Raw genomic sequence first — 46,397 nt, 5'->3', positions numbered from 1 at the left:
GCTGACGCATTAACAATGCAAGCTGACGCATTAACAATGCAAGCTGACGCATTAACAATGCAAGCTGACGCATTAAGATTGCAGGATATTGCCAAATTTAATTTGCTACGAATTAATGGAATGCTGTACTTAGATCATCTGGTGTCGGGTAATTCAGCTTGCGAAACCTTGTAAGAATTTGGTTTTAGCCGCAGGATACTGCTGGGTGACTTGCTCAAGCGCTTGATTAGCTTGTTCTTGATCGGGAAAAGGCAGTGAAGCCGGAGGCAATGTGCGTGCCTCTGCGGGCACAGTCGTCGCCATAATCGTGTACTCAAAACCTGCGGGAACATAAGTATTGAGTAATCGTGCCGTTTCAGAATCGATTTGAAAAGCGTGTTTTGTGCCTCGTGGAATTGACACAAACGATCCAGCAGTTGCTTTAATCGGCTGATCTTCGACAAAGAAGGTGGCTTCGCCTTCCATAATGTAGAAGGTTTCATCTGCCGCCTCATGAATGTGAGGTGGTGCTGCCAGACCGCGCGGTATCAGTTCTTCTATACAGGAATATTGTCCATCCGTATCTTCGGCAGTTGCCAGCATAATCCAGAGAATGCCCATACCCCAGTAAGCGCGACCTTCAGCACTATTAACTTGAAAAGCTTGTGGCTTGTTTTGTGCGTTCATGTATAAATCCTTTATCTCAATTGGTTATAATTTATGGTGGAAAAAGCTTAATTTTCATCCCTTGATTGACCAATCTCTAGAAATCGTAGGAGAAATGAAGCCTGACTGTCTTGGATGATCTTGCTTTTTGACAGTACATTCTTGCTCTAAGCGCGGAACTGGTTGGGTGAAATACCAAAATGGCGCTTGAAATGGCGGTTAAGGTGACTTTGATCGACAAAGCCCACCTGAACTGCAATGTCAGCGATCAAGAGATTTGTAGTTTTGAGTAGCCGTTTCGCCTCTTTTGTGCGGCATTTGAGTAAATACTGATGTGGTGTTAACCCGGTCGATTGTTTAAACAAACGGCTAAAGTAATAAGGACTCATCTGTACCATTTCAGCCATAATCATCAGGCTAGGATTCTGCGCCGAATGCTGGTGAATATATTCAGTCACTTGTCGTAATCGAGCCTGTGATAATCCATCAGAATAGCTTGCAATTTTGGGCTTTTGGGTCGAGTAGTGCCGTAGTAAATGAGCAGAAAGTGCGGTTGCCATTGACTCGGTGTAGAGGCGATCGCAGACATTCTCAGACTCAAGATTTACTTTTAGAGCAATCCCAATTTGATAAATTAACGGGTCATTTAACTTGAATTGGGGTATAATCTCAAGTCGATCCGGATCGGTCACTTCAGCCGCGATCTGCTCGATAAAGTTGGGTTCAAGGTGTAGAGCAATCCACTCGCTTGAATCCTGTAAACGGACTGATACAGGAGCAGTTGCAGGGGTTAAACAAATATCGCCGTTTCTGAAGCGATCGCATCGTAGATGACCATTCAGCAATTGCTCTTTGATCACGACGGTGTGATTGAGATGAATAGTGATCAGATGCTGCGAGAAACAATGCTCAGGGGTCTCAACGGCATTGTGGTATTCGTAATAGCTAACTCTGACTCCATTCCAGAATCCTTTTTGACTAGAAAGAACGGGCGCACTTGAACCAATTTTTGAAATGAATTCGTCGCTGGTAGCATCAAGTATTAACGGCTGTTCTGTAGTCATGATTCTTCTACTGGCTGTTGAAGTCTTACCAAATTGAACAAATACTTGGGTTACAAATAGCACTCCTTCTTACCCATTGATATCTATCTGGAGTTATACCAATTCTGTATGAAGATGCGCTAAACCATATTTAAGTACAAGAAAGAAAGTGGAAAAAGTATTTCCCAAAAAGCCACTGTTTTTGCCAGATAAAGAAAACCAGTTCTTAATTTTGGATAAAGTCGAGCTAAGAGGGAAAATTCAAAGTCTCTCTCCTTTTAGGAGAGAGATTTAGAGAGAGGTTTTCCAGATCCCATGAAAAGTCAGGTCTAGTGTCTAAATCGGAGTAAAATTCACTCATGAATCAGCTAATCTCAAAAAATAAGAGACGTAGCTACGTCTCTACAGGAGTTCTGGGTAACGCATATTTAATTTCACCAGATATTTAATTATTTCCTAATAATTTACCCTGAGTATTTTATGGTTTTTAACCCGACTTTTTTCAGCAAAACGAAAACATTAGAAATCTCCAATTAGCCGCGCCTTTCTGAGGAAGAATTGCAGTACAGTTTCTTCGCGGGAAATGATATCAACCCTACCCTCCATTCCTAATTGAATGTGACACTGATTTTTCCCTTTACCTAAAATTAGATTTTCCGGTTCAATGGTCACTTCGTAGTAACTACCAGCCGTTGGTCTTTGCCGACTAACAGACGTGTCATTAGATGAATCGCTATTATTCTTTTGGGGAGTAATTGCATCTGGAGAAATCGCTTGGACTTTACCCTTAAGCGTGCCATAATCTGGGTAAGGACAAGCACTAACCCGCATTTGGACTTTTTGACCAATTTTTAACTTGTTCTTATCTTCAGATGCCACTGCTGCTTTTACAACCTGAGCGACATTGCTAGGAACAATTTGCACCACTTCCTCGCCAGCACGCAGGCTTTGACCGGGATTTCGGAGATTAAGTTGAGAAATAATTCCATCAGCTGTAGCTGTGATGGTGGTTTGACTTAAGTCTAATTCTATTTGTTTAAGTTCGCTGGTATCCCGTTCTAGCTGTTTTTCAAGTTCAATTTTTTGTTTAACTAGAGCTTGGCGATCCTTTTCTAAAGTTGCTTTGTTGCTTTCTCCTCCGGCTTTTTCTTGGGCGATGCGCTCAGTAGCAATAGCAACTTCAGCATTACTGGGGTTGAGGGCAGTTTGGGCGCGTTCTCGTCTTGCTACAGTAGCAGATAGTGCTTGTTCTAAGCGTTGAATTGTTTGTTTTTGCGCCTCAACGGCGCCTCTTTGCCCTTCGACTGATTGTTCTTGCTGTTTCACAAGCAGTTGTGCTTCTTCAAATTGGTCTTTAGATAGGGCACCGACTGCGGCTACACTCTGATAACGGTTTTCTTTGGATGTGGCTGCACCCAAAGCCGCTTCCGAGGCACGGAGATTTGCTTGTGCTGTCTTTAACTGTTCCTTACCGATCTGCAATTCTCTTTCAGAAATTCTGATATTGGCATCAGCTTCTTGCAACTCGGAAACAGTAGTAATTTTTTTGTCTTGATATTGCCGATAGCGACCGCTTAATTCGGCTTCGGCGCCTGTAATAATCCGGTGAATGCGGTCGGTTTCGGCGCGAATCTGGCTGTTGAAGGCTTGAATCTGGGCATAGGTTTGCACCAGTTGTAATTTAGCTTGTTGGATATTAGTTTGCAGTTGAGTTTTTTTAGTTTGCAGACGGGAATCGTCAATGGTTGCGATCGCATCTCCTTTTTTAACAACTTGATTTTGTTTGACATAAATCTGCATTACTTGACCTTCGGTTGTGGCTTGCACAACCCGCAATTCACCGATTGGACGAACAACCGCCTGTCCTCTAACTGTGACTTTATATTTAGCGATCGCTGCGACTGGAATTGCTAAACAGAGAATGCCAAGGATAATTATGCCGCCAAAGCTAGTCCAACGACCAAGTGGTGGTAAAAATTCGCTTGTTTGAATTGGGGATACAAAATCTGTGTTGTTAACCATACTTTAGTGCAGTATTAAAGAAAAATATCATTTAATTAATCACACTAGGCTTGCTGTTAAGGTAGGAACCAGAAGCTGCGATCGCTAAATCGTTTTTTGATGTCACAATATCATCTAGGAAATTTAAATGGTCGCCTTTGATTTGACGCAACTCTTCTGGTGTACCTTGAATTTGTAAGCGTCCAAGTTCTAGCAGTACAATCCAATCTGCTCGCTGGATGACTTTTGGACGGTGACTAATCATAATAGTGGTCTTACCCTGGCGATGGTAAAGCAATTGATCTAATATTTGTGCTTCGCTTACCGAGTCGAGGGCACTTGTAGATTCGTCCATAATCAGAATCGGGGGTTGAGTAACTATTGCCCTAGCGATCGCTAACCTTTGGCGCTGTCCCCCAGAAAGATTTGCACCAAATTCTCCTAAAATAGTTTGATATTTATCGGGTAGTTTGCTGATAAACTCATCCGCACCAGCAATCTGACAAGCTTCCACAATACTTTCAAAACTAATGTCAGGATAGCTGAAGCGGAAATTATCAATAATGGAACGACTCCAAAAATGTGGTTCTTGGGGAATTAACACCACCTGTTGTCGCAGACATTCTAAAGACAAGTCTTGCTGGTTGTAAAGACCATAACGAATATTACCCGACTGGATTTTATATAAACCAGTAATTAATTTAGCTAGGCTACTCTTCCCGCACCCAGATTTCCCAATTAAAGCTATTACTTGACCGCCGCGAATAGTTAGGGAAAAATCTGACAACAGATCAACTCTACCTGGATGGTGGAAGTTGAGTTGAGTACAGCTAATCTCTGCATCCCCAGGAATTTGTGCCCAAGGCTTTTTAAAATCATTTTCATCTTCTGGAGTAGCATCAATGACTTCCGTTAAGCGTTGAATGACTATTTGAGCGGTAATAAATTCATCAACTAAGCCAATCGCAGAACTCAGAAAGCCGAGAAAGTTACCACTCATGCCGTTATACGCAACTAATTGCCCGATACTTAGAGTCTGATTAATTACTAAGCTGCTACCCATCCAGAGGATGCCAATATTAATGAAAGCGGAAAGAACACCGACGAGGGTACTGCTGTAAAGCCCTAATTTCATCGTAGTCCAACCCAAGTTAGCCAGCCGACCGTAATTCCCTTGGTACTCTTCCCAAGCTTGGGGTGTCGCTTGGGTAGTTTTTAACACTTGGACACCACGAAAGGTTTCCACAAGAAAGCCTTGGTTTTCTGTACCCGAAATAATCATATTGCGGGTTTGCCGGCGGATAGCTGGTAAAAACAGCAAACTAACAGCCGTAATCACGATAAAAGCGGCGATGGAAGCTAAAGTTAGTTCCCAACTGTAGAACAGCATCAAACCTAAGGAAACTACAGCAATAAAAAATTGGCTGGGTAAACCGAGGACAATTTGAGAAACAAGATTATTGATGGCATGAACATCAGAAATCCGACTAACAACTTCCCCACTGCGTCGGGCTTCAAAGTAGGAGAGAGGCAAATGTAGGAGTTTGCGTCCATATTCCAGAATTAGCCCTAATTGTAATCTTTGACCAAAGTGACCAATTAGATGAGATTGCACTAAGCTAATCACACTTCTAATCAGGTTCATGGTTATCACCCCAATTGCTACAGTTGCTAGCAGTTGGGTATCTCCTCGCACTAACACATCATCCGTCAGCAGTTGCATCATAAACGGAGTAGCCAAAGAAAGGATTCCAATGGCGATGTTGATAGCGATCGCTTGGGCAATAATAAAACGATAGGGATAAACTCGTTGGATATAACGCCCAAGACCACCGATTTTATCAGACTCTTGGTGATAAAAGCGACTGTCATCAGGACTAAGAAGCAACATCACGCCATTAGCCCAACCCGCCATTAATTCTGGACGCGTGAGATAGCGGATGCTAATACCAGGGTCGGCAATTACGTATTTTTTGCCTTTTTGACCATATAACACTACCCAGTGGTTCCCTCTCCAGTGAATGATCGCTGGGAGGCATATTTGGTGCAATTGGTCGATGAGTTGGGGAGTAGCTTTGACTTGGCGGGCATTAAATCCCAGCGTTTCCGCTCCCCGCTTCAATCCCAATAAGGACGTGCCTCGCGAACCCGTACTTACTGCTTCTCGGACGCGGTTGAGGGTAAAGGTGCGTCCGTAATGTTTGGCGATTGTGGCAATGCAAGCAGCACCACAGTCTTCTTCATTGTGTTGAAGAACAACCTGGTATTTCATTTTCTCTTTTCAATTATTGGGGAGAAAATAAAGTCGGGTCAAATGACCCGACTTAATTGAGCGTTTGGCTTGTCAGTTCAGACCTTTGACAGCTGGCTGACGCCCTAAAAAGAAAGTCATTGCGCTTGGCTTACAACCCATTTGCGGTATGTTTGAGAAATTTAAAACAGTAAATCTGCTTCAAATTTACGCAACGCTATAGAGTTCTATATCGTATGGATTGCCAGGAGTGGAGTTGTTGTTTTGAAATTCATATACTTTCCCATCCGCCAAATTGTATGTTTTGTAATCCTCATAGCCCGATCTACTGTCTTTGTCAAATTTAATGATTCCTCCGCTATAGGCAGTCCAGATAGCGGAATCGCCAGGATTTGGATAATTTGTTGTTTTACCATCGACACTGTAGGGGATATAGTATCCCGTTTTGTTTCTAACGGTAAACACCTCGGCTCCACCAGTAATTGTTTCACCAGCTTGTTCGTCAAGTTCTTCGACCAAACCCAAGCCTTGTAAGATATTTTGATTGTTTGACATGATTTTTCTCCTTAATTTAATTCAAGTTAAGGCAGAGGTATTTGGATAAATCTTGCCTTTCCTGATTAGTACATTGTTGTTGAGATACAGTAGAATTCAGAATTCAGAATTCAGAAGTAAAACAGGCTTTGAGACTTCGCGCTCTTTTATTACTCTCATTAGAGAATATATAAAACCTTATTTCTCCTTGCTTGGTTTCCAAACAAGGATTTTTTGGCTTTGCTGATCAGGCTTTGAAAAAGATTCAAGGTCAGCATTTTATTTTTCTCTATTCGGAGATATAAAAGACCCTTTGCTTGTGTACTTCCTCAATTGGAATTCATCTGTATTATGTAGTATTTCATCAAGTTAATTGATAGACTTTTAAAAAAACTTAACAGTAAAATGATCAGAGCTAACTAGCGTTCTTTTATTACTTTCATGAAAAAATATTCAAAACCTTGTTTCTCCGTGCTTGGTTCCAAACAAGTTTTGTCGTAAGGGCTAGAGGCGCTTACTAGCAGAGAATTTAATTAATTTCGGACTGCGTAACATAGTTTAGCTTCCGTGGGTTTAAGTCCTTTGCTTCTATATATAAGTGGCGGGGTATAAATCCCCGTTACAAAACTTAATTACGAATTATTGAATTTATTCTTGCCCACTTACTTATGGAATAATGCGATCGCCAAGATTGCCCAGAATTTTCACACAGAAACTAACGATATTGATATATTTGATTTTATTCATATATATGTCAATAAGGAAAAATAAATAAGTCCAAGTGACCTGAATTATTTTTATATTTTTACCAACTTGAGACTTTTTATTACTAACAAAAGCTGGAGAATGGATTCTGGAGTTGCTAGATATGATAATCAGCGAGGAGCAGTGTTTCTCATCTTGATAACCTGGGAATCAAGTTTGATTACTCTGGGGAGGTCACTTTCACAATGGCAAACAAGGCATCTGCAAGATACCGAAACAGCGCCGAGTCCCCAGGAACTCGGATGAGAGTAAAAAGCAATACTTTCACAAGCTCAGTAACTATAATCGCACTCAGCACTCCTGAAGATTCTTCATCGGGAAAAATTTTGTGAGACATATCCTTAGTTCACTGCAATCTGGTAAGATTTCCAACAAGTAGAATAACCGCTAGTTCTCTTTTTCTTGAAGCCACTGATTTCGGGTCTTTTTTGGGAAAGGACAATAACAAATGTCTCATCTATTGTGGAAAACTCTGGTACTAAGTCCAGTAGTTTTGGGAGTGACGGTGTTGCTTTCTGCAAGGGCTATGGCTGCTAAAGTAGCAGGCTCTTATGAAGATATAAAGGCAAAAGTTACTCAAACAGAAGTACCAATAGCTTCTGCTGCTTCAGTATTCATTCAAACAGAGCAACCAAAAGTTAATCAGCAGTTGATTGCCCAAAAGACTGATGATAATAACGTTTTAGAACAAGTTAACCGCTACAACAGCGAAGGCAACAACCAGAATTCACTATCTCAAGTCACATCAGTTTCTCAGTTTTCTGATGTCCAGCCGACTGACTGGGCATTCCAAGCTTTGCAATCCCTGGTTGAACGCTACGGCTGTATTGCTGGATACCCCGATAGCACTTACCGTGGCAACCGAGCATTAACCCGTTATGAATTTGCCGCAGGTTTGAATGCTTGTTTAAATCGAGTTAATGAACTGATTGCAACAGCAACTACGGGTTTGGTGTCAAAACAGGATTTGACCACCCTCCAGCGTTTGCAAGAGGAATTCTCGGCAGAACTATCAACTCTGCGTGGCCGAGTAGATGCTGTAGAAGCGCGTAGTGCTGAACTTGAAGCAAATCAGTTTTCCACTACAACCAAGCTGGTTGGTGAAGCAATTTTTGCTGTCACCGACAACTTTGGCAACAACGACAACAACAACACTGTTTTCCAAGACAGGGTGCGTTTAGACTTGCAAACCAGCTTCACAGGTAAAGATACCTTGCATACTAGGCTTGCAACTGGTAACGCAGTTGGATTGGCTTTACCAAATGGCACATTTGAAGGGACTCAAACCTTTAATGTGTCGCCTTCCACCAACAACAGTGTTTTTATAGACTGGTTGTCCTATTACTTCCCGATTGGCAACTCCCAAGTTTACATAGCTGGTACTGGAGGTATTCAGAGCGATTACGTTCCTACCGTCAACCCATACTTTGAGGATTATGATGGCGGTAACGGTGCTTTGTCTACATTTGCTTCCGAAAGCCCAATCTATCGGATTGGCGGTGGTGCCGGTATCGGCGTTAACTTAGCCTTTGGTAGTGGTGGCGGTGGCTTTGAACCTTCATTAACCTTGGGTTACTTGGCATCTCAAGCGAATAACCCTGGTCTAAATACGGGTTTACTTGAGGGTAACTATGCTGCTTTAGGACAGTTGAACTTAAAAGTAGGCGATCGCTTCACTTTAGCTGCAACCTACGTCCACGGTTATCATAATGGTGGTACTGTTTTATTCGATGCAGGCTCCGCGAGTACAACAGCTGCTGTAGTCGGCACTGCCCAAGCTAACTTTGTCGGTGGTGGTAATCCATATTCAAGTAATTCCTACGGTTTTGAGGCCGCTTTCAAACCTAGTGACAAACTTTCAATTAGTGGCTTTGCGGTTTACAGCGACATCACAGGTTTTGGTGCTAATGATGATAGTCAAGTTTGGAGTTATGGACTTGGGGTAGCCCTGCCAGATTTAGGTAAAAAGGGCAACGTTTTAGGACTTTTCGCAGGTATTGAACCATATGTTGGAGGTAACACTGGTGATAAACCCTATCACTTTGAAGGTTTCTATAAGTATCGTGTCACCGACAACATTTCTATTACTCCTGGGGTAATTTGGTTAACCAATCCTGGCCAACTTCCTGGCAACAACGATGATGCAATTATTGGTACGCTGAGAACAACTTTCACCTTCTAAAGGTTTACTGAAGAAGAATTCAGAATTCAGAATTCAGAATTCAGGAGCCAGAATGGATTCTGACTCCTGAATAGAGAATCGAGGTTTAGAGCAAGCGATTTTAAGAAAAAAATCGTGACTTTAAGAAAAAAATCGTGACTTTAAGAAAAAAATCATGACTTTAAGAAAAAAATCATGATTTTAAGAAAAAAATCGTGATTTTAAGAAAAAAATCGTGATTTTAAGAAAAAAATCGTGATTTTAAGACGCAAAGCTTAGATATAAGACGCAATGAGTTGAAAAAGCAACGCTAGGGTATCTAAAATCGGAAATATTCAGATAAATCTCAATTTTTTAACTTAATTGCCATAATGCACAGCCAGACTACGAAACTTAAAAAGCAATGGTAATTTGTGGGGTGGGCATCTTGCCATTGGTGTCAACTTAAGGTGAAAACCAGCCTAGAACCAGCTTTTAGCAGATTACCTCGTACCTCGTTCCCAGTCTCCGACTGGGAATGCCCCTCATTGAGGCTCCGCCTCCGTAACTTGTGGCACCACCAGGAACTGCATTTCCAGCCAGAGGCTGGAAACGAGATTTTAAAAGGGTTTTGGCTTAAGTTGACACCAATGGCAACATGAGCGCCTTTCTATACGGGCGCTCATGTTGCCCACCCCACAAGTAGTGGTAATTTATTTGTTGTCAGTCCCTTAAGTTGACACCAATGACCATTGCTGTGCCCCTGCATCGTCTATTTACTATTATTTATTTGGTAATCCAGCGTACCTGCCATTTTTTGCAGTTTTCTGCCCACCTCTTCCATCGTGTAAAAGAACGTGAAAAATCGGAGTAGCTCATCCATTGGGTAATCTTGCTGTTTAATTTCTTCCAACCGATTTAATTGCTCTGTAGCATTGGTAAGTGCAACTTCCATTCCTGACAAAGATAAACTCGGTTGGTGCGATTTGACAGCTGTTGCTAAGGTGAGCATTGCACTTTGAGTTTCTAGTGCCAGTTGGGTAATTTGAGGTGAAAGAATTTGCCAGAAAGTATCCTGCTGTCTAGCAAGTACGGTATGTTCCATTGTCAAGATGTGTTCCCAAATCCTGCGGATGAGAAACTCCCAGGCTTCATTCACCCGTTTTTCTGGCGGTTCGTTTGTCTGTCCCTGTCTGACTTCCTGCCATAGCGATCGCCCCTTGCTCAGTGAACTAATGATACTGGTTTTCAACTTATCCACACGGGGGCGATCGTAGTTTCCTGTAAAGGCAGAGTCCACAACCAACTCATAAAACTGCTCCAAATCAGTTAGCGTTTGCGACAAAGTTCGCCTCAGTTCTACTCCAGCTGAGGCAGGAAAAATAAAGTTGTTTACCAACAGTGCCACACCAATACCCAACAGGGTTTCGAGAAATCTGCCCCAGGCGTACAGCCAAGGTGATTGGCTGTGACTCAAAATAACGATCGCTGACACATACCCCGCCAATTTTGCCGCCTCATTGAATTTCCAATAAGAAGTCAGAAAGATCGTCAAAAATACACTGATTCCCAATGACCAGAAATTGGTACCTAATGCAACCGCAAAGATGGCTCCACCGATGGCACCAATCACAGTGCCAATTATTCTCTGAATTCCTAGTAACAAAGTGCTGCCATGAGTAGATGACATCACAATGATCGCGGCGATCGCTGCATAGAAAGGATACTCCCATCGCAACGCCTGAGCAACTTCAAAAGAAATTGCCGATGCGATCGCCATTTTGAATGCCATCTTAGCTAGTACAATTGTTGAGATTCCATCGGGAGTAGCAGCCCAAGTTTTCAATGCTGTGATCATTCTCAGCTTGTGCGATCGCCCTTTAGGTGGAAGACCATTGGAGGGTTGTATCATGGGTATCGGGTTTATTTGATTTGACAAGCGATCGCAATCACAACATTACTGATAAAATATCCAAAATGCGAGAACTTTACCCAGCGATCGAGCCTTACTTAGAAGGTAGTTTACAGGTTTCTGACCTTCATAGGATTCATTTTGAAGAGTCAGGGAACCCGCAAGGTCAACCCATCGTTTTGTTGCATGGAGGCCCTGGTGGTGGATGTCCAGCTTTTTATCGGCAATATTTCCACCCAGAAAAATGGCGGTTAGTAATGTTTGACCAGCGCGGTTGTGGTCAAAGTACGCCCCATGCTGAATTACGAGAAAACACCACTTGGGATTTAGTCAGTGATATCGAAAAACTGCGCCAACATTTAGGTATAGAAAAGTGGGCGGTCTTCGGTGGTAGTTGGGGTAGCACTTTATCATTAGCCTACAGTCAAACCCATCCCTCTCGATGCGCGGGATTAATTCTGCGTGGTATCTTCATGCTGAGACAAAAAGAGTTGCAATGGTTCTACCAAGAGGGTGCTAGCTATATTTTTCCTGATGCTTGGGAAGAATATCTCAAACCAATTCCCATAGATGAACGTGATGATCTGATTACAGCATATTATAAACGCTTGACCAATCCAGATTTAGAAATTCAATTAACAGCAGCGCGTGCTTGGTCAATTTGGGAAGGTAGTACAAGTAGACTTTTCTTAGACCCAGAACTTATGCAAAAGTTTGGCGAGAGTGAATTTGCTTCAGCTTTCGCACGTATTGAATGCCATTACTTTATGAATAAGGGATTTTTGGAAACAGAAGATCAATTACTCTTAAATGTACACCGTATCCGCCATATTCCGGCTGTAATTGTTCAGGGACGCTATGATGTAGTCTGCCCGATGATATCAGCTTGGGAATTACATCGCGCTTGGCCGGAAGCGGAATTTATAGTGGTTCCTGATGCCGGACATTCGATGAGTGAGCCAGGAATTTGCAGCGCTTTGATTGAAGCAACAGATAATATTTAATTCGGTTGAATAAAATGAAGTTGGACTTAAAAGCTGATAAAACTAGCTTATGCAAGACTCTAAACAAGAAATAAATGCCAGAGCTTCTATAGATTTAGAACAGCGAAGGAATTGGTATTCTCCAGTTGCTGATGTTTATTACAACGCCAGACCACAATATCCAAAACAACTGATCGAGCAGTCCGTCGTTTTAGCCCAACTTTCCTCAGATTCATCGATTCTTGAGGTCGGTTGTGGTCCAGGAAATGCGACGGTAGCTTTTGCTCAATTTGGTTTTTCAATGACGTGTATTGAGCCAAACCAGGATTTTTGTCGTTTGGCACAACGCAACTGTGCAACCTATCCAAACGTTGCAATCCATAACACCTCATTTGAGGAGTGGGAACTGGAAGCAAAACAGTTCAATGCCGTTCTATCTGCTAATGCCTTTCACTGGATACCGTCAGAGATTCGGTATGCCAAGGCAGCTACGGCATTACGCGACAACGGGTTTCTCATCCTGCTATGGAATCTGAGACCTGAACCGAAATACGAAGTTTACCAAGCGACCGAGGAAGTGTATCAAGCCTATGCTCCCTCATTTGTTCGGTATGAAGGTGCCAATACTCAAGCGGAAATTTTGAGAGGGTTTGAACAAGACATTCTAGACTCTGGTTATTTTAAGGAGTTGGTGACTGAGCAAATCGCGTGTGAGGTTACGTACAGCATGGATGACTACCTTAAGCTATTAAGTACCATTGGGAGACTGGAGCCAAAGGCGAAGGAGTTGCTATTTGCAGGATTGCGGGAAAAGCTGAGGAACTTTGGAGACAGTATACACCTCTCGTTTATTTCTGCTGTTCACGTTGCCCGAAAAGATGGATAAGCTGTTGAATTCGTTACGTAATGACGCAGCAGAACAAATCATTGGAGCGGACGTGCAAAGTCTTTCCGTCTAGCGTTACAGTTAGTCTCTCGCCGCTCAATTTGGTCGTTAAACTCATTTTTAAGAATTCGAGAGTTACATTATAATCGCCATAAGCTTGCTGCCACAGCAAAAAGGCTGCCGATCACAATTGTAGAAATTATAGTTCAAGTCCGCGACTCTGTTGATGCGCTTGCTCCAGATCATGGTGCATTGACTGTGGAAACTTATACTGTATGTGAAGCATCAATGTAAGTAGTTCACTACAAAAAAAGAGCTATGCGAATTCTAATTATGCAAAGCAGTGTGTTGTTGCTCCTGAGTGCGGTGACAACTGGCTGTGTGGGTTCTTCCTCTGTTACAAAACAGCCGCAAGCCTTGCCAGCAAGCACTGAGCAAGCAACGAAAGCAACTGTGTTGACTTCAACACCTACACCGACTGAAAAAACTACAGACAATTCTACCCCACAAGCCACTATTGCCACGAATCCGACGCGCTGTGAAACTAGCCAATTGTCAGTGCGCCGAGTCTCCGAAGATGCTGGTGTTGGGAATGTTGCACTCACCTACGCCTTCACCAATAACGCCTCATCCCCTTGCACACTCAATGGTTATCCAGGATTGGCACTACTGGATGCAAAAGGTCAGCCTTTGGAAGGGGTTAAAGTTATCCGCTCCCAGGATACTTACTTTTCGAGTCAGCAACCTCGACAACAAGTAACTCTAGCTCCTGGAAAACAAGCCTCATTTCAGATAGCATATAACCACATTAGTTCCCCAGACAAACAGTGCCCAATGTCTAGTAAAATTCAAATCACGCCTCCTAATGCTTACCAGCACTTTACCCTCACCGAACAAATCAAGCCTTGTACAGGTAAAGTCAGAGTGACTCCAGTGCGAGCCGTTAACACTCAACCCTAGTAAATTTCTGTAATTTACTCAAAGACCCAGAAAAAGCATAAATTTAATCAAAGCCTCTGATAAGTTCAGTATTGTACTATTCACAAAGGTTAAAAAATTCTATGGAAGGAATTGATGTTGCCGATCAAGACGGCAGAGTAGATTGGACGGCAGTGAAAAACTCTGGTAAAACTTTTGCGTTTGTCAAAGCTACAGAAGGAGTTAGCATTAAAGATTCTGCTTTTGCTCATCACTGGCCGACCATGAAAACTGTTGGTATTATTCGGGGCGCTTATCATTTCTTTCACCCCCATACATCTGATCCGGTTCAGCAAGCGAAAGAATTCTTAAAAACACTGGGAAAATTAGAACCAGGAGACTTACCACCGGTTCTAGATGTAGAGGTAACTGACAAAGGAAATAGCCAAGCAGTAATTAGTGCAGCCAAGCAGTGGTTAGCAGAGGTGGAAAAAGCCCTTCTACAACAAACACAAAAACCAATCAAACCAATTATTTATACCTTCCCCAGTTTCTGGGAACAAATTGGCAATCCATCTGATTTTGCTAGTTATCCGTTATGGATTGCCCACTATGGAACCAAGAACCCAAGTATTCCTGGCGCTTGGCAGGGACAATACCTAATCCATCAATATGAAGGTGATATATCTGGTGTAGCTGGAGTTAGTGGTCGAGCCGATTTGAATAGATTTAATGGATTGCAGCAAGGAGATTCTGGGCTAAGAGTAAAACAATTACAACAGCAATTAAAAGATATTGGATTATATACTGATGCCATTGATGGGCATTTTACGGAGTCAGTTAAGAATGCAATTGTTAGTTTCCAAACATCTAAAAAATTGCAAGCTGATGGAATTGTCGGTATAAAAACTTGGGTAGCTTTATTGTGGGTTTAGAACAAATTGTACACTCAATAAATAGACCCATACTCACCATCGAATGAATGTAAACATGGGTGATGCTTTACATCTAATGTTTACTTATTTTAATTAGCGATCGCACTTGTTTTAAGTATAGCCACTTCTAAAAAAGCCCTCACTTTCCTCCGAGGGCTTTACAATCATCTGTATTTCTATATCTGACTAACATCGAAATGCACAAAACTGAGATTTTACCTGGAAAAAACCTTTAAGGATTCGTTTGAGTGAATTAAACTTAACCCGCCTGATAGCTTTACTCACTTCTACCCACTGCCGTTTTCTTTTACTTGCTTCTGGATAATCTTCACTCAGCATGTCCACTGGTAACAAATACATCTTGACGCGGTAACTTTTGCCTCGTTTGCGGTACTTGTAAGTGCCCAGTTCATTCGCGTCTACCTGCCCAATCACCCCTGCTTCTTCCCACGCCTCTTTGGCTGCTGAATCAGGCGGACTCATGCCATTAGGAATATCTCCTTTCGGAATCACCCAATCTTGAAAGTTACGGGTTGTGATTAGCAAGATTTCAATTTTACCATTGTTCACTCTATAAGGAATCACCCCAGACTGTTTAAGCACTTTGCTGACTTTTCCACTCATGCAATTTGTATCCTGTACGTCTAGCTTTTTTGTACAATATTTACTTTAGAAAGTCGAGAGCTGATACTGGATAAATCTTGATTAATCTTAGGTTATGAAAAGATTAAATTAATGCTTTTTCCCGATAAAAGTTAATTATTCAAAGTAGGGGCGCACAGCTAGCTGTGCATGAGTGTCAACTTAAGCTTAAACACGAGAGAAAATCCTCGTTTCCAACCTCTGGCTGGAAATGCAGCTGATTGCGGCTCTGCGGCAAATTCAGGAGGCGGCAGCCCTCACAATAGGCATTTCCAGCCAGAGTCTGGGGAGAAAGCTATTTCGCTTAGTGGACTTCACATTAAGTTAACACCAATCACATCTGTGTGAAACATCTGCAAACTCGCAGAGTATGAGAATCGCTAGGTTTGTAATCTTACAAATATAAAATCAATTGCTGGAAAATCTGTATTCCTGATGACTGATTGACAAATGCGGCACTCTTCAAAACATCAGATATTCTGGCTTAATGTCAGAATATACTCAAATCACAAGATTCAGATCCCCGACTTCTTAGAGAAGTCGGGGATTTCGTTATTCACGAATAATTTAGAATTGCGATATATGCTACGAATGTAACTAACTTGACTTCTTCAGATTTTGGTAGATATACAGCGAAGATATTGTATTTAAATCTACTTCTTTACGCTCATCTTCATCCTCATTAGTATTTTTAAACAGGGCTGTAAATGCACCAGCCCCTAATCTATCTTGAGGAAACATCCGATAACAAGGCATTGTAGTTAAATGCGACTGATATTTGGCTAAATTAGTAATTTCTATTGCCTGAAACTGAGGAAAGCGTGACAAAAACCATTCACAAACTTGCTCATTTTCTTCGGGTGAATATGTACAAGTCATATAAGCAAGATAGCCTTGTGGTGAAACAATTTTAGCAGAGTTAGCTAGAATCCGCTTTTGCCGATTTGCACTCTTATTAATAGCAGTTGGGTGAAAACATCCGGGTGCTTTTTCACCTTTAGCAAGTAAAGATTGTCCAGTACAAGGAGCATCTACTATTACTAGATTGCTAGAGCGGGGAAACATTTGGGCAAATATGCTCGAATCTCGATTAACCACTGCACTAGAGCTAATCTGGCAACGCTTCAAATTAGAAATTAGCATTCCCAGACGTTTGCCAATTACTTCATTACTAATAAGTAAGTCAGGTTGTAAAGCTCTCCAAGCGAAGATACTTTTACCTCCTGGTGCGGCACACATATCAAAAACTAAACTTACTGATTGAGGAATAGCTAACAAACTAGTAGCTGCAAACACCGAAGAAAAATCTAAACAATAGAAATATCCTTTTTCATGCAAGGGATGTTGACCGGGTTTTTCTCCCAGATATAAGCGGTCTATAAATTGTGGTTGCCAAGAGGTTGGTGTTTCTACTGTTAAAGGCGAAACCTCTGGCTTTTCTTGACACCAAAGAATACTGGGTGAAAAAGGCTGAGGATTCATTAAAGCCTCAACAAATTTTTCTTGCTCATCTAGATTAGTGAACAACCGCCGCGAGACTTTAAGTAATAAATTAGAAGGTTTTTCCATGTTAATTATGAATTATGAATTATGAATTATGAATTATGAATTAGTATGTTGTATCAGAACCGAAATCAAACTGTTACACAAGAACAATGTAATTAAGGCTTTTGGCTTCATACTCAAAATATAATGACCGCCATTGGGATCGCAATGGCCAAGCTACCCCACTGCATCGGAGAAGGTCATGTTCTTAGATAATTTTCCGCAAAAATTACGCAAAGAAGCACAATTATGGAGGGATGAAGGATTAATTAGTTCTTCGCAGTATGAGGAAATAGCAGAACGTTATCAATTTAAAAACCTGGAAGCTGCTGCACGCGATCGCAATAAAGCGATCGCGATTGCTGTGGGTAGCATACTTTTATGCTTAGGCATAATTACTTTTGTAGCAGGAAACTGGCAGGGAGGATCGCGAGAAGTCAAATTTATTCTGATGATCAGTTTGTTTTTTGCGATCGCTATTACTGGATTTTACACCTGGAGACAACCTGAAGCAAAAAAATCACAACAAAGCAAACGCTTGCTGGGAGAGGGGTTGCTAATTTTAAGCGCCTTCATTTTCGGTGCAAATTTACTGCTGATGGCCCAGATGTTCAATATTGCCGGTTCAACTTCCCAATTGTTTCTCGCCTGGGGGTTGGGTGTTGTGGTGATGGCCTTCAGTTTGTGCTTAAATTCTTTAGGAATTCTGTCAATTGTTCTAGTGGAAATCGGCTATTGGGCTGGACTAGAAGACTTGTGGTACTCTTCAGGGGAGTTAACTTGGTCGCGTTTAGTGGTGCAGCATATGCCTTTGTTGGCATGGCTGGTGTTTGTACCCTTAGCCTACTTGTGCCGATCGCGTTGGATTTTTGGTCTAGCAGCCTTTGTTTTTGCTAGTTCCTTACAAGCCAACCTCAATCCCCTGCCACTGCTGAATTATGCTGATATAGCCCCTTGGGTGGCATCTTTTGCTTTTGCACTCCCACCTGCATTATTCTGGAGTTATGATGATTTGCTGTTTCCAAGCATAAATTACAGGTTGTTTCAACCCCTAGCCCGTAATTTAGCGTTGATAAGCTTCGGCATTGTCTTTTATATCTTGTCTTTTCGTTGGGTCTGGCAATCTCCAAATTATGCTTATAATCAGCCAACGAATGTGACAAACTTGTTTGAGTCTCTGCCGATCATCGATTTGGGGATTCTCAGCGGCTTGGCGGTATTGCAATGGTTGTTTCTACTACGCCAAAGAAATAACCCTCCGCGTCGTGAAGTGATTTTCACTACTGCTATCATTAGTACCTTTCTTGCCTTTATTGTCCTAGTACCTTTTTGGCATCAAACTATCAGCCGGATTGATGAACTTGGTGTTTTTATTTTCAATGTACTTCTAGCAACATTAGCCTGGGGACTAATTCAAGAAGGATTGAAATTAAACAACAGAAGTTCCTTTTGGGGCGGTATGCTGTTAGTAACACTGCAAATTATCAGTCGCGTGCAAGAGTACGATACAGACTTACTTTTTAAGTCGCTGGTCTTTATCTTGTGCGGTTCTGCTTTAATTAGCGCTGGACTCTGGTTTGAACGCCGCCTACCTGGTGGTAGCTCTACAAGTAAGAAGTAGGGCAAAATCAGGAGTCAGAATTGAGAATTCAGGAGTCAGAATTCAGAATTCAGGAGAAGCCCAATCATAAAGAGATGGAGTTTGAACAAAGTATTTAATGTTTTCTGTACAGTTCACAAGGAGATCGGCTTTAAACCAATAATCATCTACCAGTTGCACTCAAAGCCCTTCTAACTCCTAACTCCTAACTCCTAACTCCTAACTCCTAACTCCTAACTCCTTCTAAAATCTGCCCATCATCAAAATCTCTGTGCGTCAAAGTTTTTAAAGTTTCTCTGCGTCAGTCCTAATCTCGTTACTTTTGACCTCCTCAATACCTCTGCTTTTAGGACTACGCTCATGACTAATAGTTCTTCTGAATCTAAAAATAAAGCTTTGTCTCCCGAAGCCGAATTTTCCAGTAAGGTGACTTTTCGGGATTACTTGATTGCGACTGAACAAAAATCGAATAAACCCTTACCTTTTTGGCGGTTAATAGTTCCTCTGGCGCTGCAAACAGGGCTAATTATGGCAGTACCAGCCCAAGCCGTTTACACAGATGTGACAGGTAAGACAGTGATTTTGCAAACCGTACCTGTAGACCCTAACAATGTGCTGCAAGGTAACACCTTAGCGTTAGATTACAACATATCCCGTACCGCAAATTTGAGCAGACTACCTGGTTGGCAAACGTTAGTCAGCAAAGGTCGGGGAAGTGGCAGAAGATTGCCTGAAGGAACCAACATCTTCGTGATTTTGCAAGAACAACTATCCTTTGGGCGCGGTGTTCCTAGAGCTTGGAGACCATTACGAGTAACTAGCGATCGCCCCACAAGTCTTAGAGCCAACCAAGTAGCCTTAAAAGGTGTTTATCAGGATGGTTCCGTCAACTACGGCTTAGAAACATATTACATAAAAGAAAACCAACGGCGGCAGATTACCAACGACTTGCAAGCCCAACGCGCCCGCAGAGGACAAGTACCACCCATTGTAGTCAAGGCGAAAGTAGATCCACAGGGTAAAGCAGTCCCAGTTAGTATGTGGGTGCGCGATCGCAACTATCGCTTTTAATCGTTGAACCCCAACAACCCCGCGCCGCTTGCTACTGTGTACACACAAGACATAGCAGTGAAAAAGAGACGTAGCAATACTACGTCTCTACAAGGGTTCTAGATAAAGCATATTTAATTTCTGGAGATATCTCATATATCGCCTAAATTTCTAATGAAATAAGTAAGTCAGTGAGAATAAATTAAACTAGATTAAGTAATGTAAAAAATCTTGAGATTAGTTCGTAGTGAGGACTTTAGTCCTCAAATGATGGCTGAAGCCCTCACTACAAACCTTGAATTATTCACACCGCTCTACTTATAGCATTTCTTAATTACATGAAGTCGATCATAGCCCCCTCCTCGCTTGCTCTTAGGGGGTTGGGGGTGGGGTTATTGTACTGGACTCAAAACAGTATATTTAGAGTAAGATTATCAGCAACTAAAACTTGCTGATAATATATGATTTTGCGTGGATTTAGCCGAAAAGCAAGGCTACTATTTACAACATTTTTACTGCTAGCATTCATCGCAGTAATTGCGGTGTGGCAACTCTCCCCAACACAAGCCCAGTTAGTACAACAACAAAGCAATTATGCGGTACATATTCGACAAAATTTTAATCAATCTGGTTTTTATCCCGTTGCACAAATTCCCTCTACCAACCTTTATAAACCTATTGCCAACTGGGTAGGAAGGTTAATTTTACCAACGAAACAGCAATTACAAGATGGTTTGGATTGGGTATGGATTGAAGTGCAATATGCACCACCTACAGCACAAAATTTGGTAGGGGATATTGTGCGTTTGGAGTGGAAAAAGAATAAAGATTTGCTTGCTTTGGATCAAGCCGTAAGGCGAGATATAAATTTTACTTCTGAAGTAATTAAAAGTCAAAAACAAGGAAACATTCATCCTTTTCGACTAAATGGAGTTCATCAGGTAGGGATTTTACGCTCTTTAGCTGGTGCAAATCCTGATGATAATGTAATTGTTACTTTAGATTCAAGTACAAGCATTGATGCAAATCAAGAAAAACCTATTTTGCAAATTGAACGCGAACCTGTTTTGGCAACTGGTAGGTTTTATGGGTTGGTAAAAATAATTAAACCGATTAAATCTAGCTATAAAACTATTTTATTTCCAGGACAAAAGCAGTATAACAATTATTTTTTGGTACAGCATTATAATCCTAATTCAAATAACTTTGATGGTCTTAAAGAAACTATTCGTATTCCCCAACAAGTAATAGATAAGCGAAATTTTGCTCCTTCAAGTTTGCATCAAATCGAACAATCACCTGCGGGTGATCATGGGTGGTATATTTATGGTGCTGCCGATGCAAAAGGCGTATTTACGGTAGTAGCACTTGCACCTCGTTCTCTGTTTCAAATTCAACCCCGTCAAATCATTACTGGTGAGGAATTAGGGCTAAATTACATCCAAGAGATAAATTGGGGAAATACCGAGAAAAATAAAGGTAAATTCAATACTGTATTATTAAAACCTGTAGAAACACAAAATTCATTTAATCAATCTATATCAAAATGGCAAGAAGGCAATAAAGCTATTGTCCTACACCTATTTGGTGGAATTGGCGGACGTAAAGCTGAACCAGTCAGATTACCTTATACTATCACCGGACATTTTGCTTTTGGAATTGCAGAAGTTGTCCGCGACGAGTTTACTAAGGAATTACGCTTCGAGACTAAATATCACCAAATTTATGCCCATAACCCTGATGGAATTATTGCCGGAACGCATACATGGGCTGATTATATGGGTAATTTACAACGTGGTTGGCTGGCAACACGCCCAGTATCAGATATTCTGATCAAATTCGACCCTGTAACGCAGGATTATGATTTTGATGGTGTTAAACTTTCGCCTTTAGAACAATTCCGGCAACAATTACAGGTAACAATGGCACGTTATCGGGTTGGTGATGGAACTGGTGGCGCAATGGTATCACCTGCTACCTCATGCGTCCAAGACTCAAGCCAAGCACTTTATGCTGCGATACTGGCAATTAAAAACCAAGTTGCTACAACTCCTCAAATTCAAACTTGGGTACGCGCAAACCCCAATCACCCGCAAACATTACGCTTTCAGCAGCTAGTTGAATTAGGTCAATCTTTGGAACAACAATTAGCACCCTTGGGTATAGTTCGCGCTGATTGGCACAGTCAAGCAGGTATACTCGCAGGTACGGGCATAGGAAAAACGACGGAACCATTTCAAGATCGTAGTATTTGGGCTGGTTTGACAACATGGCGAACAATAATGCCTAGACAAGCACACGACGACCTCGCCACAATATTTTTAAAACATGGTGCGGTTATGCAAGTATTGCGAACCAATCAAGTAGGTGGTTGGCAATCTAATATTACACCCATTGCACCAACAGTAGTTTTGGGACAAATTAAGATTCCCTTTAGCAATATTTCACCACTTTCGATTCTTTTAAATCGCATTTTAGTGTCGTTAGCAGTTCCGACACTAAAAGATTGGTTAGTGATTGTTTTACTACTAATAATTTATAGTATTATTGCTCTCCCTTATGGTTGGAAATTTGGGTTTGTAAAGATAGAAGTTTGGTCTGCAAGTTGGACTGATAAATGCTTGTTAATATTGCGTTGTTTATTTTTACCTGCGATTTTTGAAGAAGTATTATTTCGCGTTTTTTTGCTTCCTCATCCTAGCGAAATCACCAATTGGTTCCAATGGGCTTTGTGGGCAATAATGAGTTTATTATTATTTATTTTGTATCATCCATTCAATGCTAAAACATTTTTTAAAGCTGGAATACCCACATTTTATAATCGTGTTTTTCTGGTTTTAGCTGCATTTTTGGGAATTATATGTACTCTTGCATATACCCTAACAGGATCTTTGTTTGTAATAGTTTTAATTCACTGGGTAGTTGTTGTAGTTTGGTTAATTGTTTTTGGAGGAATCAACAAATTTGATAATAATTAAAAAATTCAGAATACTAAGTTGAACAAAAAAATGGTAAAACATCTATTTAAAACCTTTTTATCAAATATTGATGATTACAAAGCTTCTGAAAATTTTTGGTGTGATTTGTGTGAGAGTATTCTTATAAAACACCAAGGACAGAAACATGGATGGAAAATTTGGTTGAACGTTCATTTTGTTGATGGAACTCCATTTTTAGATGGGAATCCAATTTATAGCTTAATATCGCCAGATAGTAAAAAAAGTATTTGTATTAATCAAGAGGAAACGACTACAGAAAAAGTTTCTATTGGAGCATGGATGGATAAATTTGGGCCTATTGATGAAGAAAATTTCATTGAAGAATTAGTTATTGTGTGCGAACTTTCAGAGGGATCTGTACAATTGGCTAGCGAACTTATCGAAGTATGGGTAAAAGAAAATACTTCATATTATGAAATGGAACTATTGATTGAAAAGAAACTTTGAGAGCATAGGTCTTGAAAGTGCCAGGTGCGGGATGGCGACTGTCTCGACTGCCAAGAGTAAACTATGATGCCTGTATTTAGCACCACCGAATCAGGGCAACCTTCCCCAGCCGCCTTGTTGCAACAACCGCAGAACTTTTTATTAGCGATCGCACTACAAATTTACTAGTATTGAGCAACACACTGCTAAGGCACGATTAGCACTGGGCAAGGAGAAAGATTAATCACGCGAGTGGTAACACTATCACTTACTCCTTCTTCAGTCAAGCCTAGCCCCCGACAGCCCATGATAATTAAATCAGCCCCGATTTCATCAGCGACATCGCAGATAGTAAAAGCTGGTTTGCCTTGCCTTTCCAGGGTTTCGGATTTAATTCCTTGCCCAGAAAATAAAGATTGGGCATTTTCTAGCAGTTTGGCAACTACCTCTGGTGACACCATCGGATCTGCACTAGGCGCGTCTTTTGGTGGTTCTTCTACCACAGACAGCAGCACCAAACGACTGCTGTACTTTTTAACTACGTTGGTAACAACGTCAGCAGCTTCCCGCGTTTCCCGGCTTTGATCAATAGGAAATAGTACTGTCTTAAATATATCTGTCACTTGGGTACCCCTGACTCCGGTAAAATCTTGATGGTTCTACTTTCAAAACAATAACAAAAAGGCAATTAGGAGAGTTTGGTGTGTCCAAAAAAAGTTTAGCAAGTTTATCTTCGGCTGATATCTCTGGGAAACGTGCCTTAGTGCGGGTTGACTTTAACGTGCCTGTGGACGATCAAGGCAACATTACAGACGACACTCGCATTCGCGCCGCTTTGCCAACCATCAGAGATTTGACGCAGAAGGGTGCTAAGGTCATTCTAGCAAGCCATTTTGGGCGTCCCAAGGGTGTAGATGACAAATTACGCCTAACTCCCGTTGCCAAGCGTCTCTCGGAGTTACTGGGGCAAGAAGTCGTTAAAACTGATGACTCTATTGGCGATGAAGTTGCAGCTAAAGTTGGCGCGTTGCAAAATGGCCAAGTGCTGTTACTGGAAAATGTCCGTTTTTACAAAGAAGAAGAGAAAAACGACTCAGAATTTGCGAAAAAGTTGGCAGCTAATGCTGATTTTTATGTAAATGATGCTTTTGGTACTGCACACCGCGCCCATGCTTCAACTGAAGGTGTGACTAAATTCCTTAGCCCTTCTGTGGCTGGATATTTGGTTGAGAAGGAATTGCAATATCTCCAAAATGCCATTGAAAATCCCCAACGTCCGTTGGCGGCAATTATTGGCGGTTCCAAAGTTTCCAGTAAAATTGGCGTGATTGAAACGTTGCTGGAGAAGTGCGACAAGCTGATCATCGGCGGTGGAATGATTTTCACCTTCTACAAAGCCCGTGGTTTGAATGTCGGTAAGTCTTTGGTGGAAGAAGACAAGCTAGAACTAGCGAAGTCTTTGGAAGCTAAGGCTAAAGAACGTGGTGTTGCTTTATTGCTTCCCACAGATGTGGTAGTGGCAGATAACTTTGCCCCAGATGCCAATTCTCAAACCGTTAGCATTGAGAATATTCCAGATGGTTGGATGGGTTTGGATATTGGCCCAGACTCGGTGAAAGTTTTCCAAGAAGCCCTTGCAGATACCAAAACGGTAATTTGGAACGGGCCAATGGGTGTGTTTGAGTTTGATAAGTTTGCCGTAGGTACGGAAGCGATCGCTCATACCCTGGCTGAAATTAGCAAAACTGGCACAACCACCATTATCGGCGGTGGTGACTCAGTAGCGGCTGTGGAAAAAGTTGGTTTAGCCGACCAAATGAGCCACATCTCCACCGGCGGCGGCGCTAGCTTGGAGTTACTTGAAGGCAAGGTATTGCCTGGAATTGCAGCTTTAGATGATGCTTAATAGCCATCTTTAGAATTATGTAGAGACGTTACATGTAACGTCTCTACATTAAATAGGGGAAAAACTGTGGAAACCAAATGGCTGGAATGGGCGCAAAAGTTACAAGCGATCGCTCAAAATGGTTTGACTTATTCTGAGGGTGTTTTTGACATCGAACGTTACAAACAATTACGAGCGATCGCTACAGAAATCATGGCGACTTACTCAAATGTAGAACACAGCTATGTCCTCGATTTATTTAGCCGTGAAGTCGGATATGCAACTCCCAAAGTTGATGTGCGGGCAGCGATTTTTCGGGACGATACTATATTGTTAGTCAAGGAACGAGCAGACGGCTGCTGGACTGTACCTGGGGGATGGGCTGATGTTGGCGAGTCGCCCAGTGAGGTAGTTGTGAAAGAAGTATATGAAGAATCTGGATATCAAGCACGCGCTATCAAACTACTAGCAGTTTATGACAGAAACAAACAGGGACATCCACCATTGCCGTTTTATGTCTATAAGCTGTTTTTTCACTGTGAACTTATTGGTGGTTCTCCATCATCAAGTATTGAAACTGACGAAGTAGATTTTTTTCGTGAAGATGCGTTACCAGAACTTTCCATCGGACGTGTGACACCAGCCCAAATTACCCGACTTTTCCAGCATTATCGCAATCCAGATTTACCGACAGACTTTGATTAAATACCTCTGCATTACGAAAATGGGCATACAGAATTCATGGCTTTATTCTGACTCATCAAATAGCCCTGACTTTTGACGTTCTCCCCGGCTTAAAGGTAGTACGGGGATTCTAATCATTGCTGATGATGATCACCAACCTAACCCTTCAGCGCCCTCCAGTAGACATAGGCGTGAAAAAGAATGTAGAGACCTAGCACTGCTACGTCTCTACAAGGGTTCTGGATAACGCATATTTAATTTCACGCCTATGTCTCAATACGGTTCGGTTAAGGTGCATAATCCCTAAAGATCCCCCTTAGTCCCCCTTAAAAAGGGGCGAATAGAGCAAGCAATTCTTAGCCCCCCAATTTATCGGGGGGTTGGGGGGATCAAGTCTTATCCGAACTGTATTGGGAGATGTCTAGTGTGTTGTTTGTACCTTCTCCAGCATTTTCCCGCTCACAGAAAAGTGAAGTTGTTACTATCAAGTGTGAGATCCACTACCCCCAGCACAACACCGATGATCTCATCTTGCTCTGCTCCCAGTTTATCTAAGAATATTCGTGTGTTGCTTCCAACAACTTGCAGGAAGTAATCCTGTGAAGATCCTTTAAGTTGAATTACATCTTGGCTAGAGTCGAAGTCATTAATAGTAGCCAAGTCCCCAAAACCAGGATTGGTACTGTTGTTATCGTCGTAAAAAACATTTACAGCGTCCCCCAGAGCAAATATATCTGCCCCAGCCCCGCCAGTCAACTGATCAGTTTCCCCTAATCCAGGTGGAAGCGGACTACCAGGAAAAAGACCGATGAGGATGTCGTTTCCAGATCCGCCATTGAGTACGTCATTGCCCGGCCCGCCTTGTAAGCTATCATTACCGTCCTCACCATTGAGTATATCATTGCCTAAATTACCGTCTAGCGTGTCATTGCCTGCTCTGGCATTCAGAGTGTTGTTAGCAGTATTAGCAAAGAGGAAGTTGTCAAGACTGTTACCTATGCCGTTGATGTCGTTATTTCCCGTCAGCCTCAGATTCTCTAGATTAGCACCCAGGACGTAGGTGATAGAAGACCGGACGATATCTGTACCTGAATTAGCCGCCTCCGTAATCGTGTCACCAGCACTGTCAATCAGGTAAGTGTCGTCCCCTGCTCCCCCATTCAAACTGTCACGACCCAAGCCCCCATCAAGTGTGTCATTGCCATTATTACCAGATAATCGGTTATTTTGGTTGTCGCCAACAATGATGTCATTTGCATTTGTGCCGATAACATTATCAAAGTTGACCGCAGTAAATGACAATGTTCCTAAACCAGGAATGTTATTGGCAGCTAAACTTTGGGTTTGCAGGTTAACAGTGATAAATACCCCAGGCAAAGATTGGGATGCATCTATGGTGTTGTTGGCAACATTAGCATTAGCAATAATCTTTTCTACTTTAAAGAGTTGGTCTTGCCCCAATTTCCCAGCTTTTTGAATCGTTCCCACACCTGACAAGGTAATGGCTTGACCTAGTTGACTGTAGTCTGCGGTATCAATGCCATCTCCACCATCAATGCCGTCATTACCCTGACTGCCTTTGAAGGTGTCATTGCCTGCACCACCTTTTAGAGCGTCGTTTCCCGTGCCCCCATCAAGTGTGTCATTGCCATCTCCACCGATTAGACTGTCGTTCGCCGTCCCACCTGCGAGGGAATCGTTACCAGCCAAACCATTCAAGGTATCGTTACCAGAAATAGTATTGGCATTACCACCATTAGCCCAACCAACTATCGTGTCATTTCCCGAAGTCCCATTTCTCGTATCAGAACCTGTAGTGCCGAAAATAAATGCCATATTATCTCTGGTGAATTTTTCACTAATATGTAAGTTCAGCCTCAGTCAAAGAACTATTTATCAGTCCAATGTAGATTATTTGCAATTTGCATAATCAAAGGCAAGAAAACATTAATTATTTAGTTAGAAATTTCTAAAGAAAAAAATATCCAACTCCTTATTGTAGGCTGACCCGAAAAGCCCGCCTTTGGTTGTGGGTAAGCAAGATGCATACTCTACAAAATTAGATAATTTATTTCCTGAAAATCCCTTAATTAATTACCCAAATTGTAAGTAATTATGCCAACTATTTGGGTTGTTTTTCCAATTTTTTTGAACTTATCTGTAATTATTTAATTATCATGAAGTACAAGATTACATCAAGCTGTTTATTAAATCTTTAAAGTTTTCTTAATCAAATCTTTAGAATGTCAATGAATGTGATTGATAATAATATATCTGTGTGAAGTTTAATTAAGTATTTTGTGAAACTACTGATTTATTTGGTAAAGATTGCGAGATTTTTCAGATAAACGCGGTATAGTTGTTAAGTTTCAACCTGAGATTTTTTGGTAGGAATCATTTTTTATTTAAGAAAAAAATATTTTTCTCTTAAAGGAATGCATTGTTAGATGGATAATTTTAATTGATATATTAATCCAGAAATTTTTGCGCTTAATAACACTTAAGCTTTACATAAATTTTATAGGGATTATATCCACCTAGAGACACTCCAGATGCAGAGGATAACTCTCTACTAAGGCGTTGTCTCCTGCGCCGGTGTCGGTATAGGAGTGGCGGTTTCTGTAGGAGTTGGTGTAAGAATTGGCGTTGGTGTAAGTGTTGGCGTTGGTGTAAGTGTTGGCGTTGGTGTAAGTGTTGGCGTTGGTGTAAGCGTTGGTGTTGGTGTTGACAATGGGGGAGGAGTGGGATTTTCCACCGTAATGCTGAGTTGATAATCTACTGGTTTCGATGCTGTGGAAACCACGACAAACTCGTAAAATCCCCTTTCTGGTAATTTAGTTGACAAAGTACGCTGGGTAGAATCTTCTAAAAATTGAATTTTCCCAGAGGGTGAATAGACTGATAACAAAACTTGGGAATTTGCTTCTAGCTTCAATTCCAGAGATTGTTCTTTGGCAAGTCCAGCAATGAATACTTTACCACCACCAGGTTGAAGAGTACCACTGACTGTTTTGCCGGTAGCGCCCGGATCAAAGACAAGTTTCTCGAAAGCGCTACCGTCAAGGATAGCACTGAGTCGATCGCTAACAAAACCGTACCAAACTTGTCCAATGGGCTGATTTAGAAAATCTTTACCACGCTGTTCAGGGAATACACTTAAAAATGCAGCATTTCCCAAATCAGCCAAAGAACGACTACCAACGTTGATTTTGTTGACTTGTAGTTTCCAGCGAGCGCGTTCAGCAGTTGTATAAGTTCCCAGTTTTTGACGTGCTTTGTTACTCAATGGAGTAAGCTTTTCTAACAATTCTGAGGCTGTTTTATCCCATTCTGCCCGCAAACTCTCATCTTGGGTACCGTTGCTGAGAGTGCGTCCCCGTAAACTGGGGTTTCTGTCCCAAAAAACTTGATTCACCAAGTTAATGTAGAACTTCTCATCAATACCCAATTGTTGACGGCGATCGCTTAATCTTTCTTTACGCTGCCGTTCTGCTGGTGAATATTGCGCTAAAGGATCGGTTGGTTCTTCAGTTGGGATTGGGCTGGCTGTAGGAGTAGGTTTGACTTCCCCGACATCGCGGCTGCTATTCATTCCCCACCAAATTAATCCAACACTACCAGCTACCGCCGCCGCAGCAAGGAAGGTTTTTGTAGGTGTCCACCAGGGGGGAGGGGGGGATGAGGGGGATGTAGCTTTAGCTTCCCGCAGGGTGGGGGATGAGGGGGAGATGGCGACGGTGGCGGATGTGGGTTGTGGTGGGGTGGGGTATTGAGTTGGGGGATAGTTAGCTGGGGATTGGTTGAGGGCTTGGAGTACTTGACGGGCTGATTGATAGCGATCGCTTGGTCTGACAGATAACATTTTATCTAATACCTGTGCCAAAGTTTGACTCAGGCTAACTTCCCGTCGCCACTGCCAACTAAGAGTATAGTTATCAATTAATTCTTGGGGTTGTTTTCCTGTCAGTAAAACCAACATTGTTGCGGCCAAAGCATACAAGTCGCTATGGGGAGATACCATCCCAGTTTGCATCTGTTCTGGGGGTGCAAATCCTATTTTACCTAATAGGGTTGGTGCTGGGGGAGGTGCAACTGCGCCGGGTTGGTAATATTGGGAAGCAACTGTTGCTACTACTTGTTTGACACCGCCAAAATCAATTAATACTGGTAGTTGGTCAACAGTGCGAAGCATTAAGTTATCTGGAGAAATATCTCGATGAATTACTCCTAGTGAGTGGATGTATTCCAACACAGGCAAAATTGAAAGCAACAATTGGCGTACTTCCGCCTCTGTAAAGCGCAAACCCCGTTGTATCCGGGCATTTAACAAAGAACTGTAAGTTTCTCCTTCGACATAATCTTGCACCAAAAACAGATATTCTTTGCCACCTAAATTCATCCGAAGCAGTTCCCGGAAGCGGGGAATTTGGGGATGTTGCAGCTTATAAAGAACACTCGCTTCTCTCTCAAACAGTTCTTCAGCTTTTTGGACAACGTAAGCGGTTTGAACTTGGGGGGAAAATTCCTTTAAAACACAAAGTTCGCGGAAACGGTTGACATCTTCAGCTAAGTAAGTGCGTCCAAAGCCACCTTGACCAATTTGACGCAGAATTACATAGCGATCGCCTAAAGTTAGTCCCGGTTGAATACTATAATTCATGGGCGTATCCAACAAATTTTCACCACACTGGAGACAAAAGCGACTACCTGGGGAATTTTCATGTCCTTTAGAACAATAGATTGAATTCATTGGAAAGTTAGGAGTGAGGAGTTAAAAGTTAAAAGTTAAGAGTTAATAGTCAACAGTTAGTAGGGAGTAGCATTTTCAATTGATTGAACTACGCTACTCCTACTCCCTGTCTTAAACCGTGGCCTATAAAAAAAGAAAATTGCCGTAATTCATAACTCCTGTACAGACGCGATTAATCGCGTCTCTACTCCTAATTTATAACTCCCAATTCTATCTTTGTACTTTACTGACTTGATCAGCTGCGATCGCATACCAAACTTGACCAAAAGTCTGTTGATTCAGTTTCCCACGCTCTTGACCAGGAAACAACCGATCAAATTTTTCATTTGTGTCTTTGTTCAGTTGATCAATTGTATAGTTCCCAAACTGCCCCGATCGCGCTTGCCGTCTCCATGTTTCGTAACCTTGTGCAGTATATTTACCCAGTTTTCGACGAGCTGCTGTACTGAGGTTAGCCTGTTCTAGTTTATCCAATAAATCGTCAGCGATACCAGACCATTCATCTCGTAAACCAACGTCTTCAGGTTTAGATGTCAGGCTACGTCCCTTTAACTCCGGTTTTTTTGTATAAAATAAATCATCTACAAAGCTAATAAAAAATCCTTCAGTAATTTCTAGCCGTTGGCGACGACTGGTAATTTCCTGGAGGTCACGATTTTTTCCTTTCTCGCTGACTGGTTTAGCGCTCGGATTTGGGAACTGGGGAATTTGCGGAAATGAAATTGATGGGATGGTGATTGAAGTTACAGTCCGAATGACTGCATTTCCCGCCGCCAAAGTTAATCCAACTAAAGCTGTCCCCCCTAGACTGATCACAAAAGGGCGAATCCAAACAGGCCAAGATATCGGTTTAGCTAACGCTTGCGTTTTGCTCTGGAATTTACTGATAACAGCACTGGCGCGTTGTCTTCCCGGAGCAACTACCATCGTCTTAATTTTGGTGGTAATATAATTAGCTGGGGATTTAGTTGCAGTTGGCGATGGTAAATCTTTCAGGACTTGCTCGGCTCGTTGGTAGCGATCGCTCGGTTTATAAGCCAGCATCTTTTTTAACACCGCTTCCAATTGCAGACTAACTTGAATTTCTTTTCCCCATAACCAAATTCCCTGATAGCTGTCGTATAACTTTTGTGGTTCTTTACCCGTGAGCAAGACCAATGTTGTCACCGCTAAAGAATATAAATCACTACTAAAAAATGCTTTACCCTGCCGTAGCTGTTCCTCTGGGGCGTAGCCTTTTTTACCCAGTAAAGTGTTATTTCCAACCAACTTAGTGCGCCAAAAACCTTGAGAAGCTGGCAATTGTTTGACACCACCAAAATCAATCAGCACTGGCAGATTATCAGAACGCCGCCAAATTAAATTATCGGGAGAGATATCACGGTGAACTACATCTCGTGAATGGATGTAGGATAACACGGGTAAAATCTGTTGCAGTAGAGTGATTACTTCCTCTTCACTAAATGTTTTTCCTTGAGTTTCACGCTGTTCTAATAATTGGTAGTAATTGTCACCATCCACATAATCTTGCACTAGAAAGAAAAAATCTTTAGTGCCTATCTTCACTTGTAGCGAGGCGTGAAAACAGGGAATCTGTGAATGCTGGAGTTTTTTCAGAACATTTGCTTCTCGCTCAAATAACTCTTTAGCTTTTTGTAAATCCTGCTGTTTTTGTACTTGGGGTGCAAATTCCTTCAGCACACAGGTTTGATCAGATTTATTTCTATCCTCCGCCAAATAGGTACGTCCAAAGCCACCCTGTCCTAGATGACGGATAATTTGATAGCGATTATCCACCACCTGTCCCACAGCAAGAGGTAATGGTTCACCGCAATGGGTGCAAAAGCGGTTCCCACCATTATTTGTGTGTTGTTTACTGCAATAGAGCTGCATGGTGCCCAAGGATAAATTAAGGTTTTATTGAATGACTACAACGCGCATATCCTCATTTTCGGATATCCTACGAATTACGAATTATGTAGCTTGCTTCTCGCCTTCTCTACGAGACGCTAGGCGAATGGCGAGTATTACGAATTATTTTAACCGTGTTGGTTCTACTTCAAGATAAACAACAAGCCTTATGAACCGCAAATCAAGACAGCAGCAAGTAATTAAAGCATTTGAAGAATTTTTGTCTACCCCCCTAGAAACCCTACTGCAACGGCATCTCAACACTCAAACTTCGGCAGCTTTGAGTTTATTTCACGATGTGGCGGCTAATGTACCAGCATACAAGGCGTTTTTAGCAGAAAGGGAAATTAATCCCGCGACTATTCAAACCTTGGAGGAGTTTCAAAAACTACCAGCGATCGCTAAACAAAATTATATCCTGCGTTATCCTTTGGCTGACTTGTGCCGCAACGGACAACTGCAAGCGTGCGACATGATCGCTGCTTCTTCAGGTTCTAGTGGTAAACCGACATTTTGGCCTCGTTTTTTCACAGATGAACTCCAAATCGCCACACGTTTTGAACAGATTTTTCACGATAGTTTCTATACAGATACCAGACGTACCCTAGCAGTGATTTGTTTCACTTTGGGCACTTGGGTAGGTGGAATGTTTACCACTAATTGTTGTCGTTATCTTGCTAGTAAAGGTTATCCCATCACTGTAATTACTCCTGGTAACAACAAAGAAGAAATCTTGCGAGTTGTCCAAGAATTAGGTTCAGCATTTGAACAAGTGGTGTTATTGGGATACCCGCCATTTTTAAAAGATGTGATTGATACTGGTATCGCTTGTAGTGTGGAGTGGCAGCAATATCAGATTAAGTTAGTTATGGCGGGAGAAGTATTTAGTGAAGAATGGCGGAGTTTAGTTGGCGAAAGAGTTGGTTCACAAAATCCCTGTTATGATTTTGCATCACTTTACGGTACTGCGGATGCAGGAGTTTTGGGCAATGAAACACCGTTAAGTATCTGCATTCGGCGTTTTTTGGCAATAAATCCCGATGCTGCTAGAGCTTTATTTGGGGAATCGCGTTTACCCACACTAGTACAGTATGATCCTTGCAGTCGCTTTTTTGAAGTTCAAGATGGCGGATTGCTGTTTTCGGGAGATAACGGTATTCCCTTAGTACGTTATGACATCTTGGATACTGGTGGAATAATTAGTTATGATGCCATGCTGCAATTTTTAGCTGAATGGGGATTTAATCCTGTTGCAGCGTTAGAGAACTCAGCACAGGCTAAACGCCCCGCTATCGCTAACACCACTCCCCACTCCCTTAGAGGTATTCATCAGCTACCTTTCGTTTATGTCTTCGGTCGTTCTAACTTTACAGTTTCTTACTTTGGTGCAAATATCTATCCAGAAAATGTGACGGTGGGATTAGAACAACCAGGAATTCAAGAATGGGTGACGGGTAAATTCGTATTGCAGGTGAAGGAAGATGCAGATAAGAATCGATTTTTATCTGTGGCTGTGGAATTAGCACCAGGGGTAGAGGGTAGTGAAGATCGAAGACTTGCGATCGCATCTTCTATTCTTTCACAACTGCTCCGCCTAAATAGCGAGTTTGCTAATTATGTTCCCGCAGAATATCAAACACCACAGGTTACATTAGCCCCAATGGGTGATTTTGAATATTTCCCCATTGGGGTGAAACATCGTTATACCCGTCAATAGTATAAGACGCGATGAACGTCAATAGGGTGGTTGTTCGCGATGGGCTATGCCCCGCCGTAGGCATCGCGTTCCCAATTGATTGGGTTATTGATAATATATTGTCTAATTTTATCGAGGGCAAATTCATTACGAATTATGTTGTCATGGAACCTTCCTTGCCATTCAAAACCTTCATATATTTGATTAATTTCAAATGTACATCGTCCTTTGTACCACCTAACAATTTTAGAAAGAGAATTTTTAGACAACATCGGGTTAAATAACCCAGTAACCCCACCCCGTCCACCATCCCCCCTTGTAGAGACGCGATTCATCGCGTCTTCTTCCTGTGTTTGATTCATCGCGTCTTCTTGTGTTTGAATCGTTTGAATCGCGTCTTCTCGTATTTGATTAATAACCAAAATCCCATGAACATGATTAGGCATGACGCAAAACGAATCTATCTGGCAATTAGAAAAATGATTAGGAATCTCGTACCACAATTTCTGAGCAATTTCTCCAATTGGCGATCGCTGCATTTCACCCTGTACAACCTCACCAAAAAAGCATTTTTTACCGCCGGTGCAAATAGTCACGAAATATCCGGCATTACTGGCATAACTCCATGCTGGCAAACGGGTTGAATCAATTCGATATTTACCTTTGTATTTGGGTTTGTTGTTTTCTGGTTGAGGCTCATCATTATTCATGATTACATCTTTGATATCAAAATTTATGCAATTATTGCTTTGCATTGATGTAATTGCCAACCCAAAAAACTCGGAATTATTCCTGCTATGTAAATGACCCAAAGGAAGAAGACGCGATGAATCGCGTCTCTACAAGGGGCGATCGCAAAAACGATGCCTGCGGCGGGCTACGCCTACGCATTCCCATTCTGTTTACAATATCTGTTTTACTAGGGGCGATCGCCTCTGCCACAGTTTCCCCTAAGATAACCAAAGCACTTGGAAGATTTGATGCATAATAAAAACTAAACCTTGAAATTCTGAAGTAGGCAATGAATACTACCGATAATTCTCCGATGGATGATGGGTCATCAGCAGATTTGATCTCTGTCGCAGAGTTACAGCAACAGCTTAATGACTTACTCCAGCAACTATCTCCAGAGCGATTACAGGTGCTGACTGATTTTGCTGCTTATTTGGCAAATGCTGAAAGCGAAGCTGCAACCCAAGAACTTTTGGCAATTCCTGGATTGTTAGAGCGGGTTAAGCAAAATCAAGTAACGCCTAAAGCCCAATACACCGCCTGGAGAACTCTTCGCTCTGATGTATGAAGTTATTCTTCATCCCGATGTCCAAGAAGTTTATGTCAATGCTGACAAAGCTTTTCTTTTGCTAAGAAAATTGCGCGATGTTTGCAGCAGCTAGAACAAACTCCTCGATCGCACCCCAACATTAAAGCCCTGAAGGGAGATTATACAGGCTACTATCGCTACCGAATTGGGGATTACAGGGTCATTTATTCTATAGACGATGAAGTTGTGCAGGTACTTGTTGTGGCAATCGCTCATCGCAGCGAGGTATATAAACCGTAAAGGCGATCGCTTAATCAATTCATCACGGCGATCGCAAAAATGATCGCATTCCCATTCTATTCACAATATCTGTTTTATTTAGGGGCGATCGCATTCCCTGGATTGCGGAAATATCGGACGCGATAGATTTACGAGATGCTTACGAGATGCGATGAATCGCGTCTTTACAAGGGATTGCTGCTTCCACATTTCGCTTATGTTTTGGCTGGAGGAAGTATTTTTCTTTCCTACTCTCCATCTTTCACTTTTTCTTGTTGATGCCAAGCTTGATAAAAAGCTGGGTAGTGCATACTTTGGGCGCACTTCCAGATAACTTCGTAGCAATTATCAAATCGCTCAAAGTCATTTTTATAAGTTTCAGGTGATAAGTAATCCTTCAACACGGTGACAACACTTGGCATCTGTTCCTCTAACATAATTTTCTCTAAGCTAGATGGCGCTTGCCATCGGGTAAAATAATCCAGTTGTGGATTGCCGATTAACTCCACCAAAGCAGCGATCGCTTTTTCGTTGCCTGGGTCAATTTCCCCTAAGCTTGCTGCCGCTGGCCATCGGGTAAAATAATCCAGTTGTGGTTTGCCGATTAACTCCACCAAAGCAGCGATCGCTTTTTCGTTGCCTGGGTCAATTTTCCCTAAGCTTGATGCCGCTTGCCATCGGGTAGAATCATCCAGTTGTGGATTGCCGATTAACTCCACCAAAGCAGCGATCGCTTTTTCGTTGCCTGGGTCAATTTTCCCTAAGCTTGATGCCGCTTGCCATCGGATAGAATCATCCAGTTGTGGTTTGCCGATTAACTCCACCAAAGCAGCGATCGCTTTTTCGTTGCCTGGGTCAATTTTCCCTAAGCTTTCTGCCGCTAGCCATCGGGTATAATCATCCAGTTGTGGTTTGCCGATTAACTCCACCAAAGCAGCGATCGCTTTTTCGTTGCCTGGGTCAATTTCCCCTAAGCTTGATGCCGCTAGCCTTCGGGTAGAATCATCCAGTTGTGGATTGCCGATTAACTCCACCAAAGCAGCGATCGCTTTTTCGTTGCCTGGGTCAATTTTCCCTAAGCTTTCTGCCGCTAGCCATCGGGTATAATCATCCAGTTGTGGTTTGCCGATTAACTCCACCAAAGCAGCGATCGCTTTTATGCGATTTGTTTGAGGCAATGCTGTCCTTGCTCCCTCTGGAATTGATGTGAGAAATTGCACCCACTCGTTTTGTTGAACCTTAAACTCGCCAAAGCGCCATTTAACGATTTCCGTCACAATAGCATCTGCATTGACAGAATTTTTCCACTCATCAACCCCCGCAGCAGCGATAAAATAAGCGCGAAACTCGTAAAATCCCCTTTTGACTCTATCAATAGCTCTGTATTCTCCACACCCATCATCAAATTCCACCAACGCCTGAATAAACTCCTCCTTCTCCTTCTTCCCCACATACTCACATCCCAACCACAGCAAAATCACCTCTTTCCACTGCGGGGCAAAAATGCGATAAACGCCTAGCGCGGGTTTGTCGGGAACATGATTCAAAAACTCGTGCCAATCAGCGATCGCTAACGCTGCAAAATATTCCTCAAATGTGGGATGGTAGAAAGCGTAAACTTTCTCTTTCGTTGCTGATTCCGCAGCCACTCCAACTTCATTTAGCCATCCCAACTTTAACGCTAACCAAAATAAAGAATTTTGCTGTTTTGCATCACCTAATTCCTCACGCACAAACTTATGTCCTAGCCGAAACCGTGACGTTTCTTGATCAATTGCCCGTTTTGCCAAACGTCCCAACGCTGCGTTTAATTCCTCTTGCTTCTCTTCGGTGGTAGGGAAGCGGTTTTCTTTCCACTTGTAAACCTCTTCCACAAACTGCTGATAAAGTCCGGCTTTAGTTTCCGGTAAACCTTGATCAGAACCTTGCCAAGTGCTACACAACAGGGCTAACCGCAAAGGATTTTTAACTAAATCTTGGATGCGCTGACGTTCAGCTTTATCTAATTCCTGCCATAATCTTTCCCCTTTGTTACTTCCCGTCTCCTTAATAAGGAGACGGGGCTGGGGGGTGAGGTTCCGAGGTTGAAACCAACGCTCAATAAACTTTTGCACTTGTTGCGGATATTCAAAATTGAGTAACCGATACGTCTCAAAATTTTCTAAAGCGTTGGCGTTTGCTTCCCAAACATTCACCCGACAAGTCAGCACAACCCGCGCATATTTCACCCATCCCGTCAACTGCTGGGAAATCTCAGTTAATGGTTGGAGTGAAGACATTTCATCTGCTGCATCCAACAACAACCACACACGATTATTCTTGAATAAATCTGCAAAAGCGTTTTCCTGTTCTTCTTTTACACGCACCACTTCTAAAGCATTCTCCAGCCAATCTTGCAGCAGATAATCTTTTACACTCTTTCCTTGCAAGTCTGCCAAAGAAATCCAAATTGGTAAACCCAGATTGTTGTTTAATATCCAAAAAGCTATAGTTTGCAACTGAGTAGTTTTTCCCGCACCCGGTTCTCCAATTAAAGCGATGCGGTGTCCTTGAGTTTTACCAACACCATCACCGATAATTTTCTCTAAAAAAGCCTCATGTTCAAATCGCTGCTTCTCTTCATAACTCGGTTCGTAAAGTTGCGAACCTTGTTCTGCGGAAATATCCTCGCGGCATTTCTTCGGTTTGTTACGTTTCACCAATGCTAAAGGTACATGAATTGCCTCTAGCTCAAATTTCATGTCATCATCAGCAAACAGAAACTCATTTGTGGTGAGACGCTTGTGCTTTTCCAGCATATCGCCGCAGATTTCTTGCCAATCAAAGCTATTATCTGTTGTTTGTACCTGGGATGTTTCTTTTGAATTGGTCTTTTGGTATTCCTTCCACTTTTGCTTAACCACCTCCAGATTATCTTTTATCGTCGCTGTCTGATGTTTTAGCGTCAGGGTAAATTTCCAATAACCTTGATTATTCGCGGCTTTTTGCGGTTCTCGCACTTCTAACTTCCATAGCCAGTCAAGTGCAGTTTGAATCTCTTGTAATTCTCTTTCTTTCTGAGAAACGTTAGATTCTGCTTTTTGCCGGGGAAGTTTTAAAATTTTGCCAGCATCTTTAATCTGGTTGAGTAAATATTCCTGCTTTGTACCAACTTTAGTTGTTTTACTTGTGTTTACTTTTGTCTGTTGGCTTTTATATCCGGTAATTCGCAGCTTATCAGCTTCCCAGACAACGCAAAGTGGAAGTTTTGATTCACAGTCTTGCTCTTCCGAGAGTTGCAGCAATGCTTCTACCAGACTGAGTACATTCTCTAAAACTGATTCATCTCCACGAATATTTCTTGACATCAGTCAAATAATTTTTAATTACCCAAACAAACAAGCTTACCCAAGCTGCAAAACCTGACGATACAAGCATTATAGACGCTGCGTGGGGGATTTGTCTGGGGAAATACCCAAAAAAATAATTGACCTTGTAAACCCAAAAACAAGGTGAATTCAGATGTCAGCTAAAAAACGTGGTAAAAGTGCAAGTCAAAGAGCGATCGCTTTTTTGCTAATTCTGCAAACAATATTAATTGGCGTAAATGCCGAAAACCGCCTTCAGCAAGGAAACTCACCAATTGAGGTTTTAATCTGGATGATTAACCAGTGTATCCCAGTCCTGAAACAAGCTAGCAGTTTGCAAGAAAAACAGAAAACAAGCCTGTTACCCACACATCGCCGTTCTAAGGATAAATAATATCACAAGCCCCTCTTTGCTTGCAGAGCTACAGTGTACGCACAAGTCGAATTACCCCCCTTAATCCCCCCGATAGATTGGGGGGAAACAAGAAATCTAGTTCCCTCACGCCACATGCTTCAAGTCGGCAAAGCCGCCCAACGCAGTGGCTCCCCTTTATAAGGGGAGGGTTAGGGTGGGGTAAAACCTTGGTTAATCAGCTATTTCAGACTTGTGTGTACACCGTAGCCTTAGCAAGGTGTGGGCTTTTTCGGGTTTAATAAATAATCAAGCGGACAAGTCCATTCGTTCACAACACAAGTCCATTCGTTCACAACACAAGTCCATTCGTTCACAACACAAGTCCATTCGTTCACAACACAAGTCCATTCGTTCACAACACAAGTCCATTCGTTCACAACACAAGTCCATTCGTTCACAACACAAGTCTATTCTCAACCATTTGTTGTCTAGCGTCGTGTAATTACTGAGCTAGTAATCAAATCTTATTACAAAAAATACCTTATTTTGCAAGTTATACTGAACCACTATATTGTCCCATTGAGACATCCTAGAAAGATAAAGTTTAGTAAAAAGTATGCATTGATGCCACGCAAAAAAAGAAGCTCTCCCGTGCTAGAAAAAACCGAACAGAAAGTAATCGGCTTTAAATCGATTAATTCCAGCCTCGACTTTGGTAATTCCATCAGTTTAAACCATTTAACGCAGTTAACCGGGCAACTCCGCAACCAGATAGACGAGTATAATATGATGCTAACTGCCCTGGACACAGCAAAGGAAGAAATAGAAACCCTTGAAAAGACGATTCGGGAAACCTCAGAACGCTTGGTTAGTGGTGTAGCGTTCAAGTATGGCAAAGACAGCCGGGAATACGAGATGACAGGCGGAGTACGCAAGAGCGATCGCATTCGTAAAGCCACCATTACGCGGTTAAAATCGGCCGCAGACTCAAAAGCAGCTTCTACACAGACGGCGTAACCAACAACAAGTAGGCATTATTCACGGTATCTGGAAAACCTCTCTTCTTTATCTCTCTCCTTTTAGGAGAGAGACTTTAAATTTTTCCCCAACGCTAGTAGGGAAGGGGTCTAGGGGGTTAGGTTTTTCGTGGCTTTTCCAGATAACGTGAAAAGTCAGAGTAGTTAACGCTGTTTTATGACTTAAGAGGTTTTATTCCTCAATCAACTCAAAATTAACCCGTTCGTAAATATCACGCAAGGCAATTTGAAAATCGATAGAATCTAAAACTAAAACTGCCTCTTCACTTTCATATTCCTTAAAAATCCATTGCCCTTCTGCTTGTTTAATAAATTGTTCTACAGCAAAACTATACTGATCAATCATAATATATTCCTGAAAACCAGGAATTGAACGATAATATTTAAACTTATCTGTTTTATCATAATTTTTAGTTGAATTTGATAAGACTTCAACAATTAACAAGGGATTAGTAATAGTTGTTGTACCTGTTCCCTCATAAATAGGCTTACCTTTGATGACTATAATATCAGGATAAGTATAAAGGCGATAACGAGGGATTGATAATTTCACATCCCCTATGTAAATCTCATAATCTTGTCCTTGCACAGTCAGGGGAAACCTTTTATAAAAATTACCTGCAATCTTATTGTGGTTAGTTGTCCCCCCTGTCATAGGTATAATTTCTCCATCTTTGTATTCATTTTTATATTCAGCCTTCTCTTCTAATTCCAAATATTCTTCTGAGGTGTAGCGCTTTTCTATTTGTAAAACCATATTAATTAACTCACAAAATGAGGGGATAGGTATGTTATCAATAGCGTAACGTACCCTAAAGATAGCGAAAATAAATATTTTTGTTATAAAAATACGGTTGCAGACAATGTAACAATAGCGATCGCAAATACTTTTAACCATACCCACCAGTGAACGCCCCCACCAATATCTCTGCACAAACTCAGAATCGCAAAGCCGATCACATTCGGATTTGCTTAGAGGAAGATGTTCAGTCTCATCAAATCACCAATGGACTGGAACGTTATCGCTTTACCCATTGCTGCTTACCCGAACTAAACCACGACGATATTGATATCAGTACAACTTTCTTGGGGAAACACCTTAGCGCACCCTTGTTAATTTCTTCCATGACTGGCGGAACAGAACAAGCCGCAATCATTAACCAACGTTTGGCCCAAGTCGCGCAACATTACAAAATTGCAATGGGTGTCGGTTCCCAGCGCGTAGCAGTAGAAAAACCCCAAGTGGCTGATACTTTTGCTGTCCGCAAGTATGCCCCCGATGTTTTGCTATTTGCAAATTTGGGCGCTGTGCAACTTAACTATAAGTACGGCTTAGATGAATGTTTGCGGGTAGTTGATATCTTAGAGGCTGATGCTCTGATTTTACACATTAACCCTCTACAAGAGTGCATTCAAACCAAAGGTGATACTAACTTTCGGGGTCTGCTTGACAAAATATCTGAATTATGTAATAAACTTCCAGTGCCAGTGATTGCGAAGGAAGTAGGTAACGGCATTTCAGCAGCGATCGCCAACAAACTGATTGCCGCCGGGGTAGCAGCAATTGATGTAGCTGGTGCGGGGGGTACTTCTTGGGCAAAAGTAGAAAGTGAACGGGCAGAAAATCCCTTACAACGTCGCTTAGGGAAGACTTTTGCCGATTGGGGTTTACCGACAGGAGAGTGCATTACAACTATTAGAGCGATCGCTCCATATGTACCTTTAATTGCTTCGGGAGGTTTGCGTCATGGATTGGATGTTGCAGCTGCGATCGCCTTGGGAGCAGATATAGCTGGTTTAGCAATGCCTTTTTTGCAAGCAGCAGCAACATCAGAGACAGCAGTTGCGGAACTGGCTGAAGTATTAATCGCCGAAATCACCACAGTTTTATTCTGTACTGGCAACGCCAGCTTGTATCAGTTAAAGCATTCTGGCAGTTTACAGCGCATAGAATAGGTAAATAGGGCATGGGGCAATCAATTTTAGATTTTGGATTTTGGATTTTAGATTTTTCTTCCAATCTAAAATTGGCATGGTTATTAGTCCTTTGCCCTTTGTCTTCTATTGGTTATAACCAATGCCCAATTCCCAATGCCCAATTCCCAATGTCCAATTCCCAATGCCCAATAACTAATGCGTAATTTTATCAAACAAACTTTTGCTAGTTTAGTTGGCACCTTACTAGGGCTAATTATTTTCGGTGGTCTGGGAACCACTGGACTGTTCTTCCTGATAATGGCTGCTACTTCCTCTAAAGATACTGGGCCAAATGTGAAAGATAAATCAGTGCTGGTTTTTGACTTGTCAATGAAAATTACTGATAGCAAACCTAGCTCAGGCGAACTGTTTCAAAACACAATATCAGGTGTAGATGACGAGAGGATGGCACTCCGCAAAGTTGTGGAAACTTTGGAAAAGGCGCGGCGCGATCCGCGAATTGTCGGGATATATCTGGATGCAAGCAGCACAAGCCAAATTAGTAACGTCGGCTATGCCTCCCTGAAAGAAATTCGGAAAGCCTTGGAGGAGTTCCGCGCTGCTGGGAAAAAGATTGTCGCTTATGGCAGTGATTGGAGTAAAAAGGAATATTACCTTTGTTCAGTGGCAGATTCGATTATAGTTAATCCTCTGGGAATCATGGAAATCAACGGTTTGAGTTCACAACCGATGTTTTTCGCCGCAGCATTGCAGAAATATGGCATTGGTGTTCAAGTCGTGCGAGTAGGGAAATTCAAAGGAGCTGTTGAACCGTTTATCCTTACAAAGTTGAGTCCAGAAAACCGCGAACAAACTCAGAAATTGTTGGATGATGTTTGGGGAGAGTGGCGCACTACTGTGGGCGCAAGTCGGAAAATTGAACCTGCACAGTTGCAGGCGATCGCAGATAATCAGGCGCTACTGGAAGCCACAGAAGCCAAAACTAGCGGTTTAGTTGATCAAATAGCATACCCCGATCAAGTGGTAACAGACCTGAAAAAGTTGACAGATAGCGATAAAGAAGACAAAACATTCCGACAAATTAGCCTGAATAGTTATGCAGAAGTTTCCGGTAAATCTTTGGGTGTAGAACGTAGCTCAAAAAATGAAATTGCTGTTGTTTATGCTGAGGGCGAGATTGTTGATGGTAAAGGAGAAGATGGGCAAGTAGGAGGCGATCGCTTTGCCAAAATCTTTAACAAACTGCGACAAGATAAGGATGTAAAGGCTGTTGTATTACGGATTAATAGTCCTGGTGGTAGCGCTACCGCAGCCGAAGTTATGCAGCGAGAAGTGAAATTAACTCGTCAGGTGAAACCAGTTGTGGTATCAATGGGTGATGTCGCTGCCTCTGGTGGTTATTGGATTGCTAGCGACTCTAACCGCATTTTTGCCGAACCCAATACCATTACAGGTTCGATAGGGGTGTTTGGGATACTATTCAATGGGCAAAAGCTGGGCAATGATCATGGCATTACCTGGGATACGGTGAAAACCGCACGCTATGCTGATACTCAAACAGTTTCGCGTCCGAAATCGCCTCAAGAGTTGGCACTTTCTCAGCGCAGTGTTAACCGCATTTATAATATGTTTCTGAATAAAGTTTCTCAAGGTCGGAAACTCCCAGAACAAAAAGTAGCAGAAATTGCCCAAGGACGGGTTTGGTCTGGTGTGGCGGCGAAAGAAATTGGTTTGGTGGATGAAATTGGCGGTTTGAATAGTGCGATCGCATATGCTGCCAAGCAGGCGAAACTAAAAGAAGATTGGGAAGTCCAAGAATATCCTCGCACTAGCAGCTTCAGAGAACGGTTTTTTGGGCGTGCAACTGAAGAAGTCCAGACTGCTTTAGGGATTGAGAAGGCGCAACTCAAATCAGCTAATCCCCTCACCGATGAATTCCAAAAATTGCAACAGGAAGTAGAGATTCTACAAAAGATGAACGATCCACAGGGGGTTTACGCCCGCTTACCTTTCAACTTGAAGATTGATTGACATCCTCACCGAATCTATCCAACGATCACAACAACAATGCCCTTGCGATCGCAAGGGTATTGTCATCAATATTGGCTACGTGATACAAAGGAAACATCCAAGTCGAACCAAAACAACCGAAAATGAATTGAACTGCGATTAACCTACTCTTCTTTGTCCGATGCTTAAGGATGCTCTGCTTTGCTAGAGACAATCCTATAACCAGTGTTTTGGATACGTCCTTTCTTCCGCTAAATTATTGAAGATCACAGCGCATAGCACTAGAATCATCGATCCTTCAAAGGCAGGTGTTAGCAGAAATAGCCAGTCCGGTTTCGTCATCATGACGACTAATGCAACAGCACCCGAAGGTGGGTGTAGAGTTCCGGTAAGCTGCATAATTCCGATCGCACTAGAAACAGCCATTCCCATTGCCAAGGGAGAAGAACCGATAAAATGCAGAATTATCAGACTCACTATAGCAGCTAAAAGATTACCCCCAATGACATTGCGAGGTTGAGCCAAAGGACTGTCAGGGACACCAAAGATCAAGACACTTGTAGCACCAAAAGGAGCCATCAGCAAAGGAGAATTAGTTTTTGCAGCAAGGTAAGACGTTGCAGTGATGGCTAAGAAACTACCGATCCAACTCCAAAAAACATGCCGATGATCAGGTTTCTCTATTGGGCAGGTTAGCGGACAAGATCGCCATCTGCCAAAGGTTTTAAACCAATAATTTTGCAACTTCAACCGAACTTTTTTACCGTCGATCATGAATGAACCACTCGATAATCACGACTCCTGAATTGACTGAGCAAGGCTTTACTAAAGTTACAATAACATGACATTTCTCAAAAAATCTCTAAAAAGTATCCAAATACACAGATTTTTCTATTTTATTGGCAATTAGCTGAGTTCATATTGCTCTTTGTTTGACTTCTTCTTGATCACTTACTTAGATGTTTTTTACGCATCAGTGGGCAACAACTCACTGGCTACGGGGAGGCGGATGGGTTAGCCTCGGCAACCTCGTAATCAAACATCTGTTTGCGTCAGCCTAATAACCCAAGTTGCTAGTTATCAACCTCCGCGTACTTTGCAGGCGATCGTCCATAACAAGATGCACGGTTGCGCGAGGCACAACCATTACTCAAGTTCAATGTTCATTATCAGTATTAACTAGTTTTAAAGTGCTAAATTAAACTTTTTAGAAAAATGCCTGTCAAAGAGTAAAAGCAAAAATAAATGCTTCAAGCTTAAGTAAAAACCCTTGATAAGTGACTGCATGAATCGATTTAGGGAAAGTACAAGTAATATCGGAAGTTGCGGGTTTTGCCGATGAATTCTGAGCAAACTTATTTGAAGTGTATTGTTAGCGATCGCTTATACTGGGCGTAGTTTCGGGGTTGTCTGTGGCGCGATCGCAGAGTAAGCTATTTTACTTTAATAACTAAGCAACCAGAGACAAGTTAGCCTATAAAGTAGCTGATATAATATGAATAGCAGTCAAGAGGTCTGACCTTTTAAGATCGCGGAAGCTAGGTCTTCCCTTGACTGATTTTTATTGTTTAAGGATAGATAACAACTATGTACTTGCTCTATATACAGCAATAAAATTCTATTTGTCTAACACTACACTCCAATGCAACTTTCTGAAGTTGAACAAGATGCGATCGCTTATACTGGGCGTAGTTTTGGGATTGTCTGTGGTGCGATCGCATGGCAACCCTTGATATTCAACTTCGCCAGCTTGAAGCGGCTGGTTTTCAAAATGTGGATAGCTGGTACAAAAATTTTAGCTTTGCTGTTTTTGGTGGTTATCGACCGACTATGATATTACAGTAGAGTGAACAACAATTTGATCAGAATCTTCAGGAAAGCCTGTAGGCATAGCCCGTCGTAAACATTGCTGGATTTAACTATTGCGCCGTAAGTCCCCCACTGAATTCTGTATTCGGAATCAGTGGCG

General features: G+C 42.0%; 38 protein-coding genes and 1 pseudogene. 20 read left to right on the top strand and 19 right to left on the bottom strand.

Annotated elements, in window-relative coordinates; genetic code table 11:
• Positions 1 to 153: 153 nt before the first annotated feature.
• The 6 genes from HWQ23_RS05565 to HWQ23_RS05540 all read right to left on the bottom strand — a co-directional run bounded on the left by HWQ23_RS05565 (position 154) and on the right by HWQ23_RS05540 (position 7,576).
• Complete coding sequence (locus HWQ23_RS05565) at positions 154 to 666, bottom strand: quercetin 2,3-dioxygenase (protein WP_292824727.1); 513 nt, start codon at positions 664 to 666, stop codon at positions 154 to 156.
• 146 nt (positions 667 to 812) lie between these two features.
• Positions 813 to 1,709: an AraC family transcriptional regulator gene (locus tag HWQ23_RS05560; RefSeq protein ID WP_292824724.1), complete on the bottom strand. Its 897-nt coding sequence runs from the start codon at positions 1,707 to 1,709 to the stop codon at positions 813 to 815.
• Positions 1,710 to 2,207: 498 nt separating this feature from the next.
• Positions 2,208 to 3,710: a beta-barrel domain-containing protein gene (locus HWQ23_RS05555; RefSeq protein WP_292824721.1), complete on the bottom strand. Its 1,503-nt coding sequence runs from the start codon at positions 3,708 to 3,710 to the stop codon at positions 2,208 to 2,210.
• Between the two features lie 31 nt (positions 3,711 to 3,741).
• Entirely contained in the window at positions 3,742 to 5,961 is a 2,220-nt protein-coding gene (locus HWQ23_RS05550) for a peptidase domain-containing ABC transporter (RefSeq protein WP_292824718.1), read from the bottom strand.
• 186 nt (positions 5,962 to 6,147) lie between these two features.
• The gene (locus HWQ23_RS05545; RefSeq protein WP_292824715.1) at positions 6,148 to 6,495 is read right to left on the bottom strand and encodes a hypothetical protein; all 348 of its coding nucleotides are present in this window, start codon (positions 6,493 to 6,495) and stop codon (positions 6,148 to 6,150) included.
• 904 nt (positions 6,496 to 7,399) lie between these two features.
• The gene (locus HWQ23_RS05540; protein ID WP_292824712.1) at positions 7,400 to 7,576 is read right to left on the bottom strand and encodes a hypothetical protein; all 177 of its coding nucleotides are present in this window, start codon (positions 7,574 to 7,576) and stop codon (positions 7,400 to 7,402) included.
• Positions 7,577 to 7,687: 111 nt separating this feature from the next.
• Between HWQ23_RS05540 and HWQ23_RS05535 the strand changes: the two genes are divergently transcribed.
• Positions 7,688 to 9,421: an iron uptake porin gene (locus HWQ23_RS05535; protein WP_292824709.1), complete on the top strand. Its 1,734-nt coding sequence runs from the start codon at positions 7,688 to 7,690 to the stop codon at positions 9,419 to 9,421.
• 730 nt (positions 9,422 to 10,151) lie between these two features.
• Here HWQ23_RS05535 and HWQ23_RS05530 read toward each other — a convergent pair.
• On the bottom strand, positions 10,152 to 11,291 hold the full coding sequence (locus HWQ23_RS05530; RefSeq protein ID WP_292824706.1) for an FUSC family protein: 1,140 nt from the start codon (positions 11,289 to 11,291) through the stop codon (positions 10,152 to 10,154).
• Positions 11,292 to 11,356: 65 nt separating this feature from the next.
• On the opposite strand from HWQ23_RS05530, the gene pip reads away from it, so the two are divergent.
• The 4 genes from pip to HWQ23_RS05510 all read left to right on the top strand — a co-directional run bounded on the left by pip (position 11,357) and on the right by HWQ23_RS05510 (position 15,013).
• On the top strand, positions 11,357 to 12,295 hold the full coding sequence (gene pip, locus HWQ23_RS05525; RefSeq protein WP_292824732.1) for a prolyl aminopeptidase: 939 nt from the start codon (positions 11,357 to 11,359) through the stop codon (positions 12,293 to 12,295).
• Positions 12,296 to 12,344: 49 nt separating this feature from the next.
• Positions 12,345 to 13,160, top strand: a complete 816-nt coding sequence (locus HWQ23_RS05520) for a class I SAM-dependent methyltransferase (RefSeq protein WP_292824703.1) — start codon at positions 12,345 to 12,347, stop codon at positions 13,158 to 13,160.
• A 318-nt stretch (positions 13,161 to 13,478) separates the two neighbouring features.
• Positions 13,479 to 14,120 carry a DUF4232 domain-containing protein gene (locus HWQ23_RS05515; RefSeq protein WP_292824700.1) on the top strand — a complete coding sequence of 214 codons (642 nt, stop codon included), beginning with the start codon at positions 13,479 to 13,481 and terminating at the stop codon, positions 14,118 to 14,120.
• 101 nt (positions 14,121 to 14,221) lie between these two features.
• The gene (locus HWQ23_RS05510) at positions 14,222 to 15,013 is read left to right on the top strand and encodes a GH25 family lysozyme (RefSeq protein WP_292824698.1); all 792 of its coding nucleotides are present in this window, start codon (positions 14,222 to 14,224) and stop codon (positions 15,011 to 15,013) included.
• 186 nt (positions 15,014 to 15,199) lie between these two features.
• Here HWQ23_RS05510 and HWQ23_RS05505 read toward each other — a convergent pair whose 3' ends face one another.
• On the bottom strand, positions 15,200 to 15,637 hold the full coding sequence (locus HWQ23_RS05505) for an NUDIX hydrolase (RefSeq protein ID WP_292824695.1): 438 nt from the start codon (positions 15,635 to 15,637) through the stop codon (positions 15,200 to 15,202).
• A gap of 615 nt (positions 15,638 to 16,252) precedes the next feature.
• A complete protein-coding gene (locus tag HWQ23_RS05500) occupies positions 16,253 to 17,224 on the bottom strand; it encodes an RsmB/NOP family class I SAM-dependent RNA methyltransferase (protein WP_292824692.1) in 972 nt (323 codons plus the stop codon).
• A 178-nt stretch (positions 17,225 to 17,402) separates the two neighbouring features.
• Here HWQ23_RS05500 and HWQ23_RS05495 point away from each other — a divergent pair, with 178 nt between their 5' ends.
• The 4 genes from HWQ23_RS05495 to HWQ23_RS05480 all read left to right on the top strand — a co-directional run bounded on the left by HWQ23_RS05495 (position 17,403) and on the right by HWQ23_RS05480 (position 23,296).
• Positions 17,403 to 18,821: a DUF2157 domain-containing protein gene (locus HWQ23_RS05495; RefSeq protein WP_292824689.1), complete on the top strand. Its 1,419-nt coding sequence runs from the start codon at positions 17,403 to 17,405 to the stop codon at positions 18,819 to 18,821.
• Positions 18,822 to 19,160: 339 nt separating this feature from the next.
• Positions 19,161 to 19,871, top strand: coding sequence for a GDYXXLXY domain-containing protein (locus HWQ23_RS05490; RefSeq protein ID WP_292824686.1), 711 nt, complete (start codon positions 19,161 to 19,163; stop codon positions 19,869 to 19,871).
• Positions 19,872 to 20,311: 440 nt separating this feature from the next.
• Positions 20,312 to 22,828, top strand: coding sequence for a CPBP family glutamic-type intramembrane protease (locus tag HWQ23_RS05485; protein WP_292824683.1), 2,517 nt, complete (start codon positions 20,312 to 20,314; stop codon positions 22,826 to 22,828).
• Between the two features lie 30 nt (positions 22,829 to 22,858).
• Positions 22,859 to 23,296, top strand: coding sequence for a hypothetical protein (locus HWQ23_RS05480; protein WP_292824680.1), 438 nt, complete (start codon positions 22,859 to 22,861; stop codon positions 23,294 to 23,296).
• A gap of 185 nt (positions 23,297 to 23,481) precedes the next feature.
• Here the strand turns inward: HWQ23_RS05480 and HWQ23_RS05475 are convergent, their stop codons facing one another.
• The gene (locus tag HWQ23_RS05475) at positions 23,482 to 23,889 is read right to left on the bottom strand and encodes a universal stress protein (RefSeq protein WP_292824730.1); all 408 of its coding nucleotides are present in this window, start codon (positions 23,887 to 23,889) and stop codon (positions 23,482 to 23,484) included.
• Between the two features lie 89 nt (positions 23,890 to 23,978).
• Between HWQ23_RS05475 and HWQ23_RS05470 the strand changes: the two genes are divergently transcribed.
• Positions 23,979 to 25,181, top strand: a complete 1,203-nt coding sequence (locus HWQ23_RS05470; protein ID WP_292824677.1) for a phosphoglycerate kinase — start codon at positions 23,979 to 23,981, stop codon at positions 25,179 to 25,181.
• A 66-nt stretch (positions 25,182 to 25,247) separates the two neighbouring features.
• Positions 25,248 to 25,865: an NUDIX hydrolase gene (locus tag HWQ23_RS05465; protein WP_292824674.1), complete on the top strand. Its 618-nt coding sequence runs from the start codon at positions 25,248 to 25,250 to the stop codon at positions 25,863 to 25,865.
• Between the two features lie 438 nt (positions 25,866 to 26,303).
• Here HWQ23_RS05465 and HWQ23_RS05460 read toward each other — a convergent pair whose 3' ends face one another.
• The 3 genes from HWQ23_RS05460 to HWQ23_RS05450 form a co-directional block, all read right to left on the bottom strand.
• Complete coding sequence (locus tag HWQ23_RS05460; RefSeq protein ID WP_292824671.1) at positions 26,304 to 27,680, bottom strand: calcium-binding protein; 1,377 nt, start codon at positions 27,678 to 27,680, stop codon at positions 26,304 to 26,306.
• 736 nt (positions 27,681 to 28,416) lie between these two features.
• Positions 28,417 to 30,594 carry a serine/threonine-protein kinase gene (locus HWQ23_RS05455; protein ID WP_292824668.1) on the bottom strand — a complete coding sequence of 726 codons (2,178 nt, stop codon included), beginning with the start codon at positions 30,592 to 30,594 and terminating at the stop codon, positions 28,417 to 28,419.
• 210 nt (positions 30,595 to 30,804) lie between these two features.
• On the bottom strand, positions 30,805 to 32,487 hold the full coding sequence (locus HWQ23_RS05450; protein WP_292824666.1) for a serine/threonine-protein kinase: 1,683 nt from the start codon (positions 32,485 to 32,487) through the stop codon (positions 30,805 to 30,807).
• Positions 32,488 to 32,674: 187 nt separating this feature from the next.
• Here HWQ23_RS05450 and HWQ23_RS05445 point away from each other — a divergent pair, with 187 nt between their 5' ends.
• On the top strand, positions 32,675 to 34,222 hold the full coding sequence (locus HWQ23_RS05445) for a phenylacetate--CoA ligase family protein (protein WP_292824663.1): 1,548 nt from the start codon (positions 32,675 to 32,677) through the stop codon (positions 34,220 to 34,222).
• Positions 34,223 to 34,266: 44 nt separating this feature from the next.
• On the opposite strand, the gene HWQ23_RS05440 is transcribed toward HWQ23_RS05445, so the two are convergent.
• The gene (locus HWQ23_RS05440; RefSeq protein WP_292824661.1) at positions 34,267 to 34,911 is read right to left on the bottom strand and encodes a transposase; all 645 of its coding nucleotides are present in this window, start codon (positions 34,909 to 34,911) and stop codon (positions 34,267 to 34,269) included.
• A 116-nt stretch (positions 34,912 to 35,027) separates the two neighbouring features.
• Here HWQ23_RS05440 and HWQ23_RS05435 point away from each other — a divergent pair, with 116 nt between their 5' ends.
• The 3 genes from HWQ23_RS05435 to HWQ23_RS05425 all read left to right on the top strand — a co-directional run bounded on the left by HWQ23_RS05435 (position 35,028) and on the right by HWQ23_RS05425 (position 35,762).
• Positions 35,028 to 35,189 carry a hypothetical protein gene (locus tag HWQ23_RS05435; protein ID WP_292824658.1) on the top strand — a complete coding sequence of 54 codons (162 nt, stop codon included), beginning with the start codon at positions 35,028 to 35,030 and terminating at the stop codon, positions 35,187 to 35,189.
• Positions 35,190 to 35,222: 33 nt separating this feature from the next.
• Complete coding sequence (locus HWQ23_RS05430; protein WP_229486677.1) at positions 35,223 to 35,501, top strand: hypothetical protein; 279 nt, start codon at positions 35,223 to 35,225, stop codon at positions 35,499 to 35,501.
• Between the two features lie 81 nt (positions 35,502 to 35,582).
• Positions 35,583 to 35,762 carry a type II toxin-antitoxin system RelE family toxin gene (locus HWQ23_RS05425; protein WP_292824656.1) on the top strand — a complete coding sequence of 60 codons (180 nt, stop codon included), beginning with the start codon at positions 35,583 to 35,585 and terminating at the stop codon, positions 35,760 to 35,762.
• 227 nt (positions 35,763 to 35,989) lie between these two features.
• On the opposite strand, the gene HWQ23_RS05420 is transcribed toward HWQ23_RS05425, so the two are convergent.
• Entirely contained in the window at positions 35,990 to 39,088 is a 3,099-nt protein-coding gene (locus tag HWQ23_RS05420) for a HEAT repeat domain-containing protein (RefSeq protein ID WP_292824653.1), read from the bottom strand.
• A gap of 154 nt (positions 39,089 to 39,242) precedes the next feature.
• Between HWQ23_RS05420 and HWQ23_RS05415 the strand changes: the two genes are divergently transcribed.
• Positions 39,243 to 39,482 carry a hypothetical protein gene (locus HWQ23_RS05415; protein ID WP_292824651.1) on the top strand — a complete coding sequence of 80 codons (240 nt, stop codon included), beginning with the start codon at positions 39,243 to 39,245 and terminating at the stop codon, positions 39,480 to 39,482.
• Positions 39,483 to 40,067: 585 nt separating this feature from the next.
• A complete protein-coding gene (locus HWQ23_RS05410) occupies positions 40,068 to 40,460 on the top strand; it encodes a hypothetical protein (protein ID WP_292824648.1) in 393 nt (130 codons plus the stop codon).
• Positions 40,461 to 40,652: 192 nt separating this feature from the next.
• On the opposite strand, the gene HWQ23_RS05405 is transcribed toward HWQ23_RS05410, so the two are convergent.
• Complete coding sequence (locus HWQ23_RS05405) at positions 40,653 to 41,237, bottom strand: Uma2 family endonuclease (RefSeq protein ID WP_292824646.1); 585 nt, start codon at positions 41,235 to 41,237, stop codon at positions 40,653 to 40,655.
• 149 nt (positions 41,238 to 41,386) lie between these two features.
• Between HWQ23_RS05405 and fni the strand changes: the two genes are divergently transcribed.
• A complete protein-coding gene (fni, locus tag HWQ23_RS05400) occupies positions 41,387 to 42,436 on the top strand; it encodes a type 2 isopentenyl-diphosphate Delta-isomerase (protein WP_292824644.1) in 1,050 nt (349 codons plus the stop codon).
• 177 nt (positions 42,437 to 42,613) lie between these two features.
• Positions 42,614 to 44,449, top strand: coding sequence for a signal peptide peptidase SppA (gene sppA, locus HWQ23_RS05395; protein WP_292824641.1), 1,836 nt, complete (start codon positions 42,614 to 42,616; stop codon positions 44,447 to 44,449).
• 25 nt (positions 44,450 to 44,474) lie between these two features.
• On the opposite strand, the gene HWQ23_RS05390 is transcribed toward sppA, so the two are convergent.
• The 3 genes and pseudogenes from HWQ23_RS05390 to HWQ23_RS33585 all read right to left on the bottom strand — a co-directional run.
• Entirely contained in the window at positions 44,475 to 44,642 is a 168-nt protein-coding gene (locus tag HWQ23_RS05390; protein WP_292824639.1) for a hypothetical protein, read from the bottom strand.
• A 2-nt stretch (positions 44,643 to 44,644) separates the two neighbouring features.
• Positions 44,645 to 45,202, bottom strand: coding sequence for an HPP family protein (locus tag HWQ23_RS05385; RefSeq protein ID WP_292824637.1), 558 nt, complete (start codon positions 45,200 to 45,202; stop codon positions 44,645 to 44,647).
• Positions 45,203 to 45,650: 448 nt separating this feature from the next.
• A pseudogene (locus HWQ23_RS33585) lies at positions 45,651 to 45,749 on the bottom strand (IS982 family transposase); the annotation flags it as partial.
• A gap of 321 nt (positions 45,750 to 46,070) precedes the next feature.
• Here HWQ23_RS33585 and HWQ23_RS05380 point away from each other — a divergent pair.
• Positions 46,071 to 46,262, top strand: a complete 192-nt coding sequence (locus HWQ23_RS05380; protein WP_292824635.1) for a hypothetical protein — start codon at positions 46,071 to 46,073, stop codon at positions 46,260 to 46,262.
• The last annotated feature ends 135 nt before the right edge of the window (positions 46,263 to 46,397 follow it).

Origin of the sequence: Nostoc sp. JL33, assembly GCF_017114985.1 — a bacterium.
Lineage (GTDB): Bacteria > Cyanobacteriota > Cyanobacteriia > Cyanobacteriales > Nostocaceae > Nostoc.
This window is presented reverse-complemented; position numbering and strand designations above follow the sequence as displayed.

Bases quoted from the DNA above. Each gene is read 5' to 3' on its own strand.
- HWQ23_RS05565 (WP_292824727.1), bottom strand. From the start codon at position 666: ATGAACGCACAAAACAAGCCACAAGCTTTTCAAGTTAATAGTGCTGAA.
- HWQ23_RS05560 (WP_292824724.1), bottom strand. From the start codon at position 1,709: ATGACTACAGAACAGCCGTTAATACTTGATGCTACCAGCGACGAATTC.
- HWQ23_RS05555 (WP_292824721.1), bottom strand. From the start codon at position 3,710: ATGGTTAACAACACAGATTTTGTATCCCCAATTCAAACAAGCGAATTT.
- HWQ23_RS05550 (WP_292824718.1), bottom strand. From the start codon at position 5,961: ATGAAATACCAGGTTGTTCTTCAACACAATGAAGAAGACTGTGGTGCT.
- HWQ23_RS05545 (WP_292824715.1), bottom strand. From the start codon at position 6,495: ATGTCAAACAATCAAAATATCTTACAAGGCTTGGGTTTGGTCGAAGAA.
- HWQ23_RS05540 (WP_292824712.1), bottom strand. From the start codon at position 7,576: ATGTCTCACAAAATTTTTCCCGATGAAGAATCTTCAGGAGTGCTGAGT.
- HWQ23_RS05535 (WP_292824709.1), top strand. From the start codon at position 7,688: ATGTCTCATCTATTGTGGAAAACTCTGGTACTAAGTCCAGTAGTTTTG.
- HWQ23_RS05530 (WP_292824706.1), bottom strand. From the start codon at position 11,291: ATGATACAACCCTCCAATGGTCTTCCACCTAAAGGGCGATCGCACAAG.
- pip (WP_292824732.1), top strand. From the start codon at position 11,357: ATGCGAGAACTTTACCCAGCGATCGAGCCTTACTTAGAAGGTAGTTTA.
- HWQ23_RS05520 (WP_292824703.1), top strand. From the start codon at position 12,345: ATGCAAGACTCTAAACAAGAAATAAATGCCAGAGCTTCTATAGATTTA.
- HWQ23_RS05515 (WP_292824700.1), top strand. From the start codon at position 13,479: ATGCGAATTCTAATTATGCAAAGCAGTGTGTTGTTGCTCCTGAGTGCG.
- HWQ23_RS05510 (WP_292824698.1), top strand. From the start codon at position 14,222: ATGGAAGGAATTGATGTTGCCGATCAAGACGGCAGAGTAGATTGGACG.
- HWQ23_RS05505 (WP_292824695.1), bottom strand. From the start codon at position 15,637: ATGAGTGGAAAAGTCAGCAAAGTGCTTAAACAGTCTGGGGTGATTCCT.
- HWQ23_RS05500 (WP_292824692.1), bottom strand. From the start codon at position 17,224: ATGGAAAAACCTTCTAATTTATTACTTAAAGTCTCGCGGCGGTTGTTC.
- HWQ23_RS05495 (WP_292824689.1), top strand. From the start codon at position 17,403: ATGTTCTTAGATAATTTTCCGCAAAAATTACGCAAAGAAGCACAATTA.
- HWQ23_RS05490 (WP_292824686.1), top strand. From the start codon at position 19,161: ATGACTAATAGTTCTTCTGAATCTAAAAATAAAGCTTTGTCTCCCGAA.
- HWQ23_RS05485 (WP_292824683.1), top strand. From the start codon at position 20,312: ATGATTTTGCGTGGATTTAGCCGAAAAGCAAGGCTACTATTTACAACA.
- HWQ23_RS05480 (WP_292824680.1), top strand. From the start codon at position 22,859: ATGGTAAAACATCTATTTAAAACCTTTTTATCAAATATTGATGATTAC.
- HWQ23_RS05460 (WP_292824671.1), bottom strand. From the start codon at position 27,680: ATGGCATTTATTTTCGGCACTACAGGTTCTGATACGAGAAATGGGACT.
- HWQ23_RS05455 (WP_292824668.1), bottom strand. From the start codon at position 30,594: ATGAATTCAATCTATTGTTCTAAAGGACATGAAAATTCCCCAGGTAGT.
- HWQ23_RS05450 (WP_292824666.1), bottom strand. From the start codon at position 32,487: ATGCAGCTCTATTGCAGTAAACAACACACAAATAATGGTGGGAACCGC.
- HWQ23_RS05445 (WP_292824663.1), top strand. From the start codon at position 32,675: ATGAACCGCAAATCAAGACAGCAGCAAGTAATTAAAGCATTTGAAGAA.
- HWQ23_RS05440 (WP_292824661.1), bottom strand. From the start codon at position 34,911: ATGAATAATGATGAGCCTCAACCAGAAAACAACAAACCCAAATACAAA.
- HWQ23_RS05435 (WP_292824658.1), top strand. From the start codon at position 35,028: ATGAATCGCGTCTCTACAAGGGGCGATCGCAAAAACGATGCCTGCGGC.
- HWQ23_RS05430 (WP_229486677.1), top strand. From the start codon at position 35,223: ATGAATACTACCGATAATTCTCCGATGGATGATGGGTCATCAGCAGAT.
- HWQ23_RS05420 (WP_292824653.1), bottom strand. From the start codon at position 39,088: ATGTCAAGAAATATTCGTGGAGATGAATCAGTTTTAGAGAATGTACTC.
- HWQ23_RS05415 (WP_292824651.1), top strand. From the start codon at position 39,243: ATGTCAGCTAAAAAACGTGGTAAAAGTGCAAGTCAAAGAGCGATCGCT.
- HWQ23_RS05410 (WP_292824648.1), top strand. From the start codon at position 40,068: ATGCCACGCAAAAAAAGAAGCTCTCCCGTGCTAGAAAAAACCGAACAG.
- HWQ23_RS05405 (WP_292824646.1), bottom strand. From the start codon at position 41,237: ATGGTTTTACAAATAGAAAAGCGCTACACCTCAGAAGAATATTTGGAA.
- sppA (WP_292824641.1), top strand. From the start codon at position 42,614: ATGCGTAATTTTATCAAACAAACTTTTGCTAGTTTAGTTGGCACCTTA.
- HWQ23_RS05385 (WP_292824637.1), bottom strand. From the start codon at position 45,202: ATGATCGACGGTAAAAAAGTTCGGTTGAAGTTGCAAAATTATTGGTTT.
- HWQ23_RS05380 (WP_292824635.1), top strand. From the start codon at position 46,071: ATGCAACTTTCTGAAGTTGAACAAGATGCGATCGCTTATACTGGGCGT.